The 43,970-nt window shown below is 50.1% G+C and carries 22 protein-coding genes and 2 pseudogenes; 10 read left to right on the plus strand and 14 right to left on the minus strand.

The annotated features are described in order from the left end of the window. Window positions 1-175: 175 nt before the first annotated feature. On the minus strand, window positions 176-2,899 hold the full coding sequence (gene ppdK / locus NW212_RS11525) for a pyruvate, phosphate dikinase (RefSeq protein WP_258338791.1): 2,724 nt from the start codon (window positions 2,897-2,899) through the stop codon (window positions 176-178). 436 nt (window positions 2,900-3,335) lie between these two features. Here ppdK and rlmD point away from each other — a divergent pair, with 436 nt between their 5' ends. The 4 genes from rlmD to NW212_RS11545 all read left to right on the plus strand — a co-directional run bounded on the left by rlmD (window position 3,336) and on the right by NW212_RS11545 (window position 6,928). Then, on the plus strand, window positions 3,336-4,754 hold the full coding sequence (rlmD, locus tag NW212_RS11530; RefSeq protein WP_258338792.1) for a 23S rRNA (uracil(1939)-C(5))-methyltransferase RlmD: 1,419 nt from the start codon (window positions 3,336-3,338) through the stop codon (window positions 4,752-4,754). Window positions 4,755-4,786: 32 nt separating this feature from the next. Beyond that, window positions 4,787-5,716: an RluA family pseudouridine synthase gene (locus NW212_RS11535; RefSeq protein WP_258338793.1), complete on the plus strand. Its 930-nt coding sequence runs from the start codon at window positions 4,787-4,789 to the stop codon at window positions 5,714-5,716. A gap of 34 nt (window positions 5,717-5,750) precedes the next feature. Then, complete coding sequence (locus NW212_RS11540; RefSeq protein ID WP_258338794.1) at window positions 5,751-6,371, plus strand: HAD family phosphatase; 621 nt, start codon at window positions 5,751-5,753, stop codon at window positions 6,369-6,371. Window positions 6,372-6,505: 134 nt separating this feature from the next. Continuing rightward, window positions 6,506-6,928 (plus strand): hypothetical protein, encoded by a 423-nt coding sequence (locus tag NW212_RS11545; RefSeq protein WP_258338795.1) that lies wholly within the window; start codon window positions 6,506-6,508, stop codon window positions 6,926-6,928. Between the two features lie 258 nt (window positions 6,929-7,186). Here NW212_RS11545 and NW212_RS11550 read toward each other — a convergent pair whose 3' ends face one another. From NW212_RS11550 to NW212_RS11560, 3 genes are all read right to left on the minus strand, one after another. Continuing rightward, on the minus strand, window positions 7,187-9,334 hold the full coding sequence (locus tag NW212_RS11550; protein WP_258338796.1) for a S9 family peptidase: 2,148 nt from the start codon (window positions 9,332-9,334) through the stop codon (window positions 7,187-7,189). A 162-nt stretch (window positions 9,335-9,496) separates the two neighbouring features. Then, window positions 9,497-11,371: a membrane protein insertase YidC gene (gene yidC / locus NW212_RS11555; protein ID WP_258338797.1), complete on the minus strand. Its 1,875-nt coding sequence runs from the start codon at window positions 11,369-11,371 to the stop codon at window positions 9,497-9,499. A 30-nt stretch (window positions 11,372-11,401) separates the two neighbouring features. After that, window positions 11,402-13,000: a CTP synthase gene (locus tag NW212_RS11560; protein ID WP_258338798.1), complete on the minus strand. Its 1,599-nt coding sequence runs from the start codon at window positions 12,998-13,000 to the stop codon at window positions 11,402-11,404. 168 nt (window positions 13,001-13,168) lie between these two features. On the opposite strand from NW212_RS11560, the gene NW212_RS11565 reads away from it, so the two are divergent. Beyond that, a complete protein-coding gene (locus NW212_RS11565; RefSeq protein ID WP_258338799.1) occupies window positions 13,169-14,662 on the plus strand; it encodes a DUF3078 domain-containing protein in 1,494 nt (497 codons plus the stop codon). A gap of 9 nt (window positions 14,663-14,671) precedes the next feature. On the opposite strand, the gene NW212_RS11570 is transcribed toward NW212_RS11565, so the two are convergent. Both NW212_RS11570 and NW212_RS11575 read right to left on the minus strand, forming a co-directional pair. Beyond that, the gene (locus NW212_RS11570) at window positions 14,672-15,298 is read right to left on the minus strand and encodes a lysine exporter LysO family protein (RefSeq protein ID WP_258338800.1); all 627 of its coding nucleotides are present in this window, start codon (window positions 15,296-15,298) and stop codon (window positions 14,672-14,674) included. Then, window positions 15,288-15,572: a lysine exporter LysO family protein gene (locus NW212_RS11575; protein WP_258338801.1), complete on the minus strand. Its 285-nt coding sequence runs from the start codon at window positions 15,570-15,572 to the stop codon at window positions 15,288-15,290. The genes NW212_RS11570 and NW212_RS11575 overlap by 11 nt, the downstream gene beginning before the upstream one ends. Before the next feature lie 579 nt (window positions 15,573-16,151). Between NW212_RS11575 and NW212_RS11580 the strand changes: the two genes are divergently transcribed. Next, window positions 16,152-17,336, plus strand: coding sequence for a mechanosensitive ion channel family protein (locus NW212_RS11580; protein ID WP_258338802.1), 1,185 nt, complete (start codon window positions 16,152-16,154; stop codon window positions 17,334-17,336). 172 nt (window positions 17,337-17,508) lie between these two features. Here the strand turns inward: NW212_RS11580 and NW212_RS11585 are convergent, their stop codons facing one another. The 7 genes and pseudogenes from NW212_RS11585 to NW212_RS11615 all read right to left on the minus strand — a co-directional run bounded on the left by NW212_RS11585 (window position 17,509) and on the right by NW212_RS11615 (window position 33,047). Continuing rightward, entirely contained in the window at window positions 17,509-19,899 is a 2,391-nt protein-coding gene (locus NW212_RS11585; protein ID WP_258338803.1) for a glycoside hydrolase family 95 protein, read from the minus strand. 52 nt (window positions 19,900-19,951) lie between these two features. Further along, window positions 19,952-22,273 (minus strand): glycoside hydrolase family 3 N-terminal domain-containing protein, encoded by a 2,322-nt coding sequence (locus NW212_RS11590; protein WP_258338804.1) that lies wholly within the window; start codon window positions 22,271-22,273, stop codon window positions 19,952-19,954. Window positions 22,274-22,591: 318 nt separating this feature from the next. Further along, window positions 22,592-25,190: pseudogene (locus NW212_RS11595) on the minus strand (glycoside hydrolase family 3 N-terminal domain-containing protein). Between the two features lie 211 nt (window positions 25,191-25,401). Next, window positions 25,402-27,621, minus strand: coding sequence for a glycoside hydrolase family 3 C-terminal domain-containing protein (locus tag NW212_RS11600; protein WP_258338805.1), 2,220 nt, complete (start codon window positions 27,619-27,621; stop codon window positions 25,402-25,404). A 47-nt stretch (window positions 27,622-27,668) separates the two neighbouring features. Next, a complete protein-coding gene (locus NW212_RS11605; RefSeq protein ID WP_258338806.1) occupies window positions 27,669-29,258 on the minus strand; it encodes a glycoside hydrolase 43 family protein in 1,590 nt (529 codons plus the stop codon). A gap of 161 nt (window positions 29,259-29,419) precedes the next feature. Beyond that, window positions 29,420-30,979, minus strand: a complete 1,560-nt coding sequence (locus tag NW212_RS11610) for a Gfo/Idh/MocA family protein (RefSeq protein ID WP_258338807.1) — start codon at window positions 30,977-30,979, stop codon at window positions 29,420-29,422. A 535-nt stretch (window positions 30,980-31,514) separates the two neighbouring features. After that, window positions 31,515-33,047, minus strand: a complete 1,533-nt coding sequence (locus tag NW212_RS11615; protein WP_258338808.1) for a M60 family metallopeptidase — start codon at window positions 33,045-33,047, stop codon at window positions 31,515-31,517. Between the two features lie 452 nt (window positions 33,048-33,499). Here NW212_RS11615 and NW212_RS11620 point away from each other — a divergent pair, with 452 nt between their 5' ends. The 3 genes from NW212_RS11620 to NW212_RS11630 all read left to right on the plus strand — a co-directional run bounded on the left by NW212_RS11620 (window position 33,500) and on the right by NW212_RS11630 (window position 41,724). Beyond that, on the plus strand, window positions 33,500-36,697 hold the full coding sequence (locus NW212_RS11620) for a TonB-dependent receptor (RefSeq protein WP_258338809.1): 3,198 nt from the start codon (window positions 33,500-33,502) through the stop codon (window positions 36,695-36,697). Between the two features lie 7 nt (window positions 36,698-36,704). Next, window positions 36,705-38,606, plus strand: coding sequence for a RagB/SusD family nutrient uptake outer membrane protein (locus tag NW212_RS11625; protein WP_258338810.1), 1,902 nt, complete (start codon window positions 36,705-36,707; stop codon window positions 38,604-38,606). Window positions 38,607-38,910: 304 nt separating this feature from the next. Further along, window positions 38,911-41,724 carry a M60 family metallopeptidase gene (locus tag NW212_RS11630; protein WP_258338811.1) on the plus strand — a complete coding sequence of 938 codons (2,814 nt, stop codon included), beginning with the start codon at window positions 38,911-38,913 and terminating at the stop codon, window positions 41,722-41,724. A 191-nt stretch (window positions 41,725-41,915) separates the two neighbouring features. On the opposite strand, the gene NW212_RS11635 is transcribed toward NW212_RS11630, so the two are convergent. Beyond that, window positions 41,916-43,358, minus strand: a complete 1,443-nt coding sequence (locus NW212_RS11635; protein WP_258338812.1) for a sulfatase — start codon at window positions 43,356-43,358, stop codon at window positions 41,916-41,918. 389 nt (window positions 43,359-43,747) lie between these two features. Between NW212_RS11635 and NW212_RS11640 the strand changes: the two are divergent. After that, a pseudogene (locus NW212_RS11640) lies at window positions 43,748-43,970 on the plus strand (glycosyl hydrolase family 88); the annotation flags it as partial.

The raw sequence follows: 43,970 nt of genomic DNA on the forward strand, positions 1-43,970 counted from the left end.
GTGTATGCGTTGGTGTATGCGCCACTGTTCAAAAGTGTATGCGTGGTGTATGCAAGTACTGTTTATTTGACTCATTTTTTTGCGGACAAATGTACGAACCGCCTAAAAACAACTTAGGCTGTAATGTATGAAAAACAGTCCATTACAGCCTAAATCAATGATTATCTTATACTATTTATGCTTCCTCTATTGCAGCCTGCGCCGCAGCCAGTCGGGCAATAGGCACGCGGAACGGAGAGCAGCTTACATAATTCAAGCCCACTTTATGGCAGAACTTGACTGATGACGGTTCGCCTCCGTGTTCGCCGCAGATGCCGCATTTCAAGCCGGGACGTACAGAGCGTCCTTTTTCTACAGCCATCTTGATGAGCTGGCCTACGCCGTTCTGGTCGAGCACCTGGAAAGGATCCACTTTCAGAATCTTCTTTTCCAAGTATACAGGCAGGAACGAAGCGATGTCATCGCGTGAATAGCCGAAAGTCATTTGAGTCAGGTCGTTTGTTCCGAACGAGAAATACTCTGCATGTGAAGCGATACGGTTTGCTGTCAGTGCGGCACGAGGTATTTCAATCATCGTACCCACTTTGAACGGCACTTCAACTCCTTCTTGTCTGAACACGCGCTCGGCGGTAGAGCGGATTATTTTTTCCTGCGCTTCAAATTCATACAGGATACCGATGAGCGGCACCATGATTTCCGGATGCGGATCATATCCTTCCTTCTTCAGCTCGCATGCTGCACTTAGAATGGCTTCTGTCTGCATTTCAGTGATTTCCGGATAAGTGTTTCCCAAACGGCATCCGCGATGTCCGAGCATCGGGTTGTGTTCGCACAGGCTGTCTACACGCTGGCGTATGTATTCCACTGTAACGCCCATGGCTTTGGCCATTTCTTCCTGTCCTTTCAGGTCGTGCGGAACGAACTCATGCAGGGGAGGATCGAGCAGACGGATGTTTACCGGATAGCCGTCCATGGCCTTGAAAATGCCCTTGAAGTCGTTCTTCTGGTAGGGCAACAGTTTTGCGAGTGCCTTTTTGCGTCCTTCAACGTCCGGCGCCAGAATCATTTCCCTCATGGCGATAATCTTCTGGTTCTCGAAGAACATGTGTTCCGTGCGGCAGAGGCCGATACCTACAGCACCGAATTTGCGAGCCACTTCCGCATCGTGCGGCGTATCTGCATTGGTGCGGACCTGCAGGCGTGTATACTTGTTGCACAAATCCATCAGCTTCGCGAAATTGCCCGACACTTCAGCGGCCTTAGTCGGCACTTCGCCCTGATAAACTTCGCCTGTGCTTCCGTTGAGAGAGATATAGTCGCCTTCCTTCAGGACAACGCCGTCGATTTCTACAGTGCGCGACTTGTAGTCAACGTTGATAGCTCCCGCACCCGATACGCAGCATTTGCCCATGCCTCGCGCCACTACGGCAGCGTGTGAAGTCATACCTCCGCGGGCAGTCAGGATACCTTCTGCAACAGTCATTCCGGCCAAGTCTTCCGGCGAAGTTTCTATGCGTACCATGATCACGCGGCGTCCTTCGGCATGCCATTTGGCTGCGTCCTCGGCGAAGAATACGATCTGGCCGGTTGCAGCTCCCGGAGAAGCAGGAAGTCCCCGTGTAAGGACTTTTGCGTTGCGGAGCTCTTCTTTGTCGAATACCGGATGGAGCAGTTCGTCCAGCTTGTTCGGTTCGCAGCGCAGGATGGCAGTCTTTTCGTCAATCAGGCCCTGTTCCAGCATTTCCATGGCGATGCGCACCATGGCAGCTCCCGTGCGCTTTCCGTTTCGTGTCTGCAAGAACCACAGCTTTCCTTCCTGAACGGTGAACTCCATGTCCTGCATGTCACGGTAATGGTTTTCCAGTTTGGTCTGCAATGCGTCGAGTTCCTTGTAGATTTCGGGCATGGCTTCTTCCATTGACGGGTATTTGCTTGCGCGTTCTTCTTCGGATATGCCCTGGAGTTTGGCCCAGCGTTGTGAGCCGATCTTTGTAATCTGCTGCGGCGTGCGGATACCTGCCACCACGTCTTCGCCCTGTGCATTGATCAGGTATTCGCCGTTGAAGAGGTCTTCACCTGTGGCAGCATCGCGCGAGAAGCATACTCCGGTGGCCGATGTGTCGCCCATGTTTCCGAATACCATGGCCTGGACGTTGACGGCTGTTCCCCATTCAGCCGGGATGCCTTCCATCTTGCGGTACAGGATGGCGCGTTCGTTCATCCATGAGTCGAACACGGCGCAGATGGCTCCCCACAACTGTTCGTAGGCGTCGCTTGGGAAGTCTTTTCCTGTCTGTGTCTTTACCGCTTCCTTGAAGCGTCTGACCAGTTCTTTCAGGTCTTCCACTTCCAGTTCGTTGTCCAGGCGGACTCCTTTCTTTTTCTTCACGTCTTCAATGATGGCTTCGAACGGGTCGATGTCGTCCTTGTTGGCGGGCTTCATGCCTAAAACCACATCGCCGTACATCTGTACGAAGCGTCGGTATGAGTCCCATGCGAAACGTTCGTTTCCGGTCTTGCGTGCCAGTCCGGCCACAACGTCGTCATTCAGTCCCAGATTCAGAATCGTATCCATCATGCCCGGCATGGAAGCCCGTGCTCCTGAGCGTACGGAAACGAGCAGCGGATTTTCGACGTCACCGAATTTGGATTTCATCAATGTTTCGACACCTGCAATGGACCGTTCCACATCGTCTTTCAGCAGTGCTACTACATCGTCTTTTCCTTTTTCAAAATATTCGTTGCAGACTTCGGTTGTTATTGTAAAACCGGGAGGTACCGGAACGCCTATCAGATTCATTTCTGCAAGATTGGCGCCTTTGCCGCCCAACAGGTTGCGCATGTCGGCTTTGCCTTCAGCGTATCCGTTTCCGAACGTGTAAACTCTTTTTGTTTCCATTTTGTTCAGTATGATTTTAATGGTTATAAATGTTTCTTTTTCTAAGAATGGATGCAAATCTATGTAAAAAATGTAATATATCAAATGCAAAACACGTGTTGTTGGGCATGTTTTGCAATATCGAGTTGTCAAAACCGCCGCTTGCCTGCCGTTTTGCATGTTTGCCTGCGGGTGGCAGGGCGGTTTCGGGGCTGAAAAAGAGGGATGCGCTGCACCGTTCTTTATCTTTAGTCTGGAGATATATATCCTCAGTCTGGAGATCTGTGTCTTCAGGCTGAAGACGTGCATCTCCAGCGTGGAGATAGAGCTTTTGTCCCTTAGGCTGGATTTTTTATCCGACATGGACTGCAAATCCGTGTATGCGGCATACATGTTTCGTTATGTGTGGAAAAATAATTACCTTTGCCTCCCGAATTGGATTTTATTGTAAACGAACGTGGCAAGAAAGAAAAAAGAACTTCCTTTACTTGAGAAGGTGACGATAACAGATGTGGCCGCTGAAGGAAAAGCAGTGGCAAGGGTGAACGATTTGGTAGTGTTTGTGCCGTATGTGGTGCCGGGGGATGTGGTGGACTTGCAGGTGAAGCGCAAGAAAAACCATTATGCCGAGGCTGTGGCGGTGAAATTTCATGAACGCTCTGCCATGCGCGTCGAGCCGTTCTGCCAGCATTTCGGCGTTTGCGGGGGATGCAAGTGGCAGTGTCTGGCCTACAGCGAGCAGCTGAGGTACAAGCAGAAGCAGGTGTTCGACAACCTTACGCGCATAGGAAAGGTGGAGCTGCCTGAGTTCCGTCCGATTCTCGGTTCGGAAAAGACCTGCTTTTATCGCAACAAGCTTGAGTTTACTTTCTCCAACAAGCGCTGGCTGACGGAGGACGAAGTGAAGCAGGACGTGACGTACGACCAGATGAATGCGGTGGGATTCCATATCCCCGGAGCGTTTGACAAGGTGCTGGCCATTGAGAAATGCTGGCTTCAGGATGACATCTCCAACCAGATCCGCAATGCCATCCGCGACTATGCTTATGCGCACAACTTTTCTTTCTTCAATCTCCGCACGCAGGAAGGGATGCTGCGCAACATGATGGTGCGCACTTCTTCCACCGGCGAACTGATGGTGCTCCTGCAGTGCAAGATCACTTCCGACGGGGAGCTTGACCGGATGAAGGAGCTTTTGGACTACGTGGCCGGCAAATTCCCGCAGATCACCTCGCTTTTGTATGTGGTGAACAACAAGTGCAACGACACCTTCGGGGATCTTGAGGTGAATGTTTTCAAGGGAACCGACCACATCTTTGAAGTGATGGAAGGGCTGCGTTTCAAAATCGGACCGAAGTCGTTTTATCAGACCAATTCCGAGCAGGCGTATAATTTGTATAAGGTGGCGCGCGAGTTTGCCGGACTGACGGGGAATGAGCTGGTGTATGACCTGTATACCGGAACCGGAACCATCGCGAATTTCGTGTCGCGTCGGGCGCGCAAGGTTGTGGGCATCGAGTATGTGCCCGAAGCGATTGAAGATGCAAAGGTAAACTCGGCCATCAACGGCATTGAGAATACGCTTTTTTATGCGGGCGACATGAAGGATATCCTGACGCAGGAGTTTATCAGCGAACACGGGCGTCCGGATGTCATCATCACCGATCCGCCCCGCGCCGGGATGCACGGCGATGTGGTTGACGTGCTGCTGTTTGCCGAGCCGCAGCGCATTGTCTACGTAAGCTGCAATCCTGCCACACAGGCGCGCGACCTGCAGCTGCTCGACTGCAAATACCGTGTGGCTGCTGTCCAGCCGGTAGACATGTTCCCTCATACGCACCACGTTGAAAACGTTGTGCTTCTGGAAAAAAGATGATTCTTGGGTAAAAAAACAATCGATTCTGATATATGTTGAAGAAAAGCAAGGCGGGAGGACGTCCCAGGGCACGTGCCGCCGCAAAATATACGGTTTATAATGTGACCGAACCGGATGAACTGATGTCGTTTCTCATGAAGAGCATGGCCGGAATCAGTCGCACGCGCGTAAAGTCGCTGCTGACGCACCGGGTGGTGCTGGTGGACAATAACATACAGACACAGTATAACTTTCCTCTGAAACCGGGCATGAAGGTCCAGATCAGCAGGGAAAAGCATAATCGCGAATTTCGCAATCCGATGCTCAAACTGCTTTATGAGGATGCCTATCTGATTGTTGTGGAGAAAAAGGAAGGGCTGCTTTCTGTTGCCACCGACCATCAGAAGGAGCGCACGGCGCAGCATATCCTTAATGAATACGTGAAGCGTGAGAACCGGAACAACCGTGTCTTTGTGGTGCACCGGCTGGACCGGGAAACGTCGGGTATCATGATGTATGCCAAGGATGAAAAGACCCAGCATACGTTGCGCGACAACTGGCACGACATTGTGACCGACCGCAGGTATGTGGCTGTGGTGTCGGGTGAGATGGAAAAGGACCAAGGCTCTGTAGAGTCCTGGCTGACCGACCGCAAGCTGTATGTAAGTTCGTCGGACTATGACGACGGAGGAAAGTATGCGCTGACTCATTACAAGACCATCAAGCGCGCCAACGGCTATTCGCTGGTGGAGCTCCAGCTTGAAACGGGGCGCAAGAATCAGATCCGCGTGCATATGCAGTCGCTCGGGCATCCGGTTGTGGGAGATGAGCGTTACGGATGCCCGGTTGATCCGCTGGGCAGGATGGCTCTCCATGCCTTCAAGCTCTGCTTTCACCATCCGGTGACCGGAGAGCTGATGGCGTTTGAAACGCCTTATCCTTCTCCGTTCAAGAATCTGGTCATGAAGAGCAGGCAGATGTAGGCTTTTGGATTGGAATGTCAATTTTCAGCAGACTATGATTAAGAATATACTTTTTGACTTCGGGGGCGTGATCGCCCCGATCGACAGGGAGAAAGCTGTAGAAGCGTTTGTGCGTCTGGGACTGGCCGACGCTGACCAGCGTTTGGACAAGTATCACCAGACGGGGATATTTCAGGAGCTTGAAGAGGGTGCTATTGACGCCCAGACCTTTCAGGACAAGCTGGGCGTGCTTTGCGGCCGCAAGCTGGAGTGGGAAGAAACGCGGCAGGCATGGCTCGGCTTTTTTACGGGGGTGGACGAGGCGATGCTGGAATGCCTGGAAGAGCTCCGCAGGAGGTACAGGCTGTATGTGCTCAGCAACACGAATCCCTATGTGATGGACTGGGCGTGCAGCGAGGGGTTTTCTCCCCGCCGCAAGCCCTTGAACGCATATTTCGACAAGCTCTATCTGTCGTATCAGCTGGGAGTGCTCAAGCCCGACGAGCGGATTTTCAGAATGGTGGTTGAAGACAGCGGAATAGTGCCCTCAGAAACGCTTTTCGTAGACGACGGGGCATCCAACATCGCTGCCGGACATAAGGCTGGATTCGTTACGTATCAGCCGGAGAATGGCGAGGACTGGCGCGATGCGCTTCAGACACTGCTTAAAGACTGAGCGTCTGTCCGGCCTAAAGGGAAGGCCCTAACAGGTTTAGGGATTTTCCCCTTTAATCTTAGGAATTATCTTTTTCTGCTTTCATAGGGTTTCCTTACCTTTGTGCTATAGAAAAAACCAAAGGAGGAAACATTATGAAAACATCAGTTCGAAAACTCTATTATATAGCGGCTTTGGCTGCGCTTGTGATTTTGCTCCCGTCGTGTGAGGTGGACTTCTCGATCGGCAACAATACGCTTGACTACCGTGAGAATACGGAATATCTTTGCAGTTTTGTGTGGGTGGACGAATGGTCGGATTCCGACGGTTTCCACAGGCAGGAAATCACTTTCTATCCGGACAATACGGGCGAGGACTATGTCCGCATCCAATACCGTGACGGATATGTGCAGGAATCCCGTTATGTATTCACGTGGGACTGGTATGATGCTTTCTATACAAGTATCCGCATGCACTATGGGGGAGGCGACTATTCGTATATGGACAATATGCAGATGTATGACGGACGTCTGGACTGCCTGCTGGACGGTTATCCGGTTACTTTTTTCGGGTATTGATTGAACAAAACAGGAATTTGCTTTGTTTATATTTATTCAAGGCGTGTGAATAAGTGTATTTTCAATAGGTTTTATAGATAATTTTAGTTTCCGTAAGACAGCCGGTTTGTGAATTGCCGGCTGATCTTGTTTTAAATGGTGCGGGTCTTTGTCTGACAGTTCTGAAAAGATTCGCCCTTATGCAAAACACCCCGCCACTCTTTTTAAGGCAATCGGTTGCTTTAACAGGGGTGACGGGGTGCTTTTTTGTCTTTGCGGTTATTCTTTCGGTTTCAGCCAGCGGTCAAGCCAGTTGAAGAAGGTGCGCTGCCAGAGCACGCCGTTCTGCGGCTGGAGAACCCAGTGGTTTTCATCGGGGAAAATCAGCAGTTCGGCAGGTATGCCGCGCATCTTGGCTGCATCGAAGGCTGCCATCGCCTGGTTTGCAAGGATACGGTAGTCTTTTTCGCCGTGGATGCAGAGAATCGGGGTATCCCATTTGTCTACGAAGCGGTGGGGAGAGTTGGCAAAAGTGCGTTGGGCTGTGGCGTTGTTCTTGTCCCAGAATGCTCCGCCCATATCCCAGTTGGCAAACCATTTCTCTTCCGTTTCCAGATACTGCATTTCCATGTTGAAAATGCCGTCGTGGGCTATGAAAGCCTTGAAGCGTTTGTTGTGGTGTCCGGCCAGCCAGTATACGGAAAATCCACCGAAGCTGGCGCCTACGCACCCCAGATGGTCTTTGTCGACGAACGGCTCTTTCGCTACTTCATCGATGGCGGTCAGGTAGTCCCTCATGCACTGGCCTCCGTAATCTCCGCTGATGGCTTCATTCCATTCCACGCCGAATCCCGGCATACCGCGCCGGCAGGGAGCTACAATGATGTAGTCGTTCGCTGCCATAATCTGGAAATTCCAGCGGTAGCTCCAGAACTGTCCCAGCGGACTTTGCGGACCGCCCTCACAATAGAGCAGGGTGGGGTACTTCTTTTGTGGGTCGAACTGCGGCGGATAAATTACCCATGTCAGCATGTCTTTTCCGTCGGTGGTTTTTATCCAGCGTTCTTCCACACGGCCCATTTCCAGCTTGTCGTAGATATGCTTGTTTTCGTTTGTAAGCTGTGTTGCTTTTGCAAAATTGCCGTCAAACTCTACCGGAACTGAATAGATTTCGTCTGCCTGGCTCATCGAGTGGCGTGTGGCAATCAGTCTGTCGCCGCTCAAGCTGATGCTTCCATAGTCATGCAGTCCCTCCGTAATTTTGACCGGTGCCTTGCTGTCTTTCCAGTCATTCAGTCCCAGGCGGTAAATCTGCTCTGTTCCGTGCCATGTGCCGGTCAGATAGAAACCGTCTGAAGCAGGAGTCCATACATAAGTGTCAACATTGGTTTCAAATGCACTTGCAGCATTGAATTTTTCTTTCTTCTCCAAGTCAAGGACATACAGGCGGTTCAGGTCGCTTTCATAACCGTCGTGTTCCATGCTCTGCCATGCGATGAACTTTCCGTCGGGCGAGAACTGCGGATTGATGTCGTAGCCTTCGTTCTTGTCGTCTTTCTTCTGGGGATTCGCGGTATAATCTTTGCAGAGATTCTCGGTCTTGCCGGACGCCACATCATACAGATAGATGTCGCTGTCGGTAGAAACGGCGTATGCCAAGCCTGTCTTCTTGCGGCAGGTATAGGCTATCTTGTCCGAAGCCGGACTCCATGCAAGCTGTTCTACTCCCCCGAAAGGTTTCATCGGCGATTCATAAGGCTCGTCTTTCAGGATGTCGGTCGCTTCGCCCACCTTGTTTCCGTCAAACGGGGCTATAAACGGGTGGGGAATGCTTTCTACCCATTCGTCCCAATGCTTGTACATCAGGTCGTCAATTATTTTTCCGCTTGCCTTGTCAAGGTCGGGATAAATGTCAGCGGTGCGCTTCCCGTATTTCACTTGCGATACGAAAAGGACTTTTGACTCGTCCGGTGAGAACTTGAATCCGTCCACATTGCCTTCTATTTCCGACAATTGTTTGCGTTCCGTTCCGTCCGAATTCATTTCCCAGATTTGTCCTTTGCTGAGAAAAGCCAGCTTGCTTCCCTTTTTTATCCAGACAGGTTCGCTTTCGCTTGCTGCCGAAGACGTGAGGAGTTTGTTGTCTGAGCCGTCAGCGTTCATCACATAGATGACCGTATGGCTCTTGTTTTCTTTTACGCTGTAGTAAGAAACGGTGTAGGCAATCTGTTTGCCGTCGGGCGAAACGCTTGAAGAGCCGATGCGTCCCATCGCCCAAAGTATTTCCGGAGTCATCCTTCCGTTGTCTGCTGTGATTTCCTGCCTCCCGATGATCGGCCCTTCGTCCGTCGTTTTGTCGGGAGCGGTACACGATGAAGTCGCCAGTGCGATGGCGGCTGTCATGGTCATAAGATCTGTTTTTTTCATGATAGTTTGTTCTATTGTGATTTGTTTTTCGTCTTTAGTTGGCAAATTTACATAAAAACGTATGAAAGGCAGCAATCCAGGCCGGCAAATAATATGCGGTCAAATAAAAATAGCCCTGCTTTGTGGGGCAGGGCTATCGTTTTGGTACGCTTTATTGTGAAATCAGTTTTTCTTATTATGATTCTGCGTCTGCTTCATCCGTTCCATGCGTTCTTTCTGCAGGCGTTCCTGTTCTTTCTGCAGCGCTTCGAGCTTGGCCATCAAACCGCTTGGCTTTTGCTGAGAAGGCTCCCGCTTGTTGGCTTCCAGCTGTGCGAGCAGCTTCTTCTCGTCAGTCATTTTGCGCATGATCCACATGATGAGGATGCTCATCAGTCCCGAGATAAAGTAGTAGTAGCTCAATCCCGACGCATAGTCGTTGAAGATGAAGAAGAACATCAGCGGCATGATATACATCATCCATTTCATGGCAGCCATCTGCGGATTGTTGCCCATGTCCTGCTGGCGCATCATCACAATCTGGTTGATAACCGTGGTGGCACTGAAAAGCAGGCAGAACAGGCTCAAGTGATTGCCGAGCAAGGGAATGTGCATGTTCCAGCTGATCAGGTCGTCGTAGGCCGAAAGGTCGTTTGCCCAAAGGAAACTTTGCTGGCGGAATTCGATCGCGTTCGGCACGAAGAAGAACAGCGCCATGTAGACCGGAGTCTGCAGCAGCATCGGCAGACAGCCTCCCATCGGACTCACATTGTATTCGCGGTAAAGGGCCATCGTTTCCTGCTGTTTCTTCAGCGCGTCTTCCGGATTGGGGTATTTTGCACTGATTTTATCTACATAAGGCTTCAGCGCACGCATCTTTGCCGACGAGATGAACGACTTCCATGTGGTGGGAAGCACGAGGATTTTTACGATGATCGTCATGAACAGAATTACAATGCCCATGCTCAATCCCAGTCCCGACAGCCAGTCGAACAGATTGATGGTGAACCACCTGTTGATGAGGCGAATGATCGGCCATCCCAAATATACCAGGTCTTCCAGTTCCTGATCTTTGTTCGAGAAGCTCAGGTCGTTGCTTGCCAGCAGCGTCTTGAAATGATTCGGTCCGAAATAGAACTGCAGCCGTGTCGGTTTTGCACCGGTCGGATCGAAAGGAGTAGACATTTCTGCTCTGTAGTCTTTCATGTATCCGCTTCCCTGCACTTCCAGCTTTGAATCGAGCGAGGCGTTCATGAAGCACTGTTCAGCCATGAATACGCATGAAAAGTACTGGTTCTTGAACGCTACCCAGTCGAGCGCTTCGGGAATATCCTTTTTCTCGTCGCTTGTTTCGCTCAGGTAATCGAAACTTTCGCCCACAGGCTTGTAGGTGAGCGAAGTATACCGCTGTTCAAAGTTGAATCCCTTTTCCATCTGGCGTGCCCGTTGCTTCCAGTCGATGCCCATGCTGTTTGTCGTCGAGTGGAAAAAGTTCTGCATGCCTGTGGCCTGTATGGTCAGGTCTACCATATAAGAATGCGGCAGCAGTTTGTAGTTGAGATCCAGATGTCCTCCGTTTGATACGTTCAGCCTCATGGTGACCGTACTGTCAGTTTGGTTTACGGTTTCAAAATACAGGCGGCTGCTGTTCATGTTTTCAGCTTTTCCGTCGAAGCTGAAGTTCATGGCAGCGTCATTTCCGTCAAACAGAACCAGCGGCTGGTGCTCCTGGTCGTTGTATTCTTTCAGCATGGCCGAACAAACCCGTCCGCCTTTGTTCGTGAACTGCAGCTTGATGAATTCGTTTTCAAGGGTAGTTCGTTTTTCTTCGCCCTTGGTTGCTTCAAAAAACAAAGATGTTGTATCATTCAACGCTGCTTCTTCGGCCAATGCCGCCTGCTTTTGGGCCTGTATCTCCTTATCCCGGATTACTTGCTGGATAGAATCTTGATAGTGCTGAGCTTGCGCTCTTTCTTCCTGACTGGGGCGGTTGTAGATTCCAAATCCAACAATCACCACTCCGATCAGCACAAATCCCACTAACGTGTTTTTGTCCATTTTTATCTAATTGTATTCGGTTTCTTATATTTATTTGTCGATAGCCGCCTTGACGAACGACAGGAAAAGCGGATGCGGTTTCAGCACCGTGCTGCTGTATTCAGGATGGAACTGTGTGCCGATATACCATTTCAATGTGGGTATTTCGATGATTTCCACAAGGTCTGATTCCGGATTGATGCCCACGCATTTCATGCCAGCCTTTTCAAATTCAGCCTTATAGTCGTTGTTGAATTCGTAGCGGTGGCGGTGGCGTTCCTGTATGTGTTCGGTCTTGTAAGCCTGGAATGTCTTTGAGTTCTGGTCGACCACGCATTCGTATGCACCCAGACGCATGGTTCCGCCCATGTTGGTGATTGACTTCTGCTCCTCCATAATGTCAATGACGTTATGCGGAGTCTTTTCGTCCATTTCGCGGCTGTTGGCATCGGCGTATCCCAGCACATTGCGCGCAAATTCGATGGCCATGCATTGCATGCCGAGGCAGATGCCGAATGTCGGCACGTTGTGTGTGCGGCAGTATTTGGCAGCGATGAACTTTCCTTCGATTCCTCTTTGGCCGAAGCCCGGGCAGATGATGATTCCGTCCATGTCTTTAAGCTGTTCTTCCACGTTTCCTTCAGTCAGCTTCTCGCTGTTGATGAAATGGATATCAGCCTTGTGGTCATTGTAGGTTGCAGCTTGCGACAATGCTTCGAGGATGGATTTGTATGCGTCCTGCAAGTCGTATTTTCCTACCAGTCCGATTTTCACCACTTCCGTAGCGCTGTGCCGGCGGTTCAGGAATTCTCTCCACGGTCCCAGTGTAGGCGTTTCGCCTACAGGCAAGCCCATCTTTTCAAGAATCGTCACGTCCAGTTTCTGTTCCTGCATCCGCAGAGGCACTTCATAAATCGTCGGCATATCCATCGACTGTACCACTGCGTCTTCGTCTACATTGCAGAACAGCGCTACTTTTTTGCGGAGTGTGGCGCTGAGCTCATGTTCGGTGCGCAGTACAAGGATGTCGGGCTGGATGCCTACCGACTGCAGTTCTTTAACCGAATGCTGTGTAGGCTTTGTTTTCAGTTCGCCTGCTGCAGCCAGATAAGGCACGTAGGTGAGATGCACGCACAATGCGTTGCGTCCCAGTTCACGCTTTAGCTGACGGATGCTTTCAAGATAGGGAAGCGACTCGATGTCGCCTACCGTACCTCCGATTTCTGTAATTACGAAGTCGAATTTGTACTTGTTTCCCAAGAGCTTCACATTACGCTTGATTTCGTCTGTGATGTGAGGGATGATCTGGATGGTTTTTCCCAAATAGTCACCGCGGCGCTCTTTGTCGATCACACTCTTGTAGATGCGGCCTGTGGTGATGTTGTTGGCTTTTGTCGTCTGTATGCCCAGGAAGCGTTCATAGTGTCCCAAGTCAAGATCGGCCTCATGTCCGTCTACTGTCACATAGCATTCGCCGTGCTCGTAGGGATTCAGAGTTCCCGGGTCGATGTTGATGTACGGGTCGAACTTTTGGATGGTTACGCTGTAGCCTCTTGCTTGCAGCAACTTACCGATTGATGAAGAGATGATGCCTTTGCCCAATGATGAGGCAACGCCACCTGTTACGAAAATGTACTTTGTTTCTGCCACAATATGAATAGTTTAAAATTTTAATCAGCAATAAAACTGTTTTCTATAAAGATGCAAAATTAGAAAAAAAAGCCGAACCCGCAAAGGCTATTGCGTGTAAAACCTTTTTTTGTTGCATATAACGGCTGCTTTTTGTAGATTTGCCGAAATTTAATAGGCAAGTAGAAAATGAAGAAGATGGGATTGGTGGCTGTGTTTCTGGCAATGGCACTGTGTGCGCTTGCTCAGACAGCCAAGGTGTCCGGACTGGAGTCCGTGGCAGATACGGCGGTTGTCGTGATTCCTGACTCTGTGGTAGTTCAGGTTCTCGACTCTCTTTCGGCTGTTTCAGCGGCCGACAGTGCAAAGTTGTCGGTTCGCAGAGTGACAGAACAGAAAGCGCAGCCTTCGCCGCAGCTGCTGGCTTTCAACAGGACGGTGAGAGATTTTCGCAAGAGATACGATGAAATGCTTGAACGGTGGGATGACATATACCTTATTATAAGGGGGATTCCTGTGAAATCTGACTATTACAAACTTTCGATGCCTGCAACTTATTATCATGCGGCGATAGAGCAGGCCTGCAATATTGACGGATGGAAGCCTCGGATTCCTTTTCTGAAGGATGATTCTGTAGCAGTGCGGCCGTTTCCGCTGAAGGATCTCCGCCGTTCGGAGAAGATCGACCGTTACATTAACCGTCAGCTGCTTTCGTTTTATCTTGAATATCCGAATCTGGTGAAACAGAACGAGGCTAATCTGGTCGGATTGAAGCCCTTGCAGGGAGAAAAGTTTGTGAAGGACGAAACCAAGAAGTCTATCCTGCAGGTTTTGCAGATACCTGGCCGTCCGCGGGAAGTGGTTCAGAAAGACCTGCTTGTGTTCAAGCCGAACTTCTGGACATTGACGGGCAACGGCTATTTGCAGTTTTCGCAGAACTATATTTCCGACAACTGGTATAAGGGAGGCGAAAGCACGAAGTCGTTCCTTTCCGGACTGACCTTGCAGGCAAATTATGATGACCGCCAGAAAATACAGTTCGAAAACAAACTGGAATGGAAACTGGGCTTTATTACCGCTCCTTCTGATACCTTGCATAGCTATAAGCCTAACAATGATATGTTCCGCCTGAGTTCTAAACTGGGTATTAAGGCTGTCAACTCGTGGTATTATACGCTTTCGGCCGAGTTCAAGACTCAGTTTTTCTCGAACTATGAAACCAATACCGAAAATCTGGTGTCTGCTTTCTTTTCTCCGGCTGAGTTGAACGTCGGTCTTGGTATGGACTATAAATATATAAAGGATGGGGTCTGCAACTTGTCCGTACTGATCAATCCGTTAAACTATACGCTGTATAGTGTGTCAAGCGATAGGGTAGATCCGACCAAGTTCAATGTAAAGGAAGGGCACAAGCACGAGAGTGTCTGGGGTTCTCGTCTGGAATCTACATTGAAGTGGCAGATCATTTCTGTTCTGCTGTGGGAGTCCCGGCTTTCATACACTACGAACTACGAAAAAGTCCTGGCTGAATGGGAGAATACATTCACCTTTACCATCAACCAGTACTTGTCGACTAAACTGTTCATTCACGGCCGTTTCGACGATGGAGTGACGCGTGAATCGGATGACAGTTACTTCCAGTTGCAGGAACTTTTAAGTTTCGGCTTGAGCTATACGTGGTAAGAAGGCTTGTCACATGCTGCAGAAGAAGGAAATCAGCAGCGGCACGCTTATTTCCAGGATGATTCCGTGCAGGATGGCAAGCGGAACCATGTTCTTTCCTGAATAGCGGTTTACCATCGGCAGCATTACATCCATCGAGTTGATTCCTGCTGCCGAGATGGGAGCGAGTTTTCCGAACATTCGGGTGAACAGGGGTGCTCCTATGAGCGAAATCATTTCGCGGATGATGTTTGCCAGCAGGGCCAGCGTTCCCAGTTCGGTTGCTATCTGTATGCCGGCCGAAGCCTGTTTTATTTCTGTAATCAGCACTGAAGACAGTGAATAATAAGCAAATCCGCTTCCTACAGCCATGCAGTCCGCTGTTCTCCATTGGCTGATGGCAAAGCTGGCGAGGAAGGAGAAAAGCAGCGTTCCGGCAATGGTGGACAGCGGCAATATCAGCATTCGGGGAGAGAGAAAACGGATCATGTCTTTCAGGTCTTTGTTTGAACCGATGCTGATTCCCACCTGGAAAATAAGTATGTAAAGAATGATAATCGAGGTGTTTCCCTTGAACCAGTCTTCCGGAATCAGGCGGTTAAGCCCTGTCAGACCTCCGGCGATGAATACGCAAAGTATAATCAGACTATTTTTCATCTTTACCTCCTTTCCTGAAAATCAGACGGTATGCCAGGTATGAGGCGCAAAGGCTTCCGGCTGTTCCTAATATGGCCAGCAAAGCTGCCTGATATCCGAACTTGTCGAGATTGCTTATCAGTTCGTCGTTGGATCCGATGGTAACTCCGAATGTAAAAAGCATACAGAAGATTGTGAGTGAAATTGTCTTTTCCACTTTGTGAAGCAGTTCGACACGGCGGAGAATATAGCCTGTGCCGATGCCGATGAATAATAAAATCAATACGTAAAACATGGCTTTTCAGTTTAGCAAAAAGAACCCTGTCCTTTGGCCTTTTCACAGCAAAGGGCATGGCAATTTTTGCCGGTTCATAAAAAATAATCACTTTAAATACGGGGGTTGCTGCGGATTATTTTAGATGAAGCCGGTGAACCAGTGTGCGACAAACCTGCGGTGTACCGCGCACCGCTGTACACACTCGTTCAGTTTGTATGTGTTGCTAAAACTCATTGCCATTTTTCGATTTCGGGCCGCAAAGATAGATAATTTTCTCGAAACGATGAATTAATATGCGATTTTTATTTAGAAAAGGCGGTAAAAACTGTCTGGAAGGCATTTGGAACGGTTTCAGAAGCTTCCTGATATTCAAATATTCTTAAATTCGCCGGCTTCAGGTCGGTAATGTTTTGTAAGTTGTATATTTGTTGCAGGGTAAACGTAAAAAAACAGCTTTCGCAATAAAAGGCTGCGTATCCCAAAAACAGGATGGAATGGCTTTTTGGAGTTATTTATAGCATATTTTTCCTGGAGGTTAAACATCCTTGGTATCGCTTTGTTGTACATATTACATATATTATTTAATATAAATTGCTTATGAAAACTTTACATGAGGTCGGAACGTTGGGCGGATGGATGAATGATGTGCTTATATCATGGGGAATCCCATCCGAATATGCCAATATGTTTGACGAATTTGTGGTGGCCGCACTCATTATTCTGTTGGCCGTGGGTCTGAATTATTTTTTTCAAGCCATTGTGGTAGGAGGCATCAAACGATACGCACGCCGTTTTCCTTACCGGTGGAATACTTTGCTGGTGAAGCGTAAGGTTGTGCATCATTTGCTGCATGTGGTGCCCGGCGTATTGATTTATCTGCTTTTGCCTTTAGCTTTTGTCAAAGGCAAAGACATGCTGGTGTTTTCGCAGCGCATTTGTGCTGTCTATATCATTGTAGCTATCCTGCTTACGCTGAATGCCATGCTGCTGGTGATGCTTGACATTTACAATTCGAAGAAAATCCGTAAGAATCATCCTATTCGCGGACTTGTGCAGGTGTGTCAGGTGGTGCTGTTCTTTCTTGGAGGCATACTGATTGTGGCTACACTGATCAACAAGTCACCGATAACGCTCTTTGCCGGTTTGGGTGCTGCGGCGACGGTGCTGATGCTGGTCTTTAAAGACAGCATTTTAGGATTTGTGTCAGGAGTGCAGCTTTCGGCAAACGACATGCTGCGCATAGGCGACTGGGTGACATTGCCTAACGGAATGGCCGACGGAATCGTGCAGGAAATCACATTGAATACCGTAAAGATCCAGAATTGGGATAACACCATTACCACCATTCCTCCGTATACAATGGTAAACAGTACATTTCAGAACTGGCGGGGAATGCAGGAAAGCGGCGGCCGTCGGGTAGACAAGCGTATCTGGCTGGATCTGGATACGATACGTTTCTCTACACCGGAAGAACTGGAGCGTATCCGTAAAGAAGTTCCCCTGATGTCTGATTATGTTCCTGCCGAAGGAGAAATGCCGACCAATTCGCAGTTGTACCGTGAATACATCGAACGCTATCTGATGAGTTTGCCGGTAGTGAACCAGGATTTAGATCTGATCATTGCCCAGAAGGAACCTACAGAGCGCGGCCTGCCCATACGGGTGTATTTCTTTTCACGTGTCAAGGCTTGGAAACAATACGAACATATCCAGTCGGACATCTTCGATCATCTGCTGGGTATGGCACCCCGTTTCAGTCTGAAGCTTTATCAGGGAATCTGATGCGTGTTTTACATGCATCAAAATCTGCCAGCTATTGCTCTGCTTCAGTTTGCGGATTGTTTCCGAAGATGTTTTCTGTTTCTGTGAGGATTGTCATGATGAAGAGAAACAGACCGGAAACAAACGCAAAGGAAAGCAGAGCGTATAACTTGGCAGGTAGAATGAAAAAGGTCTAAAAAATAATCTGTTTGTTTTCCCCGGCTTTTAAGCGGATTGTCTTTTTATGGCCTTTGTAACTTATCGTCACTTTGCGGTCTGTCTTTGATCGGAAAGTGGCAGAACGTAAGGTCCCTTCCTTCCAGACCATATCTGTTTCAATTCCCGGCCGTGCACACAGTCCTTTCACTTCTCCGTCTTTCCATTGGGGCGGTAAGGCCGGAAGCAACTGTATTTCTTTCAGGTGGCTTTGGATCAGCATTTCTGCAATGCCGGCTGTACCTCCAAAGTTTCCGTCTATCTGGAAAGGCGGATGCAGGTTAAACAGGTTGTTCGCTGTGTTCTTCTGGAGCAGGAGGTTTACATTCTTTCCGGCTTCTTCACCGTCCAGCAGACGCGCATAGAAGTTGATCATCCAGGCACGGCTCCATCCGGTGTATGATCCGTTGCGGTTCGCTTCGTTTTCATTGTAGTATCGGCGGCGTTCAATGGTTTTCCGGGCGGCTTCGAACAACTGTTTGTTCGTTGGAGTGATTTGCGTGCCGGGATATAGTCCGAACAGGTGCGAGATGTGGCGGTGTCCGGGCTCTGCTTCTTCATAGTCCTCTATCCATTCCTGGATTGTTCCGTAACGGGTGCTTATCCGGATGGGAGGAAGTTGTTTTCTGACTGCTTCCAGCCGGCGGTTGAAGGACATGTCGCTTGGTACGATTCTTCCCGCTTCAAGGCAGGCATCAAACAGTTCATGGATGATTTCGATGTCCATTGTCGCGCCATAGGTCAGATTATAATTCTTCCCGTTCAGCCGATAATGATTCTCCGGCGAGTTGGAAGGAGCAGTCACCCAATGTCCTTTTTTGTCTTTCACCAGGAAATGGAGCAGGAACTCGGCAGCCTCAGCCATGCAGGGATAAGCCTCTTCACACAGATACTTCTTGTCTTCCGTAAAGCGGTAGTGTTCCCATAGATGCAGAGCCAGCCATGCGCCTGCTATGGGGAAAGTTCCCCAACCCACTCCGTCACTGATGGACGTGTGTCCGTAAGGGTCGGTCAGGTGGTTCAGGGTCCATCCTTTTGAGTTGAAGGTTTTTCGGGCGGTGACACGGCCTGGCTTCCTCAACGCATTGATAAAACGGGAGAACGGCAGTACCGTTTCCGGGAGATTGCATACTTCCGCCGGCCAATAATTCATCTGTATGTTGATGTTGGTATGGAAGTCCGAACTCCAGACTGGGTAAATGTCCTGGTTCCAGATGCCTTGCAGATTGGCAGGCAAGATTCCCGGACTGCGTGAAGAGTTCATCAGCAGGTAACGTCCGTATTGGAAATAGGTGACAATAAGCGGCAGATCCGTTTCACCTTTTTTTACCCGTGCCAGTCGTTGGTCGATGGGTAAGTCTGGGGCTTCTCCCAGATGGAAAGACACGCGGTTGAAAAGCGAGGCATGCTCTTCCATATGCCGTTTGCGGATGGTGTCATAACATTTTTCGTCTATAGCTTCCAGCAAATCCTTGCAGCGCTGCATCGGATCGATGGATGAGTCAAAATCCAGTTTGCTGAAGTTGTAGTCGGTAGCGGCGGTGAAATAGAACACGGTTTCATCTGCCCCTTCCACGTAAAAGGCATTTGAACGTACTGTCATTTTCCCTCCTTTGTGTTTGCCCCGAACCAGTCCGGCAAAGCGTTCGTGCAGTCCGGGAGCACACATGTCTTCTTCCGGCAGGTCAAACACTTGCCCTTCGATAGCCAGGGTGTTTTTATCCAGCGGGTATGCTGTGGCATCCTGCTGCCGGGTATATTGCAGGCGGAAAGTCAGTGCTCCCGGCTGGTCGGCCCTGATGCGCAAGGCCAGTACATCGTCCGGAGCAGAAACAAAGAGTTCGCGTGTATATGTAACGTTTCCGATGCGGTAAGACACACATGCCAATCCGTTTTCCATATCCAGTTCACGGCGATAGCTACTGCCTTTGACCGATGAAGTGTGAGGTCCCCAAAAGTCAAGAAGCAGATTGCCGAACGTCTGATAAGGCCGGATGCGCATGGGATTGCTTTTCAGGCTTCTTTCTGAAAGTTCTTTGGCCTTGTCGATCTGCCCTTCCAGCAGGAGGCGTTGGATTTCGGGCAGGGTAGAAGAAGCATCTGCATTGCTTTCTACAGGCATACCGCCCCACAGGCTTTCTTCATTCAGTTGGATATTCTCCGATTTTATTCCACCGTAAATCATAGCTCCCATCCGTCCGTTTCCTACAGGAAGAGCTTCTGTCCATTTGGAGGCCGGATGGTCATACCAAAGTACGTGGTCCGGATTTTTGGCACTTGCAACAGGCAATACAGCCAGCATTGCTCCCAGAGTCACTGCCAGTTTCAGGCGGCAGCGGCTTTTTGATGTGATGAACTGATTTTTCATGCTTATTTTTTCAGGTATATTCATTCTGTATCGTTTTATCTGCGTCAATGGGTCAGGACACGACAGAGAAAGTTCCTTTCAAACGGATATCCTGGTAAGAGCGGCCTATTTTTACCGAAAACTTTCCAGGCTCTACCACATACTTCATTTCTGCATTCCACAAGCCTAGTTGGTTGTAAGGTACGGTGAAAGTTATGTTTTTTTCTTCTCCAGGTTGCAGAGCAATCTTATCAAATCCTTTCAGCATGACTATGGGAGTGACTATGCTTGACACTTCATCGCCGATGAAGAGCATCGGCACTTCTTTGCCTTCCCTTTCTCCGGTATTTTTCACGCGGAAGGAAATCTTCACATCCTGTCCGGCGGTTACCAGCGTATCCATCTTCAGATCCGAGTATTCAAAGTTCGTATAGCTTAATCCATGTCCGAAGCAATAAGCCGGGCGGTCGTCGGCACGCGAAGAACCCAAGCCATAGCCGGTGGTATAGCGGGTGTCGTTCTGATAATAGTACATTGGAATTTGTCCGGCATGCTGAGGTATGGTGACGGGCAGCTTGCCTGACGGGTTAACCTTGCCGAACAGCACTTCGGCCACGGCCTGTCCGCCATACATGCCCGGTTCCCAGGCATCCACAATGGCCGGAACATGACGGGTAGTCCATTCGTTGTTCAGCGGTTTCCCATTGACAATGACAACCACTGTCGGGATTCCGGTACGGCTGACAGCCTGTATCAGTTCTTCCTGCCGTCCGTAGAAATCAACGGACGGTCTGTCAGCGGATTCTCCGTATGTGCGGAGTCCCCAGTCAGAGCGCAAGCCGTATCCTCCCACCGCTATGACGGCCAGGTCACAGGTGCGTGCTTTTCGGACAGCGTCAGCGATGCTGTAGTCTGAAATCTCGCCGCCTTCTTCCAGTATGCGCGCTTGTGTTACCGGGTCGGTCGTATCTGTTTTGTCCTTAGATGCTTTTCCACGGATGCGTCCGCTGTTGCTGTAAATCACTTCGGCCTTTCCTTCTGTTTCCTGGCATACTCCCTCCAAAATGGTAGTCACCATTTCTTCCGGCTGAGGGTTTGCCCAGTCACCCAAAATAGCCTGGTTGTCAGCATTGGGCCCGGTCACCAGAATCCGTCTGTATTTTTTCATGTCAAGTGGCAGGAGATTGCCTTCGTTTTTCAGCAGTACGATGTTTTCTCTTGCTCCCTCCAAAGCCAGTGTCCGATGATCTTCTGGTGCACAGACCTCTTTGGCCGGGTCTGCATAGCGGTTCTCAAAAAGCCCCAGTTCAAATTTGACACGCAATATACGGCGCACCGCATCGTCTATCCGCTGTTCGGGTATTTTTCCTTCTTTCACCAGTTCTTCCAGCCAGGGACGCATCAGTCGGGTGCTGTCCCCTCCATAATACATGTGCATGTCCAGTCCGGCATCGAAAGCTTGTCTTACGGCATCTTTCTGGTCGGCTGCTACATGGTGGATTTTCATCAGGTTTTCCACGTCGCCCATATCGCTGATATAAAATCCGTCGAATCCCAGTTCATCTTTCACTACATCCGTCAGCAGCCATTTTGAGCTGTGAGCCGGAATGCCGTCCACGTCGTTGTGCCCCGGCATGATGGTCATGCAGCCAGCTTCGACAGCGGCTTGGAAAGGAGGCAGGAAGTAGGAGCGCACCTCCCGCTCAGACAATTTGGCCGAAGCGTGGTTACATCCTCCTACGGAAGCTCCTCCGCCCAGCAGGTGTTTTACGCTGACCGCTACACGATCCTGCGGGTTTTCCCAGTCTTGCAGACCGGACACGGCACAACGCACCATCTCGCTGGCCAGATAAGGGTCTTCTCCATACGTTTCTCCGGTCCGTCCCCAGCGGGCATCATGCACGATGTCCACGCAGGGTGCGAATGTCCATTGATTTCCGGTTGAACGGATTTCAGAAGCCGATGCCGCGTACATCGCTTTCACCAAGTCGCGGTTGAAGGTTGCAGCCATACTGATTGCGGACGGAAAAACCGTTTTCCCTGACAAGACCCCGTAGCCGTGCGCGGCGTCCATGCCTATCAGATAAGGTATCTTCAGCCGCGTCTGTTCAGACAGTTGCTGTATTTCGTTCATCACGTCCGGTTTGCCTTCGCCTATCCAGGCTCCATAGTCCAACTGTCCCAGCTCCTTTATTTTCTCTTTGTCCCAGACGGGCACCATGTCCATCTGACCTATTTTCTCTTCCAAGGTCATTTGCGAAAGCAATGCTTCCACCCGTTTTTCTGTAGGTTGCGCGGCGTCCATATACACTGAGGTATCCGGTTCACCGTTGCCGGTGCAGCCGTACAGCATGCTTGCTGCAATGATAAGCAGCGGCCATTTGCTCTTTTTCATTGTTTGGTTTCTCATTATAAGGTTATTGATATGTTAATATATGTCTTTATCTTTTGCAGATTTCGTAAAGTGTTCCGGACTCTGTAGAAAACTCGATGGTCGGTTCCATGTTGCTGTCAGCAGGCCCTTGTTCCGTGCAAAGAACAGAGAGTCTTCCTCCGGTGTGCATATTCCGTATGCTTTCTCTTTTGTGCTATTTGTAGAGCAGGAGCATAATATGCTGCATGCTATGAACAGCGTGAAATTTGTTCCTGGTAGTTTCATGTCTTTAGTTGGAAAAAATCCGATAAATAAAATAAAAGTATTGTTTTCTATGCTTTAGAATTTGTTCGACAATGTGACATTCAGCGTATTCTGCGCCTTCACTTCCAGTTCTTTTGTTTCGTATCCTTTTTTATTGAAAACCAACGTGCCGGCAGAAGTCGCCCGAATAGTGTATTCTCCTTTTTCGTTGGTCGATACACTTCCTTTCTCTCCCTTCACACTAACCTGCACATTGTCCAGTGCTTTCGCCTGCACGTCCCTCACGATTCCCCTGACTGTCATGCTCTTGCCCTTTGCTGTCGGAGTCACTTCGGCCTGTGGCAGAGCTTTCTTTTCCATCTTGTCCTGCTTTTCGCCTACATGGAGCGTTTTCTTGAAGAAAATGTTGTCGGAAGCAGTTCCGATCATAAATTCAAAATCCCCGGGCTCTACCGCATACTGCATGTTTTTGTCATACAGTCCCAGCTCGTCCACCGGAACGGCGATTTCTGCTGTAGCGTTTCCGCTGGCAGGCACCGTAACTTTGGCGAAGCCTTTCAACTGTTTTGCCGGCATGACCACGCTGCTTACCAGATCCCTGACATACACCTGCACCGTTGACTTTCCCTCAATGGCACTCGTATTTTTCACATTCACCCGAATGTGTACGGTGTCGGTCAGGCTATAGGTGTTTTTGTTGAAGCGTACGTCACCGTATTCAAAATGAGAGTAGCTTAAACCGTGTCCGAATGCCCACAAAGGTTCAGGATCAGAAAATACATAGTCACGTCCCGGTCTGTTGATGCGTCCCGGCGAGCGATAAAATCCTTTGTCGGAGGGCAGGCGGTTGTAGTGTACAGGCAAGTGTCCCACGCTTTGGGGGATGGAATAGCAGAAGCTGCCCGATGGATTTACTTTGCCGAACAGGATGTCGGCAATTACTTCACCTTCTCTTTCGCCTCCGTACCATTGGAACAGGATTGCAGGAATATGCTCTTTCTCCCAAGCGATGGAGAATGGGCGTCCGGTTGCCATTATTAAAACCACAGGCTTGCCGGTTGCATAGATCTCCTTTATCAGGTCACCTTGAACGCCGGTCAGATTTAAATCTGTCAGGTCATAGCCTTCACCGCAAGTGCAATTGCTGTAGTCGCGTGCCAAAGAGGCGCTGCAGATCCCATGAACAACAGCACGACATCCGATTTTTTTGCGGCGGCCACCGCCTCTGCAAATCCCGACCTGTTGTCAGAAACCAGATCGCATCCTGCTGCATAATGAACATCCAGTCTGTTTCCTGCAAGATTGCGTATTCCTTGCAAGGGCGTAATTCCGTCTTTGTTGTCACGGCTCCAGGTATAGTCGCCGAACTGTACCTGATTGGCATTGGGACCGATGACTGCAATAGATCTCAGGCTGTTTATGTCGAGCGGCAGCAGGTTGTTGTCGTTCTTTGCCAGCACCACACTTTCTTCCGATATTCTGCGTGACAACGCGATGTGTTCTTCGGTATGCACTTTTGCATCGTATTCTTCAAGGGAAGCCCATACGGATTTTCAAATAATCCGGCCTTGAACTTCGCATAAAGAACCCTTGAACAGGCCTGGTCTACATATTTTATATCCAGTTTGCCCGAGCGTACCATCTCTGGTATGCGGGCATAACAGTCGCTGGACGCTTCCAGGTCGGTGCCGGCTTCCAATGCCATCTTGGCAGCCTCTTCAGCATCAGCCGCCACTTTGTGAAAACTGTACAGCATAGATACAGCTCCCCAGTCTGAATAAGTATATCCTTTAAACCCCCATTCGGTGCGCAGCAAATCAGTCAGCAGCCATTTCGATGCCGTGTTCGGAATCCGGTTGGTCGAATTGTAGGCCGTCATTACAGCGTTCACCCCCGTCCTTTTTACGGCCACCTCGTATGGTTTCAGGTAAAACTCTCTTAAATCTCTTTCGCCGGCCTCGGTGGAAGCCAAGTTCAGTCCGGAAGTGGGGATGCCATGAGGGCCAAGCACTTTCAGCATGGGTGAAATGCCGCCGTCGATGTATCCGTTGATTTCATGCACTCCCATCTGGGATACCAGGAACGGATCTTCTCCGAAACTCTCTTCAACGCGTCCCCAGCGCAGTTCGTGTATCACATCAATGACGGGAGATAACACTTGATTCACTCCCATAGCCTTCAGTTCTCCCGAGATGGCCTTTGTCATCTGGTAGGCCAGGCCGGGGTTGAATGTGCAGCCTAATGCCACAGCTTGCGGGAAGATGGTGGCCCCGTCCTGTACGGCTCCATGAAGCGACTCGGAAACGGTGAAGATCGGGATTCCCAGCCGGGTGTTCTCGATGCAGTATTGCTGGATCTGGCGGGTGTATCGGGCCATTTCTGTTCCGGTTAAGGTCAGCCCTTCAACGGCTCCCCATCCTAGCGTGCCGATGATGTTTTTCATTTTGTCCAGATTTAAGGTACGGTCATCGTTCAGGATGCTTCCTTCGTGTATGTGGCGCAGTTGGGCCGTTTTTTCTTCTATGGTCATGCGGCCCAGCAGATCCTGCACTCTCGCTTCTATCGGCTGTGACGGATCTTTATATATAGGTGTGGGCTGTGCGTAAGACAGTATCGGGGCTGTCGAAATGAATGCAGCTAATGCTAATCGGAGTATGGGATACGTTTTTTTCATATTTGGTATTTTTTTCTTAGGTTGGTTGTTCTGTGCCGCCGGACCAGACTGAAATGCATGGCATGTATGCAAATTTGAATGATGCGCCGGCTTTGCAGGTGATTGCCGTTTTCTATGGGTCGGACGCAAGGGCGCAAAGCCGCAGCGGGAGATGCCGGATTTTCATCCGTATGCTCCCTGCGTCTTTGTGCTTCTGCGCCCTTGGTTTATATCAGTAGAAGAAGCATTTGGTTTCTCCCTTCAGCTTAACTGGGCTGGACAAGATGCGGGATGTGAACCGTTCGGGAGCGCTCGGGCAGACATTGCCGGCATATACGGTGACTGTTCCCGGAGCGGTATTGGTATTTCCGCAATCGTCTACGTAAGCCAGGTCGTGCGTCGAGAGTTTGAAGACTACTGTTTTCTGTTCGCCCGGCTGCAAGGCCACTTTCTGGAAGCGTACCAGCTGGCAAATCGGAGCTTCCGGAGCAATGGCTTTGTGTGACAGATAAAGTTGCACCACGTCTTCGCCCGTACGCTTGCCCGTGTTTTTCACTTCCACACTTACGGTCAGGCTGTCGCCTATCTGCATTTCCTGAGGGCATTGCAGCTTGCTGTATTTGAAAGAAGTGTAGCTTAGTCCGTAGCCGAACGGATACAGCACGTCGCCTTTGAAATAACGGTAGGTGCGGTTGGACATGGAGTAATCTTCGAATGGCGGAAGGTCGGCGTCGGAACGGTAGAAGGTCACAGGCAGTTTTCCCGACGGATTGTAGCGTCCGAACAGAATGTCAGCCAGAGCCATTCCGGCAGCCTGTCCGCCATACCATGCCTGGATGATGGCCGGTATGTTTTCCGATTCCCAGTTGCAGGCGATGGCACTGCCCGACATGCAGACAAATACCATCGGCTTGTTCAGCCGGCTCAGCCGTTTCATCACTTCAGTCTGTACGGCAGGCAGCTGGATGGTGGTCCGGTCGCCTCCAATAAACCCTTCCGCTCCTCCTGCATCTCCCTCTTCACCTTCCAGCAGGGGAGAGATTCCTCCGGCATAGATAATCAGGTCTACATCCTTGTAGCGGTCGGCAAGATGTTCAAGGTCGGCATCTTTATTCAGTCTGGTGAAGTCCGATACCGCGTCGTATACAACTTCGATGCCTTTTTCCTGCTGCAAGGCTTCCAGCAGCGTCACGTTGTTGCTGGGTATGCCATTGTAGTTTCCGAGCTGGGTTGTTTCATTGTAGGCGTTCGGCCCTATCAGCGCTATTTTTCTGTATTTGTGCGACAGGGGCAGCAGGTTTCTGTCGTTTTTCAGCAGCACCATAGACTGCCGTGCTATCTTCAGTGCCTGCTCCTGGTGCGGACGGCATTCCAGCACGCTTTGCGGAATGTTGGCGTAAGGCACTTGGCTGGGAGGGTCGAACATGCCCAGGCGAAACCGTATCTTCAGCAGTTTTTTCAGAGAGATGTCTATCTGGTCTTCGGTGATCAGTCCGGCTTCTACAGCCTTTCCCAAGGAGCGGTATACATCTCCGCATTCCAGATCCGTTCCGTGCAGTACGGCATCGGCTGAGGCCGAAATGGAATCCGGATGTGTCTTGTGCCCGTAGAGAAAGTCTGTGATTGCCCAGCAGTCTGAAGTGACATATCCGTCGAATTGCCAGTCGTGCAGCAGTACTTTCCGCAGAAACAGGTTGCTTCCGCAGCAGGGCTGTCCGTTGAAGCGGTTGTATGCGCACATTACGCCAGAAACTTTCGCTTCTTTTACCAGACGGTAGAATGCAGGCAGATACGTTTCGTACAGGTCGTGCTCGCTGGCCGTCGCATTGAACGTGTGCCGCTGCGGTTCCGGTCCGCTGTGCACGGCGAAGTGTTTGGCGCAGGCCGACACTTTCAGGTAGCGGGGGTCATCTCCCTGCAGTCCTTTAACCATGGCGATGCCCATTTCAGAGGTCAGGTAAGGGTCTTCACCGTAGGTTTCGTGTCCGCGTCCCCACCGGGGATCCCGGAAGATGTTTACGTTCGGTGTCCAGAATGTCAGTCCGGTGTACCGCTGGAGGGTATTTCCTTTCTTTACGGAAGCGTTGTAGACGGCCCTGCCTTCATCAGCAATCATTCCGGCCGACTTGAACAGCTCTTCCGGATTGAATGTGGCCGCCAGTCCGATGGGCTGGGGAAATACGGTCACCTTTTCCGTGGAGCGGGCCACTCCGTGCAGGCATTCATTCCACCAGTTGTAGTCGGGTATGCCGAGGTGCGGTATGCCTTTGGAGGTATGAGTCATTTGGGAAATCTTTTCCTCCAGCGTCATGCGCGACACCAGGTCGTCGATACGCACGTTCAGAGGCAGTCCGGTATTGAGGTAGGGCAGTGTGTCCTGTGCATGTGAGAAATGCGTTGCCGCTCCCATGAGTCCGCACAGGAGGAGCCGCATGCAAATAGTTCTGTTCATGGTATGTTTTGTTTCTTAAGGTTGAAATAATTTATGTGCCTGTCTTTTCATTTGCCGATAAAATGAAACCAGTCGAAGTCTACATATCCTCCAATACCTTCCTCTGTTGTGCTGTAATTGAATAAAGCAAAGCGGTTGCCCGTCCATCGCAGCCCGTTTTTCATATAGAGGTCATTGCCTATGAGGTGGTAAGATTCTCCATCCAGGCTATAATAGAGATTGGCTTTAAAATTCCGGTCGGTTGCTCGCGCTCTAATCCAGATCCGTTCGCCGGTAAAGTTTTCTATTTCTTCTATAATTTGCCCGTGATTGCACATCACAATACTACGTTTTCCTTTGTTCTGGTGTATTCCGACATAGGCGTATGGCATTTCCCAAATTCCGAATCCGGCGATATTGCCGTCTTTCATCCCTCGTACATCCATAACCACAGTTCCAGTAGAGGACGGTCCTTGAACCCTTTGTGTAAGTGTGTTGCGGGCATTTAGCAGCGAATCTGCACGCATCGCTTTCAATCGCATGAAACCTTTGCGTTCCGTCAGGCTCCACATGCTGTTTTCCGGGTTGTGATTCCATTGCCATTGCAGCCCAAGTGTTTTCTTGTTAAATTCATCCGATGTGGCGGGAACTTTGATCGGGCTTTTCTTGCCAGTATCCGGTTTCTTATAGGTAATTACATCCCGTCCGTTGTCGCCCAGCATGGGCCATCCGTCTGTCCAGGTTACCGGAACGAGGTTGGGCACCCGGCCTATTCCGCCCCTGTCTTGCATGATGATGAACCACCAGTCACCGTTTTTCAGCTGCACCATCCCTCCCTGATGAAACCCGTTCTGAGGGTAGGTGTGGTCGTCATTCATAATCAGTTTATGCTCGTAGGGTCCGTAAATATTGTCTGACCGCAGGCAGATTTGCCATCCGTGACTGCCGCCGGCGGGACAGGTGATGTAATATTTGCCGTTTATTTTATAGGCATGGCTACCCTCCATTCCAAATCCTCCGCCAAACTCGTGTGCATTCTTGAACCTTTTTTCCCATATTTTGACAGGCTTTCCTTTTACTGATTTGGCATCAGCATTCAGTTCGGTTACGTAAAGCGTGCCTTGTCCGTGTACTACATAAACTTTTCCGTCATCATCAAACAGCAATCCCGGATCATACATGTATTCCGGAAAGATGGTGCGTTCCCATGGACCTTCCGGTTTGTCGGCAATGCAGATGGAGAAGTTTCCCTTTTCTCTTCCCCAGCCGTTCGGTGTGCAGAAACCTACGTAAAATTTTCCGTTGTGATGTCGGATTGTTGCAGCCCATGAGCCGTTCATGTACAGTGTGCCTCCTTTCATGTCGTAACGGGGGTCTTCGTTGTAGCGTTCTACGGCATAACCTGCCATTTCCCAGTTCACAAGATCCTTTGATTTCAGTATCGGGCAGCCGGGGACATATTGCATGCTGGTAGATACCATGTAGAAAGTGTCACCAACACGCATTACATCCGGATCTGCCCAGTCGCCCCAAAGAATGGGGTTTGTGAAAGTTCCGTCGCCGTTGTCCGGTGTCCATACTGTATGCAATTGAGCTTTGATTTGAAAAACGGCAAAGAAGCAGCTGAAGATAAAATAATAGAGTTTTGTGTGATTCATGGCTTTGTACGTTAATCTGTTTTTATTATAGGTCTGTTTTGAGAATAATTTTCAAACTGAAACGGAATAATATTTAGAGAGATTGTCCAGATATACACAAAAAATACGGAGCCGCAGGAATTCATTTTTCTCTGCGCCTCCGTATCTCTGCGTGTGGAGCCTTACTTAGACTTGTCTTCTTCGGCCCATTCCTTTGCGCCCTGCTCTTTCAGCTTGGCAGTGAAAGCCTTGGCCTTTTCCATGCTTTCCTGTTCAGCTTCGGGAGATGCATAGGCATGTTTGTAGCCTTTCACCACGTTCCATTCACCGCGTGTAAAGTCGGGGAACGCTACGGGAGCGCATCCGTTGTCCATCGAGAGTTCTCCCAGTTCGGCCAGACAGCACCATTCGGCAAGGTCGTAAACGTCCATGTCGAGCGGCAAACCGTTTTGCAGGCAATATACCAGACGGCTGTCCATGATGAAGTCCATGCCTCCGTGACCGCCCACTTCCTTAGCCATTTCGCCGTATTTCTTCAGAATGGGGTGCTGGTATTTCTCTACAAGCGCCTTTGATTCGTCTGCAGGCAGGAAGCCGTGGGCGCTCAGGTCGTCCACTTTGGGCTGTACGCCCGAAGCCGAGAGCTGGCTGGCATCCAGCGCATAGCCTTCCACCGGATACTTGTTGGCGAAGCCTTTGGTACCTGTCAATTGATACAGGCGGTTGTAGGGCTGCGGAGTCATTACGTCGTGCTGTATTTCAATAACCTTGCCGTTTTCCGTGCGGATCAGGGTGGTGGTATGGTCACCGTTGCGGAAGTTGCTGCAAGTAGAGTCTGTGCGCTCTTCTACCAGCGCTTTGCCGACAACTGACTTGGTGTCCATGGCTACCAGCGTCTTCATGCGGTCGCCGCGGTGGATGTTCAGCGCCTGTGCCACAGGGCCGAGTCCGTGAGTGGCGTACACATCGCCGCGGTGGCGCATGTTATAGTCCAGACGCCAGCCCAGCTTGTCATCCTTTCCGTTCTTCCAGTAGTAGTCCCAGAACTGGTCGAGATTGTGGATGTAGGCACCCTGTGCGCGGAGAATCTCTCCGAATACGCCGTTTTGCGCCATGTTCAGCGTGTTCATTTCAAACCAGTCGTAGCAGCAGTTTTCCAGAATCATGCAGTGCTTGCGGGTGGTTTCACTCAAATTGACCAGTTCCCAGCACTGCGACAGGTTCATGGCCGAGGGTACTTCGATAGCCACGTTCTTGCCATGTTCCATGGCGTATTTCGCGATGGGGAAGTGATGCAGCCAGTCGGCGGCGATATACACGAGGTCGATGTCTTCGCGCTGGCAAAGCTCTTCGTATCCTTTCTCGCCGTAATAGATGTCAGCCTTGGGCAGAGAAGCCGCCTTCAGGTACTTCTGGCAGCGTTCGGCACGTTCTTTTTCATAGTCGCACAGAGCCATGATCTGTGTGCCGGGGATGTGGGTAAAGCGTTCCACCGCTCCCGGACCGCGCATGCCCAGTCCGACAAAACCCACACGGACCACTTCCATCTTGGGTACAGTCAGTCCGATTACACTTTTTTGTCCGGCAGGGCGTTCGGGAGTTTCTACTACAATTGTCCCTTTGTCCCAACGCCATTCGGTTCCCTGCGCGCCTGTCTGCACGGCGGAATCCTGCTGTGCCGTGCAGGCTGTCAGACCTGTCAGCAGGCACAAGCTCAACGATAAATACTTCAGCTTTTTCATTTTAAAAATACATTTTATATGAAAAATAAAAAAAGTGGTTATGCAAGTCAGCAGTCCGGCTGCCGGTGAATATCCGCCGGCTGCCGGAAGGAAACCTGATGGAGGATCCGGAAAGATTTATCTCCAGGTTAAAGATACGTATTTTTAGGTTAGAGATATGTATCTTTAGGCTGAAAATTTATATCTTCAGGTTAGAGATAAAGATTTTTTATGGAACGGGGGTTGTTTTTTCCGTCGTTCCGCAGTTCCTTTCCGGTTTCCGGCCCTTTTGTTTCCCGTTTTTCCGGCAGACGGTTGCGGATCGCCTTTGGACTGTCCTTTGCAGAACCTGGGCGGAATCTTAGAAACTGTTTTGAATTTCTCCAAAAAGTTTTTCTTGGCTTGATGTGTTCGTTTTCGTGTGTGCTTTGGACTATTTTTTGGTCTTTTCCGCTTCTGTTCTTCGTCAGATAGCCCGCTATCTTCCTCATCACACAAACGGAAATGCCTCAAAAACTCATCCCAAATCAGCACACGATAAATTCAAAACAGTTTCTTAGTCTGTCAGCAAAGTCAGGTCCTTTCCAGGTTTGGGATAATGCTTCGACGCGATGTACTTCTTGGTATCTTCCACCATCTTGGGCGTGATCTCAAACCGGTAGTTCGCGTAGTCGCCTACCTCGAATGTGCCTGTAACGAAGAATCCCCATGCTTCGAAGAAGTCGGTCAGGTCTGTCTTCAGCAAATCGCAGCTCACTTTGGCAAACTCATACATGTTGTTGATGGAGGCGTTTCCGTGGCCTTTGTCCGGATGGGTGCGCATGTATTCCATCAGGTCGGCGTAGAAGTCCTTGTATCCTTTCTCCTGGGCATACAGGTAAAGCTGCCAGAAGGGAACCAGTTTTTCGAACGGGTCTTTTACGCACATGATGAACGGCTTTTCGGCTGCTTCTACCACATTCTTGTGGGCGTGTTCATAATTGTGGCTCTTGCTCAGACGGCTGGGCTGGCCTGCCTGACGCGCCACATACATCGTGAAGAGGTTGTTGCTCACTTCGGTCATCCCGCCCCAGGTAAGCTGCGGACGCATCTGCATTACGTGGCCGATTTCGTGATTCACTCCCCAGTCCTTGTAGATGTCCGGACCTAATGCCGATTTCATCGTGCCGTCGTTGCCGAGGAAAGCAACCCCGTCGCCGTCGCGGAACATGAAGTAGTTGAAGTTGACGCGTGCCAGAATGCGCTTGGGCGGTATGCGGTTGTATTTGACTGCACCGTTGAAGGTGTATTGCTGTTCCATGATCTTGTCGTAGGCTTCGGCCAGTTCCTTGCCCTCTTCATAGCGGAACTTCTTGAGGTATTCCACCGGATAGGCAAGCTGCATGTAGCGTGTCTTTACGTCCATCACGGGACTTACGGCATTGTCAAGCAGGCGTTTCCAGTCTTCGTTGGTCTGATTTTCCGCATCGAAGAATCCGTTCACCTTTCCCGTTACGAAGTGGATGGTGATGGCAGGCGCGGTTTCCGGATCGTCGGCAAAGTAGTCGATATAGACGTTGCCCGCCTTTTCCACGTTGATTACGTTGACACCCTCGTGCAGCTCATACCGTTGTCTTTTCAGTCCCCAGCCTTCCGGGTCTTTAGTTGGTTCGTAGCCGGGAGTCGGCTGCCGCATCCAGTCGGGTATGAGCAAGGCAACCCTGCGTCCGTGCAGGTCGCCGGCCAGCACCACGTTTTCGCCTTTTTCCAGGTAAACGCCGGTGATGTTTTCGTAGCGGCTGTATCCGTCATACAGTTTGAGCGCCTTTTCCAGTGTTTCGTTCGAGGGGACGGGCTTATAGCTTTTCAGCAAGAGTCCGGCCTGGTAAGTGCCGGCCTGCATCTGCTCGGCCAGTTGCTTCATGAGCGGACTGCTGAATTCTTTCAGTTGTTTTTTCTTGAAATTCTTTCCCAGTTCCGAAGCGGTCCAGTCACTGAAGTAATTCAGGTCTTTCGTGATGGCCTGGGTGGAATACGAGGCGGTTTGTCCGAGAACGGAAGTGCCGATGCAGCACAAGGCTGCCGCCGTCCATGTTCTGAGTGTTTTCATGTCAGTAGTTCTTTCGTTAATGTTTATTCATAAAATGGTTGTTAACTCTTTGGCAAAAATAGCCTTTATCTTTTAATGTTACGGCAGATTGCGTCCAAAAGTGTATACTTGTGCGTGCAGGCTTTGCTTTTTAGCTTTTCTGTCCGGTCGTCGCAGGGGAGATTCGGAACAAGGCAGGGATTTTTTTTGTTCAGAAGGGCTATTTAAGACTTGTTCCGTTATAATGAAGTGTAAAGCAGCTTGTTAACATTTATGTCTTGGATTATATATCCCCTTTTTGGACGGATATGTATCCTTGTGTTCGAGTGTTAAAAATAAAAGGATGGACACACGTGTACTTCGATAAAGAAAATATAAGCCTTGTCTATTATAATAGATTTGCATATTTGCAAACAGAAAAACTCTAATTAAAGTTTTATTTATACTTTTTATACACTTAAAATTTAATGCCTATGCATCAAAAAGAAAAGAGCCTGTTGCAAGGCTGTATTTCCAGCCTATTGGTAGGAGGTACTTTGTGGCTGTCGGCTTTTCCGGCCTGCGCTATTCCGGCGGAGAGTCTGGCGAAGGATATGGCCGCATCAGTCAGCGCAGTACAGCAGAAAGGACATGAGATTACAGGTACGGTAACGGATGCCAAGACAAGCGAACCCTTGATCGGGGTGACTGTAATGGTGAAAGGGACTACCAATGGTGTCATGACTGATGTAGACGGACAATTCCGTCTGAATTGTAAAGAAGGCGATGTGCTTCAGATTTCTTACATCGGTTATGAAACTAAGGAAGTGAAAGTCGGTTCGTTGAAAATGTACATGGTTGAAATGAATGAGTCTGCCGAAATGCTGGAAGAAGTTGTGGTTACCGCTTTCGGTGTGGGACAGAAAAAAGCCAGTATGGTAGGTTCGGTCAGCCAGGTGCGTTCAGAGGATCTGCGTGTGCCCTCTGCCAGCTTGAGCTCTTCTTTCGCCGGCCGTCTGTCGGGTGTGATTGCCGTGCAGCGAAGCGGTGAGCCGGGTGCCGACGGTGCAGACTTCTGGATTCGCGGTAAGTCTACGTTCAGCGGCGCGACGGGTGCCCTGATTGTATTGGACGGTGTGGAAATCAGTGCGCAGGAACTGAATGCCCTTGATCCTGAAGCTATTGAAGGATTCTCTATTCTGAAGGATGCCACGGCTACCGCCCTCTATGGTACGCGCGGTGCCAACGGTGTCATGATCGTAACGACCAAGTCGGGTAAGAATCTGGACAAACCGATCATCAATTTCCGTCTGGAAGGTGCGCTGACTCAGTTGACTGACGTTCCCCAGACGGTGGACGGCGTGACTTACATGAACTTGTATAACGAGGCGCTGACTCGTCCCAATGCATCGGGCACGCCTTACAGCGAGGACAAGATTAACGGAACGCTGAATCATTTGAATCCTTACATTTATCCGGACGTGAACTGGTATGACGAGATGTTCAAACGGAACGCTTTCTCGCAGAAGGCCAACTTCAATATCCGGGGCGGAAGCAAGAAGATGGATTACTTCATGAGTGCCGGAATCAAGCACAGCGACGGTAACCTGAATTCCATGAGTTCGGACTATTTCTCTTACAACAACAACGTGCGTGTAACGAACTATGATTTCATCAACAATTTGAACGTATACGCTACGCCGACAACTAAACTTTCGTTGGGACTGAACCTTTCGGTAAGGGACTGGAAGGGTCCGAACATGTCGGTGAACGATATCTTTGCCTACAGTTTGATTGCCAACCCGGTTGACTTCCCGATCATGTATCCGGCAGGCACGGGAGGCATCGTTACGGAAGATATCATGTGGGGTGCCAAGTCGGGCGGACCGTATGATACAGGATTCCGAAACCCGGTAGCTGAATATGTGCGCGGCTACCAGACCAACATGCAGAGCATCGTGACTGCCAACTTCAAGATTGAGCAGGACTTGAGCATGCTGCTCCCCGGCCTGAAATTCAGCGGTTTGTTCTCTTACAAGAACAAGAATATCACGATTGTTCACCGCAGCAGCGCATACAACGGTTACGAACTGGAGTCTTACGACCCCGAAACACTGGACTATACCTTACGCAATACAAACAAGGAGGTGGATACTGCCATCAATACGACGGGCGGACATGGCGGCGAGCGCAACATGTATTTGCAGGCCATGCTGGACTATAACCATACGTTCAACGACGTGCATGCCCTGAACGTGATGTTCCTCTTCAACCGCCAGCAGTATGACACCAATATCCCCAGCGATTTGTTCAGTTCGCTGCCGAAGCGCAAGCAGGGTATAGCGGGCCGTATATCGTATGCCTATGCCAACCGTTATCTGGCGGAAGCCAATTTCGGTTACAACGGTTCCGAGAACTTTGCTCCGGACAACCGTTACGGTTTCTTCCCTTCGTTTGCCTTGGGTTATACCATTTCGGAGGAAGATTTCTGGGAGAAGCTCCGTCCGGTAGTGTCCATGCTGAAGATCCGCGGTTCGTGGGGTCTGGTCGGTAACGATGATACCAGCAAAACAGTCGGCCGTTTTGCCTATCTGGAAGATATCTCGCTTTCGGGTGGTCCCAGTTATGTCACCGGTACTAATCAGAATATTAAGCTGAGCGGTCCGAAATGGAACCGTTACTATAATTCCCAGTTGGGCTGGGAGGTAGGCGAGAAATGGAATGTGGGTATGGACCTGCAGCTTTTCAATTCGCTGAACCTTACGTTTGATGTCTTCAAGGAAACCCGCCGCGACATCTTCTTGTCCCGTTCAGGTACCATCCCCCAGTTCCTCGGAATGGCAGGAGCAGCCGTTTACGGCAATCTGGGAAAGATGAAGAACGAAGGTGTGGATCTTGCATTAGACTATAACAAGCAGGTAAACAAAGACTTGTTCATCTCGTTCAAGGGAACGTTCACCTATGCTCACAACACCATTCTGGAGCGCGACGAACCGCCTTTCCGCGAATATCCGAACCTCTCTACCATCGGTCATTCCGACGGACAGTATCTGCTCTATATAGCCAACGGTCTGTTTCCCGACGAAGCTACCATCAAGAACAACCCGAAACAGAATCTGGGATTTGACCCGCAGCCGGGTGATATCTGGTATAAGAACCTGCCCAACTATGCAGGCGAGTATGACAACGTGATAGACAGCAACGACCGTATGTATGTGGGCAATCCGAAAGATCCGGAAATCGTCTACGGTTTCGGACCCTCTGTCAAATGGAAGAACTGGGACTTCTCATTCTTCTTTCAGGGTGCCGCCAAGACATCTATCCTGATGTCCGGTTTCCATCCTTTCGGTTCGCAGGGCATCAACAACGTGTTCCAATGGATTGCCGACAGCCACTGGAGCGAGGATAATCCCGACCCCAACGCCGAATACCCGCGTCTGTCGAAGCTTGACAACCCGAACACCACGGCTTCGTCTACTTTCTGGCTGCGCAACGGTGCGTTCCTGAAACTGAAGAACGCGGAAATCGGCTATACGTATAAGGGATGGCGTTTCTATGTAAGCGGAAGCAACCTGCTGACATTCTCACCCTTCGACTATTGGGATCCGGAAATGGGAAGCGGAAGCGGCTTGAAATATCCGACCCAGCGTGTGTTTAATTTCGGTGTACAAGTAACATTCAACAACAAATAAACGAACGATGAAGAATCTATATAAACTGATGCTTGCTCTGGCTTTGACCGGACAGCTGACATCATGCGACTATCTGGACATTGTGCCGGATGAACGTGCGCAAGAGTCCGATACCTGGAAGACTCCCAATTCCATTAAAGGTTACCTTTATTCTTGCTACGGATATATGCCTTTGCCTCGTCAATACCCCGGCTCTTACTGGTTGCCGGAAGAAATGACGGCTGTGACCAAGGAGCTGTTCACTACCTTCAAGTATGGCACTTACAGTCCTTCCAGCTTAAGTTATACTACCCAAACATGGGCCACAGTGTGGAACGGTATCCGTCAGTGCTATAAGTTTGAGGAAGCTTTGGAGAACGTTTTCTCTACGAATGTCAGCGAAGAGACAAAAGTCACCTATAAGGCAGAAGCTGATTTCCTGATCGCTTACTATCATTTCTTGTCTTTGCGTTCCTACGGACCGACCATGATTATCCGCGGTGTCATTGACCAAAACACGCCTATCGCAGACTTCCCCGAGCGTAGCAGCTACGATGAAGTGGTGCAGTTTATTAATGACAAGCTGGATGAAGCCATTCCCCATCTGCCCGACACGTGGAGCGGCGACGATTACGGACGTGCCACTCGTTTGCTGGCACTGGCTTTGAAGTCGCGCATGTACCTCTATGCCGCTTCGCCTTTGTTCAACGGAAACTCGGAGATGTACAGCAGCTTTGTCAGCCCGATAGACGGACGTCACCTCATTTCGCAGGAGTATAGTGTGGAAAAGTGGCAGAAGGCTGCCGATGCATCGAAGTATGCCATTGATGAACTGGAAAAGGCCGGCTTCCATCTGTATGATGATGCGGCGGCAGGCACACCCACCGATGACAAGCCGGGACTGCCCAATGCGGCTCAGCGTCGTCTACGCTATACGATTCTGGACTTTAATAATAATCCGGAAGTCATCTGGTGCGATACGCGTAATGAAGAATATTATGGAATCCAGCGCCGTACAGCCCCTCGGCAGAATTCAGGAACATATAAAGGCGGCATTAGTTGCGTTATATGTCCTACATTGCAATCTGTGGAGCGTTTCTATACAGAGAACGGTTTGCCTATGGATATGGACAAAACCTATGACTATGAAAACCGTTACGAATACATTGACGCTCCCGTAAACAATGATGGCAACAATTACGATGGCGGCTCATCGGCGGGCAAGGTGATGAGCCTGACCACTCACCGTGAACCCCGGTTCTATGCTTGGGTGGGATATCACAACGGTTATTTTGAGTTCAACCGTTATGAAGACAAGGATCCGGGCAACGGTGATCCGGCTAAGAGAGTTGTTAAGTTGCAGTTTTTGAAGAATGATCCGCACGGACGCGGTAATCGTACAGACGCTGAGTATTCTATTTCTGGATTTGCCAATAAAAAATGGTCTTATCCGAGCTTTCAGGGAGCTATGATCGAGTGCCCGATGGTACAGTTCCGTTTGGGTGAAATCTATCTGAACTACGCTGAGGCTTTGGTAGAGCTTAACCGCTTGGATGAAGCCAAGGTTTATATTGACAAGATTCGCGAGCGTGCCGGCATTCCTTCGGTAGACGAGGCATGGAACAACTACTCCACCAACCCCGGCTATCAGGACACACAGGATGGCTTGCGCCAGATTGTGCGCCAGGAACGTATCAACGAGCTGTACTTTGAGGGGCATCTTTTCTTCGATTACCGCCGCTGGAAGGTGGCCGAACAGTTTGTGGGCATGCCCGACCGCGGTTTGAACACGCTGGCTGAAACTATCGAAGATTTCACGCCGATGGATCTGCCGTTGCAGCGCAGCTTCCATAAGGGGCAGTATCTGATGCCGATTCCGCAGGACGAAATAAACAAGGCTCCGCAGATTGTGCAGAATCCGTACTATTGATTTAGGAATGTCGGATGGCGGCGGGCCGGAACAGGATATGCCCGGCTTGGCTTAAGGTTGTTTCCCTGCTTGCGGGAAGGAGCCGGGGACAGGCCCGCCGTTGCTTTTGACACGGAAGAAAGGTAAAAAAAGAAAGATTGCTACGTAGGGATAAGGGAACGCAGGCAATGCAGATTCCGTATATATTGATGCGCATCCGGGATTGTCGTATCCCGTGTGTGCCGGTTATCGGCTGCATTGTCTGTATTCTTTTTTAGAATGAACACTTATTTTCTAACGGATTAATTCGTAAAACATGGAAAACATGAACAACTTTCTGAAAACGAAGGCGGCGGCTCTCTTTGCGGCTGCTGCTCTTCTCGGCGGCTTGTCCGGCTGCTGGGACGAAAATGAATGGGAAAGCATTCCGAACGGCGCATTCCTGCAGGTAGCGGAAACTTCCCTGAACTTTGATTCGCCTGCCACAACCTATCAGCTGGAGGTGAAGTGCAATGAAGAATATGTCGTAGGTTATGGCAACGGACTGGAGAACTGGTGTACGGCAACGAAGGACGAGCTGGGCGACCTGACGCTGAACATCACTGAAAACACGGAAAAGGACGTGCGTCGCGGCGAACTGTATATCAAAGCGCTGTCGCAGACAGATACCATCTCTGTAGCGCAGCTGGGATGGGGAAAAGCCATTCTGGTGTCCGAGTCTGTGGTGAACATGAGCGAAACAGGCGGCGAGTTCGATATTGACGTGACTGCCAACGTGCCTTATAATTTTGATTTTGCTGGCAGCGACTGGGTTCAGGAAACCGCTTCGGCTTCTTCACGCGCTTATGAAACGGTGACCAAAACCCATCACTTCTCTGTTCTTCCCAATAAGGGAGAAGCGCGCAACGCTTCGATTACTGTAGACGATGTGGAAGGCAGCGAGGATATCGGGGCCGCTACATTTACTGTCAGCCAGAAAGGGCTGGGCAGCTACGAACCGGGAGCGCCTGAAACAGGAGAGGATATTAAAATTATGGCAAATTCTGTGGAAGGAGATGGTGGTGAACGTCCCAATAACGTGTTCGAGTATATGATAGATGGAGATTTGGAGAACTTCTGGCAGAACAACTGGACGGCTCCTAAATTCCCATGTTATATCGAGTTTACATTTGATGAACCGCAGTCTATGGACTATATAGTCTATTATCCTAGTGCCAACGGCCATTTCAAGAATATTGAGATACAAGTGTATTCTGACGTTAACAAGACTCGGAGTGCCGAGTATCATACGGTTTGGTCAGGTGTGATGAAACAATCTTCCGGGAGTACACGTATTGACTTTACGGAGTCACAGGCCGGAGTGACCAAGGTAAAGTTTATCATCACCGATACTTATACCAGTGGAGCCGCCCGTTGCAGTGAGATGGAGTTTTATCAGAAAGACCCGAACACTTTTGACTGGACGACGATCTTCGCCAACCCCGCCTGCACGGAACTGAAGTCGGGCGTTACGGAACAGGATATCCTGTCTTGCGAACACTCGTTCTACAAGAACATGGCATGGTACATGTACAACGACCGCTATCCGCGCGAGTTCCGCATTGCCGACTACAAGGCATATCCGCATCCGGATGTGCAGGCTAAGGAAAACAAGACTACCACCTACAGCCTGCTTGACAATCCGACCGGCATTCAGGTGGCTGCTGACGAGAACCTAGTAGTGATGGCCGACCTGAAAGGACAGGAATCCGTAAAGATCCGCGTGCAGAATCTGGATACGCCGGGAGAAGACGGATTCGGAGGAAATGAATATGCGGTGAAGGAAGGCATCAATACCATCAAGATGAAAGAAAAGGGACTGGTGTACGTGATGTATCACACGGCCGACTATGAAACGGCACCCGAAATCACGCTGCACTTCGCCTCCGGAAAGGTGAACGGCTATTTCGACAGCCAGAATCTGGCACACGAAGGACGCTGGAACGAGCTGCTCTCCGCCGCCGTAGACAAGCATTTCGATGTGGTAGGCAAGTACGCTCACCTCACGTTCCCCACGCTGAACTTCGTGAACAACACCCGGGACGGTAAGGAACTGATTGACACGTATGACGAGCTGGTGTACAACGAACAGGTGTTCCTGGGACTGGAGAAATACGGACGCATGTTCAAGAACCGCATGTATTTCAACGTGATGTACTCTGACAGCTACATGTATTCTACCAGCTACCGCACTTCGTATTCGGCCGGAACGATAGACGCTCTGACCGATCCCGACAAGCTGCGGACAACTGACTGCTGGGGTCCGGCGCATGAAGTGGGCCACAGCAACCAGACACGTCCGGGACTGAAGTGGCTCGGAACAACGGAGGTGACCAACAACATTACAGCTCTTTACATCCAGACCACCATCTTCGGAAATGACTCCCGCCTGGAGTTGCAGGACTTCTACAACAAGGCGTGGAACAGTCTGATGGTTCCGGGAATCGCTCATGCGCAGGAAACTGACGTCTTCCGCAAGCTCGTCCCCTTCTGGCAGCTGGAACTGTATTACGGAAAGGTACTGGGCCGCACGCCGACTCAGCAGGCAGACAAGGGCGGCTTCTATCCCGACGTGTATGAATATGTCCGCATAAACGAAGATCTGGAAACGGCAGGCGAACAGCAGCTGGAATTCGTATACAACTGTTGTGTGAATGCCAAGGCCAATCTGCTTGACTTCTTCGGCAAGTGGGGCTTCCTGACTCCGGTGGATACGGAAATCGACGACTACGGCAAGGGCCGCCTTACAGTGACGCAGCAGCAGATTGACAATCTGAAAGCGCGTGTGGAAGGATTGGGTTACGCCAAGCCCGATGTGGCTCTGGAGTATATCACAGACTACATGGTGGACAGCTACAAGAACAAAGACAATGTGGTTGCAGGCTCAGCTTCGCGCAGCGGCAACACCGTTACGCTGGCCAACTGGCAGCATGTGGCAGCTTTCGAAGTGAAAGACGCTTCGGGCAAACTGGTTTACGTGTCCGAAGGCATCGCTCCGGGATCGTCCAGCCGCGAGTTTACGTTGACTACCGACTGGGCAAGCGGTTTTACGGTATACGCAGTGTCGGCTGCAGGCAACCGTATGCCGGTGAATTTCTGAACCGTCTGAATCATGGCGGAGTGCCGTCATCAGACGCATGACGCTGTGTGAAATTCTATATCTCTAGCCTAGAGATATAAATCTCCAGCCTGAAGATGCACATCTTTAACCTGAAGATATGTATCTTTAAGCTGGAGATTGTTTTTTCATGTCTGCCGGAAACTTCTGTTCCGGCCGTGGCATTCTTTTTCTTATATGCTTTTCATTTGTTTCTGTTCTTTTGCCTTTTTCATCTGTGTGCCAAATGCAGCCGTCTGCTTCTCGTATTGTTCGCTGGTGGCTGCATTCCGGTTTTCGTCCGGATCCGCCTGATGGTCAAACAGCAGCTTGCCGGTCAGTTGCCGTGCGTCATTATGCCATTCGGCGTAACTGTACCGTCCGTCCACCAGATTCTCTCCTTTGACCCATTGGATGTAGGCATAGGGGCGGTGCTTTTTTTGCGGTTGGACAAGTGTGGGCAGAAAACTTTTTCCTTGCAGATGCGAGGGCAGCGGGATGTGGCAGGCTTTGCACAGGGTGGGATAGATGTCGACGAATTCAACAATGCTTTGCGAACAGGCGTGTTTCCATCCGGGACCTTTGATGATAAGCGGAACGTGCGTGGATTCTTTCAGCAGCGTGTGCTTTCCCCAGAAGTCGTGTTCTCCCAGATGCCACCCGTTGTCGCCTAACAGTACGACGATGGTATTTCTGTCCAGCCTGAGCCGTTTGAGTTTGTCCAGCACCAGGCCGATCTGTGCGTCGACAAAGCTGACGCAGGCGTAATAGGCGTGCCGGGTTTTCCGATGGAACGCTTCGGAAGATGTATCGTTTGTTTGAGTATATTGGCAGATTTCCCGGGAACTCTGCACCTGCTTGGGCAGTCCCGACGGACGGTATCTGTTGCCGGCAATTGCTATGCTGTCTTCTTCATACAGATCCCAGTATTTTTGCGGGGCGATGAAAGGCAGGTGCGGCTTTCTGAAACCGACAGCCAGAAAGAAAGGCTCTTTCCTTTCTTTCAGTTCGCCCAGTTTCTGTATCGCTTTCCGTGCAATCGTGTTGTCTTCGTAGCAGCTGTCCGGCAGGTCGGCCGACTCATAATACGCTCCCCGGTGACTTCGGGGATGCAGATCTTTTTCTTCGACGGTCTTTTTCCATACATTCCATTTGTTGTAGGTTGCCCAGTCGCCGCTTGCCGGACTTACAATCCACGGAGTTTCGCTCCAACTGTCCGTGCGGTCGTCGTGGTGATGGAACACTTTTCCTAACGAAACCGTATGGTATCCTTGCTCCTTGAATGCCTGAGGGAGGGTGGTGACTCCGGGCAGGTCGTTTTGGGAGTATGTTTCGGCATCGACAAATCTTTTTCGTTCAAAGTCCGGATATACGCCTGTCAGCAGGCTGGCGCGTGAAGCGCCGCTTACCGGCACGTTGCAATAGGCATTCCGGAATACGACAGACTGTGATGCCAGCCGGTCGATGTTGGGTGTCTGTACCGGGCTTCCGTAGCATCCTAATTCCGTCCGCAGGTCATCGACAAAGATGAACAGGACGTTTTTCTTTTCCTGCGCATGCAAGGAAAGCGAGCACAGGCAGGATGTGACCGACAGCCATCCTGTCTGCTTGACGAGTTGTTTGAATGATGTTTTCATGTCAGTAGTTTTCATTGTTTTCGCAGGCTCTAAGATAGGTATTTTTATTTATGCGGCGGGAATAAATAGTCCAATAAGGCATACGTGCAGATGCAGGTCTTTGTGAAAAATATAATATATTGATAAATAGAGTTTTACTTAGTGTAAAGAAGGCTTTAACACTCATTCGTTGGCCGCATTTGTAGCTGGTTTGGACAAAATCTCCCCTTACATCCGTATGTTAAATCGAAAAGGGCACATGATATATCCCCTAATTTTGGATGAATCCTTACCAGTGCATGTGCTGGATTTCCTACTTTTGCGTCATGACATTGAACTGAATTAATGAACCGTGACGGTGTGTCGCGAGCGGATTGCGCATGCCGCCACAACTAAAACAATTATCGTTTATGAATAGAAACAGCAAGGTAAAAATGATTGCGGCTTTCTGCCTGTCCTGCGCGTTCGGTCTGCTCCACGCGCAGGATGCGGAGAAGGCATTCGTTAAGGAGAACATGACTTTTGCGGCCGGGCAGTACCGGCTGATGTTGCAGACTCCTGCCCAGGGCAAGGACGGCAAGGGTGTGATGCCTCACAGCACGCGCAAGGACGGGACAGTGTCGAAGGCGAGCA

The organism is Bacteroides sp. ET225, from assembly GCF_024733745.1.
Classification (GTDB): domain Bacteria; phylum Bacteroidota; class Bacteroidia; order Bacteroidales; family Bacteroidaceae; genus Phocaeicola; species Phocaeicola excrementipullorum.

Excerpts from the sequence above, each read along its gene's own strand:
- ppdK (WP_258338791.1), bottom strand. The coding sequence starts at position 2,899 with ATGGAAACAAAAAGAGTTTACACGTTCGGAAACGGATACGCTGAAGGC.
- NW212_RS11535 (WP_258338793.1), top strand. The coding sequence starts at position 4,787 with ATGTTGAAGAAAAGCAAGGCGGGAGGACGTCCCAGGGCACGTGCCGCC.
- NW212_RS11540 (WP_258338794.1), top strand. The coding sequence starts at position 5,751 with ATGATTAAGAATATACTTTTTGACTTCGGGGGCGTGATCGCCCCGATC.
- NW212_RS11545 (WP_258338795.1), top strand. The coding sequence starts at position 6,506 with ATGAAAACATCAGTTCGAAAACTCTATTATATAGCGGCTTTGGCTGCG.
- NW212_RS11550 (WP_258338796.1), bottom strand. The coding sequence starts at position 9,334 with ATGAAAAAAACAGATCTTATGACCATGACAGCCGCCATCGCACTGGCG.
- yidC (WP_258338797.1), bottom strand. The coding sequence starts at position 11,371 with ATGGACAAAAACACGTTAGTGGGATTTGTGCTGATCGGAGTGGTGATT.
- NW212_RS11565 (WP_258338799.1), top strand. The coding sequence starts at position 13,169 with ATGAAGAAGATGGGATTGGTGGCTGTGTTTCTGGCAATGGCACTGTGT.
- NW212_RS11570 (WP_258338800.1), bottom strand. The coding sequence starts at position 15,298 with ATGAAAAATAGTCTGATTATACTTTGCGTATTCATCGCCGGAGGTCTG.
- NW212_RS11575 (WP_258338801.1), bottom strand. The coding sequence starts at position 15,572 with ATGTTTTACGTATTGATTTTATTATTCATCGGCATCGGCACAGGCTAT.
- NW212_RS11580 (WP_258338802.1), top strand. The coding sequence starts at position 16,152 with ATGAAAACTTTACATGAGGTCGGAACGTTGGGCGGATGGATGAATGAT.
- NW212_RS11585 (WP_258338803.1), bottom strand. The coding sequence starts at position 19,899 with ATGAAAAATCAGTTCATCACATCAAAAAGCCGCTGCCGCCTGAAACTG.
- NW212_RS11590 (WP_258338804.1), bottom strand. The coding sequence starts at position 22,273 with ATGAAAAAGAGCAAATGGCCGCTGCTTATCATTGCAGCAAGCATGCTG.
- NW212_RS11600 (WP_258338805.1), bottom strand. The coding sequence starts at position 27,621 with ATGAACAGAACTATTTGCATGCGGCTCCTCCTGTGCGGACTCATGGGA.
- NW212_RS11605 (WP_258338806.1), bottom strand. The coding sequence starts at position 29,258 with ATGAATCACACAAAACTCTATTATTTTATCTTCAGCTGCTTCTTTGCC.
- NW212_RS11610 (WP_258338807.1), bottom strand. The coding sequence starts at position 30,979 with ATGAAAAAGCTGAAGTATTTATCGTTGAGCTTGTGCCTGCTGACAGGT.
- NW212_RS11615 (WP_258338808.1), bottom strand. The coding sequence starts at position 33,047 with ATGAAAACACTCAGAACATGGACGGCGGCAGCCTTGTGCTGCATCGGC.
- NW212_RS11620 (WP_258338809.1), top strand. The coding sequence starts at position 33,500 with ATGCATCAAAAAGAAAAGAGCCTGTTGCAAGGCTGTATTTCCAGCCTA.
- NW212_RS11625 (WP_258338810.1), top strand. The coding sequence starts at position 36,705 with ATGAAGAATCTATATAAACTGATGCTTGCTCTGGCTTTGACCGGACAG.
- NW212_RS11630 (WP_258338811.1), top strand. The coding sequence starts at position 38,911 with ATGAACAACTTTCTGAAAACGAAGGCGGCGGCTCTCTTTGCGGCTGCT.
- NW212_RS11635 (WP_258338812.1), bottom strand. The coding sequence starts at position 43,358 with ATGAAAACATCATTCAAACAACTCGTCAAGCAGACAGGATGGCTGTCG.